General features: G+C 66.5%; 29 protein-coding genes, 4 pseudogenes and 1 riboswitch (1 of these 34 running past the window's edge). Of the genes and pseudogenes, 19 read left to right on the forward strand and 14 right to left on the reverse strand.

Annotation, left to right across the window (positions count from 1 at the left end):
• Positions 1-498 precede the first annotated feature (498 nt).
• Complete coding sequence (locus C5E41_RS07715; RefSeq protein WP_104375170.1) at positions 499-1,998, forward strand: GMC family oxidoreductase; 1,500 nt, start codon at positions 499-501, stop codon at positions 1,996-1,998.
• A gap of 82 nt (positions 1,999-2,080) precedes the next feature.
• Positions 2,081-2,254 carry a hypothetical protein gene (locus tag C5E41_RS33740; RefSeq protein WP_181063150.1) on the forward strand — a complete coding sequence of 58 codons (174 nt, stop codon included), beginning with the start codon at positions 2,081-2,083 and terminating at the stop codon, positions 2,252-2,254.
• On the opposite strand, the gene C5E41_RS33745 is transcribed toward C5E41_RS33740, so the two are convergent.
• The 4 genes from C5E41_RS33745 to C5E41_RS07730 form a co-directional block, all read right to left on the reverse strand.
• Entirely contained in the window at positions 2,245-2,421 is a 177-nt protein-coding gene (locus C5E41_RS33745; RefSeq protein WP_181063151.1) for a hypothetical protein, read from the reverse strand. The two genes, C5E41_RS33740 and C5E41_RS33745, sit on opposite strands and share 10 nt — an antisense overlap.
• Before the next feature lie 30 nt (positions 2,422-2,451).
• Positions 2,452-2,754, reverse strand: coding sequence for a cytochrome P450 (locus C5E41_RS07720; protein ID WP_104375171.1), 303 nt, complete (start codon positions 2,752-2,754; stop codon positions 2,452-2,454).
• A 263-nt stretch (positions 2,755-3,017) separates the two neighbouring features.
• Positions 3,018-27,482, reverse strand: coding sequence for a non-ribosomal peptide synthetase (locus C5E41_RS07725; RefSeq protein WP_104375172.1), 24,465 nt, complete (start codon positions 27,480-27,482; stop codon positions 3,018-3,020).
• 653 nt (positions 27,483-28,135) lie between these two features.
• Positions 28,136-28,402, reverse strand: a complete 267-nt coding sequence (locus tag C5E41_RS07730) for an MbtH family protein (RefSeq protein ID WP_104375379.1) — start codon at positions 28,400-28,402, stop codon at positions 28,136-28,138.
• Positions 28,403-29,168: 766 nt separating this feature from the next.
• Between C5E41_RS07730 and C5E41_RS07735 the strand changes: the two genes are divergently transcribed.
• From C5E41_RS07735 to C5E41_RS07745, 3 genes are all read left to right on the forward strand, one after another.
• Positions 29,169-31,010, forward strand: coding sequence for a cutinase family protein (locus C5E41_RS07735; protein WP_258080824.1), 1,842 nt, complete (start codon positions 29,169-29,171; stop codon positions 31,008-31,010).
• A 208-nt stretch (positions 31,011-31,218) separates the two neighbouring features.
• Positions 31,219-32,340 (forward strand): acyl-CoA dehydrogenase family protein, encoded by a 1,122-nt coding sequence (locus tag C5E41_RS07740; RefSeq protein ID WP_258080825.1) that lies wholly within the window; start codon positions 31,219-31,221, stop codon positions 32,338-32,340.
• Positions 32,341-32,547: 207 nt separating this feature from the next.
• On the forward strand, positions 32,548-32,973 hold the full coding sequence (locus C5E41_RS07745) for an SAM-dependent methyltransferase (protein WP_258080848.1): 426 nt from the start codon (positions 32,548-32,550) through the stop codon (positions 32,971-32,973).
• Between the two features lie 1,811 nt (positions 32,974-34,784).
• On the opposite strand, the gene C5E41_RS07750 is transcribed toward C5E41_RS07745, so the two are convergent.
• Positions 34,785-35,342, reverse strand: a complete 558-nt coding sequence (locus tag C5E41_RS07750) for a TetR/AcrR family transcriptional regulator (protein WP_258081540.1) — start codon at positions 35,340-35,342, stop codon at positions 34,785-34,787.
• 1 nt (position 35,343) lies between these two features.
• Between C5E41_RS07750 and C5E41_RS07755 the strand changes: the two genes are divergently transcribed.
• The 3 genes from C5E41_RS07755 to C5E41_RS07765 all read left to right on the forward strand — a co-directional run bounded on the left by C5E41_RS07755 (position 35,344) and on the right by C5E41_RS07765 (position 37,308).
• Positions 35,344-35,724, forward strand: coding sequence for a nitroreductase family deazaflavin-dependent oxidoreductase (locus C5E41_RS07755; RefSeq protein WP_104375380.1), 381 nt, complete (start codon positions 35,344-35,346; stop codon positions 35,722-35,724).
• Positions 35,725-35,873: 149 nt separating this feature from the next.
• Positions 35,874-36,422: a hypothetical protein gene (locus tag C5E41_RS33230; protein WP_146097497.1), complete on the forward strand. Its 549-nt coding sequence runs from the start codon at positions 35,874-35,876 to the stop codon at positions 36,420-36,422.
• A gap of 142 nt (positions 36,423-36,564) precedes the next feature.
• Positions 36,565-37,308, forward strand: a complete 744-nt coding sequence (locus tag C5E41_RS07765; protein ID WP_104375178.1) for an IPT/TIG domain-containing protein — start codon at positions 36,565-36,567, stop codon at positions 37,306-37,308.
• A gap of 159 nt (positions 37,309-37,467) precedes the next feature.
• Here the strand turns inward: C5E41_RS07765 and C5E41_RS07770 are convergent, their stop codons facing one another.
• From C5E41_RS07770 to C5E41_RS07780, 3 genes are all read right to left on the reverse strand, one after another.
• Positions 37,468-38,472 carry a hypothetical protein gene (locus C5E41_RS07770; RefSeq protein WP_104375179.1) on the reverse strand — a complete coding sequence of 335 codons (1,005 nt, stop codon included), beginning with the start codon at positions 38,470-38,472 and terminating at the stop codon, positions 37,468-37,470.
• Positions 38,473-39,057: 585 nt separating this feature from the next.
• A complete protein-coding gene (locus tag C5E41_RS07775) occupies positions 39,058-40,551 on the reverse strand; it encodes an IPT/TIG domain-containing protein (RefSeq protein WP_219823109.1) in 1,494 nt (497 codons plus the stop codon).
• 176 nt (positions 40,552-40,727) lie between these two features.
• The gene (locus tag C5E41_RS07780) at positions 40,728-41,471 is read right to left on the reverse strand and encodes an IPT/TIG domain-containing protein (protein ID WP_104375181.1); all 744 of its coding nucleotides are present in this window, start codon (positions 41,469-41,471) and stop codon (positions 40,728-40,730) included.
• A gap of 422 nt (positions 41,472-41,893) precedes the next feature.
• On the opposite strand from C5E41_RS07780, the pseudogene C5E41_RS07785 reads away from it, so the two are divergent.
• Positions 41,894-42,577 (forward strand): annotated as a pseudogene (locus tag C5E41_RS07785) (DDE-type integrase/transposase/recombinase); the annotation flags it as partial.
• A 183-nt stretch (positions 42,578-42,760) separates the two neighbouring features.
• Here C5E41_RS07785 and C5E41_RS34860 read toward each other — a convergent pair.
• The 5 genes and pseudogenes from C5E41_RS34860 to C5E41_RS07810 form a co-directional block, all read right to left on the reverse strand.
• A pseudogene (locus tag C5E41_RS34860) lies at positions 42,761-42,883 on the reverse strand (IS481 family transposase); the annotation flags it as partial.
• Between the two features lie 60 nt (positions 42,884-42,943).
• A complete protein-coding gene (locus C5E41_RS07795) occupies positions 42,944-43,501 on the reverse strand; it encodes an isochorismatase family protein (protein ID WP_104375183.1) in 558 nt (185 codons plus the stop codon).
• Positions 43,502-43,555: 54 nt separating this feature from the next.
• Positions 43,556-44,956 carry an MFS transporter gene (locus C5E41_RS07800; protein ID WP_219823110.1) on the reverse strand — a complete coding sequence of 467 codons (1,401 nt, stop codon included), beginning with the start codon at positions 44,954-44,956 and terminating at the stop codon, positions 43,556-43,558.
• Positions 44,957-45,033: 77 nt separating this feature from the next.
• Positions 45,034-45,468 carry a MarR family winged helix-turn-helix transcriptional regulator gene (locus C5E41_RS07805; protein WP_104375185.1) on the reverse strand — a complete coding sequence of 145 codons (435 nt, stop codon included), beginning with the start codon at positions 45,466-45,468 and terminating at the stop codon, positions 45,034-45,036.
• 184 nt (positions 45,469-45,652) lie between these two features.
• A complete protein-coding gene (locus tag C5E41_RS07810; RefSeq protein ID WP_439956374.1) occupies positions 45,653-46,849 on the reverse strand; it encodes an Ig-like domain-containing protein in 1,197 nt (398 codons plus the stop codon).
• A 275-nt stretch (positions 46,850-47,124) separates the two neighbouring features.
• On the opposite strand from C5E41_RS07810, the gene C5E41_RS07815 reads away from it, so the two are divergent.
• The 6 genes and pseudogenes from C5E41_RS07815 to C5E41_RS07840 all read left to right on the forward strand — a co-directional run.
• The gene (locus C5E41_RS07815; RefSeq protein ID WP_104375187.1) at positions 47,125-47,811 is read left to right on the forward strand and encodes a rhomboid-like protein; all 687 of its coding nucleotides are present in this window, start codon (positions 47,125-47,127) and stop codon (positions 47,809-47,811) included.
• 91 nt (positions 47,812-47,902) lie between these two features.
• Positions 47,903-47,993: riboswitch (SAM riboswitch) on the forward strand.
• A gap of 4 nt (positions 47,994-47,997) precedes the next feature.
• Positions 47,998-48,462 (forward strand): annotated as a pseudogene (locus C5E41_RS07820) (GNAT family N-acetyltransferase); the annotation flags it as partial.
• A 228-nt stretch (positions 48,463-48,690) separates the two neighbouring features.
• Positions 48,691-50,298 carry an ABC transporter substrate-binding protein gene (locus C5E41_RS07825; RefSeq protein WP_104375189.1) on the forward strand — a complete coding sequence of 536 codons (1,608 nt, stop codon included), beginning with the start codon at positions 48,691-48,693 and terminating at the stop codon, positions 50,296-50,298.
• Between the two features lie 5 nt (positions 50,299-50,303).
• Positions 50,304-51,260: an ABC transporter permease gene (locus C5E41_RS07830; RefSeq protein WP_104375381.1), complete on the forward strand. Its 957-nt coding sequence runs from the start codon at positions 50,304-50,306 to the stop codon at positions 51,258-51,260.
• Positions 51,253-52,128, forward strand: coding sequence for an ABC transporter permease (locus C5E41_RS07835; protein ID WP_104375190.1), 876 nt, complete (start codon positions 51,253-51,255; stop codon positions 52,126-52,128). Before C5E41_RS07830 ends, C5E41_RS07835 begins: the two co-directional genes overlap by 8 nt.
• Positions 52,129-52,356: 228 nt before the next feature.
• A pseudogene (locus tag C5E41_RS07840) lies at positions 52,357-53,064 on the forward strand (ATP-binding cassette domain-containing protein); the annotation flags it as partial.
• Positions 53,065-53,072: 8 nt separating this feature from the next.
• Here C5E41_RS07840 and C5E41_RS34395 read toward each other — a convergent pair.
• On the reverse strand, positions 53,073-53,342 hold the full coding sequence (locus C5E41_RS34395) for a hypothetical protein (RefSeq protein WP_219823111.1): 270 nt from the start codon (positions 53,340-53,342) through the stop codon (positions 53,073-53,075).
• A 375-nt stretch (positions 53,343-53,717) separates the two neighbouring features.
• On the opposite strand from C5E41_RS34395, the gene C5E41_RS07850 reads away from it, so the two are divergent.
• From C5E41_RS07850 to C5E41_RS07865, 4 genes are all read left to right on the forward strand, one after another.
• Positions 53,718-54,800, forward strand: a complete 1,083-nt coding sequence (locus C5E41_RS07850; RefSeq protein WP_104375192.1) for an LLM class flavin-dependent oxidoreductase — start codon at positions 53,718-53,720, stop codon at positions 54,798-54,800.
• 2 nt (positions 54,801-54,802) lie between these two features.
• On the forward strand, positions 54,803-56,167 hold the full coding sequence (locus C5E41_RS07855; protein ID WP_104375193.1) for an NtaA/DmoA family FMN-dependent monooxygenase: 1,365 nt from the start codon (positions 54,803-54,805) through the stop codon (positions 56,165-56,167).
• Complete coding sequence (locus C5E41_RS07860; RefSeq protein WP_104375194.1) at positions 56,164-57,297, forward strand: LLM class flavin-dependent oxidoreductase; 1,134 nt, start codon at positions 56,164-56,166, stop codon at positions 57,295-57,297. The genes C5E41_RS07855 and C5E41_RS07860 overlap by 4 nt, the downstream gene beginning before the upstream one ends.
• Before the next feature lie 91 nt (positions 57,298-57,388).
• A protein-coding gene (locus C5E41_RS07865) for an alpha/beta fold hydrolase (protein WP_181063154.1) crosses the window boundary here: on the forward strand, positions 57,389-57,671 show its beginning. Its footprint extends 650 nt past the window's final position; the window shows 283 of its 933 coding nt (coding positions 1-283); its start codon is at positions 57,389-57,391; its stop codon lies beyond the right edge, outside the window.

Genomic DNA, 57,671 nt, shown 5'->3' on the forward strand with positions numbered 1-57,671 from the left:
ACGCCGACCGAGTACGCTGTCCGCTGCGGCCACACCCACCACCCCGTGGCCTGCACCATCAACTGAAACTGGATCGAAAACAACCCGGACTCAAAACCCGGGTGGTCCCGTTATCGGGGACCGGCCACGGCGACAGCCGCCACCTGCGCCAGCTTCTGCGCCACGAACAAACTCCATTCAGCTACCCAATTCGACTTTGGGGCGCTGTCCGAAAACCTTCGGGCACCTCATACCGGCACATCTCCGCATACGTGTGGGTTGCCGTGACGACCGAAGAAATCCCCACCTCTGCTGAAGAAATCCCTACCTCTCCGTTGGCAACATCCAGTGGTGGCTAACTCCGCACATGAGTAGCGTGTGGGCACGGCACCAGTGCCGCATCTGTTGGACCTGACAGCGCCGCCGGGGTCGCTTAGCAACTCTCGGGGACGCTCGCGGCGCGCGAGTACCACCATCAGCCCCTCGCCGCTCGAGCCTCCTTGTCTCGAAGGAGAATGTATGCACACTCCCGATGTTCTCGTCCTGGGAGCGGGAACCGCAGGGTCACTCGTCACCCGTCGCCTACTCGACGCAGGCCTGAAGGTCACCCTTGTCGAAGCCGGTGGAGACGACACCAATCCGGCCATCCACGATCTGTCCCGCGTCGGAGAGCTGTGGCTGGCTCCAGAGGACTGGCGCTACTTCTCTGCCCCCCAGCAGAGAGCACTCGGCCGCCGGTTACATATACCCCGCGGCAAGGTCGTGGGCGGCTCAAACCAGCTCAACGGGACCATCTGGGTCCACGGCGCCGCCTGGGACTACGACCAGTGGGCGGCTGCGGGGAACACCGGTTGGGATTGGGAGTCGGTCGCACCGATCTTCAAGGGGCTCGAGGCGGCGACCGACCCCGCAGGCCACATGGACGCCGTCGAGCCAGAACTCAGTCCCATCCAGCGGGCCATCCTGGATTCGGCGCTGCACTACGGCCTTCCGCTCAACACCGATTACAACTCCGGGGTACCCGATGGCGCGTCGCAAATGAAGCTCAATCTCCGCGATGGGCGACGGCTGTCAACCTGGGCCGCATACATGCGACCGGTAATCAACCACCCCGCTCTCCAACTCGAGCTGAACGCCCTGATCGACTCCCTGATCGTGACCGACGAAACGGTGCTCGGCGCCCGGATCATCGACGCCGACGGGGAGCGGCGCGAGTTGCGAGCCGACCTCGTGGTGCTATGCGCTGGCGCGCTCGGCTCACCAGCAATCCTGCTGCGCAGTGGGATCGGACCGGCAGCAGACCTCCAAGCCCTCGACATCCCCGTGGTCGCCGACGTCCCCGGGGTGGGACGCAACCTGCAGGACCACTTCCTGGTGCCGGTGATCTTCGGCACCGAGAAGCCGATCGCACCCCCGGAACCGTTCCAGCCGGTCACCCAAACACACTGGTTCTGGAAGAGCGACCCGGCGCTGCCCGTACCCGACACCCAACCGATCAACTTCAGCGTGCCGTTCTACTACGATGCGGAAATGACCGGTCCGGCTTCGGGTTTCACGCTTCATGCTGGCCTGATCCGGCCGCGCAGCACCGGCACACTCACCCTTGCCTCCACCGACCCCGCTGCCGAGCCCATCATCGATTTCAATCTGTTCGACGATGAACGCGACCTGATCGCCCTGGTGAAGTCGGTGCGCCAGTGCCGGGAGATCGGACGCCAGGGTCCGCTGGCCAAGGAATGGGGTGCGACCGAGGCACTGCCCGGGCCGACCGTCAGCGACACCGATGAACAGCTGACGGCATGGATCCGCCGCGCGGTCAATACCTATCACCATCAGGCCGGCACCTGCCGCATGGGCATCGACGACCACGCCGTGGTGGGCCCCGATCTGCGGGCAGGGGCAGTCGCCAACCTAATGATCGCCGACGCGTCGATCATGCCGTCGGTCACCACCGGCAACACAAACGCGCCCACCGCGATGATCGCCGAACGTGCCGCCGCGGTCATCACCAACGCCTAGTTCGCGCCTGAAATCCGTTGTGTAATTGTAGGATTCGGCGGTGGTGAGGACTGGGAGGCCGAGGTCGGGGCCGGATTTGGTGGTGACCGAGGCTCAGCGTCGGGAGTTGGTGCGGGGTGCGCGGGCGGCGACGTCGACGCAGGCGTATGCGTTGCGGTGCCGGATCGTGCTGGCCTGTGCCGAGCTCGGCGCGTTCAACACCTTCGCCACGCCGCCCGGCGCTGGTCTGAAACCGGAGCCGGTCCCTTACCCGTGACAGTTCAGTCGTGCCGCCTGATCCTCGATTCCGGCGATCGTGTAGAGAACCCACATGATTCCGGCGATGCCGGTGAGCAGCCCTGCGATCAGCGCCGTGATGGCTGTGGTGATGGCCGTCGCGCCATGTGGCGCAAACAACTCCGGGTTTGCCTGCGGATCTCTCACATTACCGCCCCCTCATCGTTTCGGGTGAGACTACCTCGCGGTGCCGAGAGCTGGAGACGTCGTCTCACACGCCTTGCGCCATCCCCCATAGGAATGGCATTGCGATGAAACCGCGCCGGCCAATGAGAGCACCACGGTCGAACCCGCGCGAAGTCGGACACCGCCGATCTCCAGCGTTGTACGTGGGGTGCGGGCGGTGGTCTGCACCGGCGGATCGATCCGCAGGATTTCCTCGACCGCATTGGGCCACAGCTCCGGTTCGGCGCGCAATCGACTCAACTGATCGGGTGGGTGACGCAGCAGCCAGGTGATGCCCTTGCCGATCAAGTTCACCGACCGGTTTGCGCATCCGCGCGTGTTCGGGCTGGTCGATCACCAGCATCGACGGAGGATCCACTGGGTTCGGCGGGACGGGCCGGCGGTGCAGCACGCGCCGTATGAGGCGCGGCGCGAGCACCGTCGGTACGCCTGCACCGAAACGCTTGTCACGCAGTATTTCTCGAGCCATGTCGTGATCGAAAGTGATCGACCGATACAGGTACTGCGGTTTCATCGAGCACTCCATCCCGGTCGAAGTCCGGTCGCGGGCCGAGTCGTCACCACTGCTCCATCACCCTTTCGATCACCGGGCCGACCTCCGACAGTGCGTGGGGATGACTCAACTCGAGATGACGCGCATCGACCACCTTGTTGTAGACCTCACCGGTGACATAGACACGCCACTGCTTCGCGAGTTCCTCGTGGTCCGAGTGGTCCTTCCCTGCGGTGAAGAAGATCAGATCTCCGTCGAAAACGTCGGGCCGGTAATCATCGGCGATGTGACTCGCGGTCTCGAAGCTCGCCATCACCCGATCGACCTGTTCCGCGGTGAACAGCCCGGTGCCGGTTACCTGATCGCGGATGACGGTCCATGCTTGATCGTAGGTGTCGGCTTGCGCTTCGTCTCCGAGGCCGAACAACTCTCGCCAGCCGCCGAGCAGGTCTGCCATCAGCTGCCCCGGCGCCGGTTCTTCCACCACTGCGGGCGAAGCAATCGGCTCCTCCGGGGTGGCGAGTGCGCTATCCAGTACGGCCAGCATCCCGACCGGTTCACCGTCGCACCGAAGTCGCGCCGCCATGGCATGCGCGATTTGCCCACCCAGTGACCAACCGAGCAGATGGTATGGCCCGTTGGGCTGAACACGGCGAATCTCGGCCACATAGCGGTCGGCCAGTTCTTCCACCGACTCGGCCGGTGGTTCGCTCGCCACTACGTGGGGGTCCTGCAATCCGTAGACCGGTCGATCACTGTCGAGATATTCGAGCAGGCCACCGTAGAACCAGGCCAGGCCGCCGGCGGGGTGCACAGCGAACAGCGCGGGTTTCGTTCCGTGCGCACGCAGTGGAAGCAACACGTCCAGGCCGGAGCCACCGCCCGTCGCCTCGTCGGCCCTGCGCGCCAGCACCTTCGGCGTCGCGTCGTCGAACATCCACGGCAACGCGATCGTCACACCACGCGCTCGCAGCTCGGTGACCACCATCGTGGCCAGCAGCGAATTGCCGCCCAGATCGAAGAACCCATCCGATACGCCGACCCGCTGTACTCCCAGCACTTTCGAATAGACGTCACTGATCAGCTTCTCCGTTCGAGTGCGCGGCGCCACGAATTCGTCGGCCGACACGTCGAAATCGGGGGCGGGCAACGCCTTTCGATCGAGCTTGCCGTTGACCGTCAACGGCAGATCCGGCAGAACCATGACCGCCGAGGGCACCATGTAGCCGGTCAGGACCTGCGCAGCGACCTCTCGGACTTCGCCCGGTTCGATCGACTGCCCGTCGACGCCCACGACGTAACCGATCAGCTGATCCACGCCGCGCTCGTGGCGGTGCACTGCCACAGCGGCCCGCGTCACGCACGGATGCCTCAGCAGCGCCGCTTCCACCTCACCCGGTTCGATCCGATAACCGCGCAGCTGGACCTGCGCGTCGGCACGCCCGGCATACGTCAGCTCTAGACCACTCGTGGAGTTGCGCCACCGGCCGACATCTCCGGATCGATACAACCGGGCGCCACTCGGATCGAACGGGTTCGCCACGAATCGGCCCGCGGTCAGCGCCGGAGCCCCCAGGTAGCCGCGCGCGAGTTGCTCACCGGCTACATAGATCTCCCCGGCGACACCGATCGGCACCGGCTGCAACCGGGAGTCGAGTACGTACACCTTCAAGCCCGGCAGCGGCGATCCGATCCCGACCTCACCCGCCCCATCGATTGCGGTCGACGTCACATGCACAGTCGTCTCGGTGATTCCGTACATGTTGACCAATCGCGGCGATTCCGGGGCATGAGCCACGAACCAGCCGGCCAACCGTGACGTATCCAATTCCTCACCGCCGAATACGACGTATCGCAAGGCGAGATCACCGGCTCCGCAATCGGATTCGCGGTAGGAGCGCTCTGCATCGGCGAACCCGTAGAACGCCGAAGGAGTCTGGCTCAGGACCGTCACGCGCTCTCGTGCCACGAGGTCGACCATCGCCTGCGGGGACCGGGACGTGTCGTAGTCGACAACGACCACCCTGCCACCGGACAGCAGCGCACCCCACATTTCCCACACCGCGAAATCGAAGGCATACGAATGGAACAGCGTCCACACATCCTCGGGACCGAAGTCGAATCGCTCGGCCGCATGGGTGAACAAAGTGACCGCGTCACGATGGCTGACCGCCACTCCCTTGGGGCGGCCCGTGGATCCCGAGGTGTAGATCACGTAGGCGAGATTGTCCGGCCGCGGCTTCGGCACGACCGCATCGCGACAGGTCGCGATCGCTCCCACACAATCCTCGGCAATTATCAGCGGTACTGGGTATTCCGGAATCGCCGCAGCCATATCCGCCGAGGTCAACACCGCCGCCGGAGCGGCGTCGTCCAGTATGAACCGCAATCGTTCGAGCGGGTAAGCCACATCCAACGGCAGATAGCCGGCACCCGCCCGCACTACCGCGAGCAGGCCGACGACCAGTTCGACAGAGCGCGGCAGCGCCACCGCCACCAGCGATTCCGGTCCCACTCCCTGCTCGGCCAACCGTGCGGCCACGTCACCGGCGCGCCGATCGAGCTCCGCATAGGTCAGCTGTGTGACGCCGTCGGTCACGGCGACCGCGTCCGGCTGCGCCGTTACCCGCTCGACGAACAGCTCCGCCAGCGTCGTGTCCGCGACCGGGACGCCCGGCTGCCCTGCCGCGCTGAGCAATTCGCGCCGCTGCATCGGACCGACGATGTCGATATCGCCGACCGGCACCGCCGGATTCGTGGTCGCCTCCTCCAGCGTCCGCACGAACGCCTGCGCGAACCGAGTCATCGTCTCCTCGACGAAAAGATCGGTGGCGAAGGTCAATCGACCCACCATGCCGGCGGGAAGCCCCGCCTCGTCCAACTGCTCGACCAGCTTCACGGCCAGGTCCGCCTGTGCCTGATCGAAGCCGCCCTCCACCGGCTCGATGGTGAGCCCCGGCAGTTCCAGCGCGGCCCTGCTCAGGTTCTGCACATCGAGCGTGACCTGGTAGAGCGGCAGATGTGCGGTCGACCGGGGCGGATTCAGCATCTCCACGACGTGCTCGAAGGGCACCTCCGCGTGTGCGAAGGCAGCAAGGTCCGTATCACGCGTCGCGGCCAGCAATTCGGCGAAGGGTTGATTCGGCGACACCCGCGATCGCAACACGAGGGTATTCACGAACATCCCGATCAGATCGTCGAGCTCACGCTCCCCGCGGCCGGCGACCGGGGTGCCTATCGCGATATCGTCGACGCCCGCCAGCCTGGACAGCAGGACGGTCAACGCGGCGTGCAGAACCATGAAGGCCGTCGCATTCGACGCGCGTGCGACGGCGTCGATGCGGGTGTGCAATGCGACGGGCAGCTCGAAATCTATTGCGCGGCCGCGCATCGACGCCACCGGCGGCCGGGGCAGATCGGTCGGCAACTCGAGCAGGTCGGGCAGCCCGTCGAGGGTGTGCTTCCAGAACCGCAACTGCCGGGAGGCGACCGAGTCCGGGTCGCTCTCATCGCCGAGGAATTCACGCTGCCACAGCGCGTAGTCCGCGTACTGGACCGGAAGGGCCGGCCATGTCGGCTCCGTCCCTTGCCGAGTCGCCTCGTACGCCACAGCGACATCCCGCGCCAGCGGCATCATCGATTGCCCATCGGCACAGATGTGGTGCACACAGACGACCAGGACGTGGTCACGGTCGTCGACAGCGAACAGTTCGATCCGCACCGGTGGCGCCTGTCGCACATCGAAACCGCTCGATACAGCTGCGACCATGCGCTCCATCAGATGCCGTTCCTCGATCCGGACGGGCGTGAGGGCCGGTACGACCTGGTCGCCATCGACGGCGACCTGGTGGGGCATGTCGTCGGCCACCGGGAACTTGGTCCGCAGCGCCTCGTGCCGGTCGACGACCAATCCGCACGCGCGCCGCAGTGCGTCGAGATCGAGTTCTCCCCGCAACCGGACCACCAGCGGGATGTTGTACGCGCCGACCGAGGTGTCGAACTGGTTGAGGAACCACATCCGTTGCTGCGCCGGTGACAGCGGCACGAGCGCCTGCCGAGGTCGCGGAATCAGCGGCTTCCGAACGTGCCGGTCGTAAGTCGCCGTGCGAGCGGCGAGCTCGGCAACCGTCGCCGCTTCGAACAGATCCCGGACACCGATGCGCACCCCGAGGGCCGCGCTCAACCGCGCGGTCACTCGCGTCGCCGACAGCGAATCTCCACCGAGGTCGAAGAAGTTGTCCACTGCCCCTACTCGGTCGACGTTCAACACCTCCCCGAACACCTCCGCTACGCGACGCTCGGCGTCGGTGCGTGGGGCGACCCACTCCTTGAGGCCCGTGAATGCCGGCGTGGGAAGCGCCCGGCGGTCGAGTTTGCCGGTGGTGGTGAGGGGCAATTCGGCGAGCGTCACGAACACGTCGGGCACCATGTGCGCGGGCAGCCGCAACCGCGCGGCGGCCCGCACATCGTCCGGGTCCACCCCCTCGGCGGCGACGAGATAACCGACGAGCCGGTCCATGCCGCGTTCGTCCTTTCGCAGCGCGACACCCGCCCGCTCGATCCCGGGACAGCCGGCCAGGACGGACTCGATCTCGCCGAGTTCGATCCGTTGCCCGCGAATCTTGACCTGGAAATCGCGGCGGCCGAGATATTCGAGCGTGTGCTGCGGTGTCCAGCGGGCCAGGTCGCCGGTGCGGTACATCCGTGAACCTGCCGCAGCGAAGGGATCAGCCACGAACGCGGCAGCGGTCGCCGCGGACCGGTTCACGTAGCCACGAGCCAGCTGTACGCCGGCGAGGTACAACTCCCCCACCACCCCGACCGGCACCGGCCGCAACCACGCGTCCAGCACGACTGCCTCCACACCGCGCATCGGAGCGCCGATCGTCACCGCGTCACCGGGATACAACTCGCCCATTGCGGCCAGGATCGTGGTTTCGGTAGGTCCGTATCCGTTCAGCAACCGACGTCCGGGCGCCCACACCGCCACGGTCTCGGCCGTGACCGCCTCGCCACCGGCGGCCAGCACCCGCAACGAGTCCAGTCCGGTGGGCGACATCGTCGCCAGCACACTCGGAGTCAGGAAGGCATGCGAAACTCGCTGCGCCGCCATGAGTTCCCGCAGCGCCTCGCCGGCGAACAGCTCCGGCGGCGGCACCACCAGCGTCGCGGCATTGCTGTGTGCCAGCAGCACCTCGAGCACCATCACGTCGAAGCCGGGAGCGGCGCCGAGCAGCACCCGCGCCCCGCTGTCGACACCGAAGCGATCACGTTGTACCGCTGCGAAATTCGCCAGTCCCTCATGGGTGACCGCCACCCCCTTCGGTATTCCCGTCGAGCCCGAGGTGTAGATCACGTATGCCGCATCCCGGATATGGGGGGAGCGTGTGCGTTCTGCCGTGGTCACGGCGGCCGCCGGGCGCGAGGCGATGGTTTCGGCGGTGTCCGGGTCGTCGAGAACCAGCACGCGCACCGCATCGGGAAGCAATCGCCGGGAGGCCGAGTCCGTGATCGCCACTCGCACAGCGGAGTCTGCGATCATGTGCCCGACTCGCTCGGCCGGATTCCGAGTATCGACCGGCACGAAAGCCGCACCCGCTTTGGTCACCGCCCACAACGCGACGACGAACTCCACCGACCGCGGCATGACCAGCGCGACCTGATCTCCAGGGCCTACACCCCAGCCGATCAAGTGTCGCGCGATCCGGTTCGACCAGGTGTCCAGCTCCCGATAGGACACGGTGCGGTCACCCGAAACTATCGCTGTGGCAATGGATTCGGCGGCCGAGCCCGCTGCGAGCAGCTCCGCCATCAGGCGCGGCGCTTCGGCGTTGCCGCCCGAAGCGGGTACCAGCTCGCGACGCTCGCGCGCGGACAACAGGTCGATCGCGCCGAGCGGCGTACGCGGATGGGTCGTGACCGCGCGCAGCACTGCCTCGACACGTGCGGCAAGACCAGCCGCCGTGACGTCGTCGATACGGGACCGCTGGTACCGGACCCGAACATGCAATTCGTCGGTGTGATGCGCTTGCACCGTGATCGGGTAGTGCGTGGCGTCGCTGCCTTCCGCCGAGACCACCCGCATCCCGTCGATGTCGGCGCCACCCATGCCGCTGCTGTCGACCGGATAGGACTCGAAGACGACCAGTGTGTCGAACAGTTGAGTGCCGCCCGCGGCCGCCATGATCTGCGACAGTTCGACGTAGTGGTGTTCGAGCAGACCGGTGTTCTCGGCCTGCAACCGATTCAGCGCGTCCTCGACGGTCAGGTTCCGGCCCACGTCGGCGACGACCGGAATCGTGTTGATGAACAGGCCGATCATCGACTCGACGTTCGGCAGGTCGGCGGGCCGGCCGGAGACCGTGCTGCCGAATACGACGCGTTCGACACCGAGCAGATTGCCCAGTACCAGCGCCCAGGCGAACTGCACGATCGTCGCCATCGTCACCGCTCGGGCTCGGGCGAATTCCACCAACTCGGCCGTGACAGTGTGATCGAGCACGATCGCCAGATCGAGCGGGATGTCGGTGGTCGCCGCCGAGTGTGGATCGGCGACCAGTGTGGGCTCACCGATGCCGGACAGCGCATCTCGCCACGCCGCGATACTGGTGGACCACTCGCGCCGGTCCAGCCAGTCGAGGTAGTCGCGGTACGACGCGACGTCGGGCAACAGTTCCGCCCGGGTGTCCACCGCGTACAGGCCGATCAGCTCACGCCACAACAGCGGCAAGGACCAACCGTCCACCAGGAGGTGATGCGCCGTCAACACCAGCCGGAAGTCCTGCGGCCCGACGACGATGAACAAGAATCGCAGCAGCGGTGGGTCGGCCGGATCGAATGTGGCCGTCCGTTCGGCGGCGAGCAGGTCACCCAATTGCTCTGCGCCGGTGGTCAACTCGATTCTGCGCCAGCCGGCAGTGGTGTGGGCTGGCACGATCTGCGCGGGCACGCCCTCGGCGGTGCGGGTGAAAGCGGCTCGCAGGTTGGGGTACCGCTCGAGCAGGGCGTTCGCAGAACGCTCGAGCCGGTTCTCGTCGACGACGCCGGCCAGGGCGACCACCGATTGAGCTGTGTAGACGTCGAGCTGGCCGGTTGCGAGTTCGGCGTGGAACAGCAACCCCGCCTGCAGCGGCGCCAGCGACCATATGTCGGTCAGCGCACCGTACCGGTCGGCGAATGCGTCCAGGTCGGGCTGGGTGAGGTCGACGAGCGGGACGTCGGCTCGGGAGAGACCCCAGTCGGGGTTCGCGCAGGCCGCCTCGGCGATCGCGGTCACGGCGTCGACCCATTCGTCGACGAGTTCGGCGACGTCGTCGTGCTCGAGCAACCGCGAGGCGTAGCCGATGTGCGCCGACAGCTCGGGTCCGGCCGCAGTGTCCGCGATATTCACGTCGATCGTCAGCACGGCTGCGGCGGGCATATCCGGATCGAATGCGGCCCGCCGGTCGAACTGTTCATCGGTCGGCACCCATGCCAGGTCCGACAAGGACGTGAGATCGACGCCGGCGCGGCCGAGATTGTTGTAGCTGATCTGCGGCTCCGGCGAGACTGCGAGCCGGTCGGCGGTGTCGGCGTTCGTATAGCGCAGCAGACCGTATCCGATGCCCTTGTCCGGGATCGCGCGCAACTGATCCTTCACGGACTTGACCGCCGCGCGCGGATCCGCGAGTGCGATTCCGCTCAGGTCGAGGGCAGCCGGGTACGCGTTGGTGAACCACCCCACGGTGCGGGAGAGGTCGGCGCCCGCAGCGATCTGCTCTTCACGTCCGTGGCCCTCCAACAGGACTTTCACGCCCTGGTGGGTGACACCGCGCCGCTTGCGCCAGCGTGTCACCGCCACGGCCAGAGCGGCGAGCAGAGCATCGTCGATGCTGCCGCGAACGGCACGGGGGACCGCATCGAGCAACACCGAGGTGCGCTCTGCCGGAATGGACACTGCCACATGCCGCACGGTCGACTGAGTATCGACTGCGGGATCCAATGCCGCACGGCCGAGCAGCGGATCGGCGGCCGCACTCATCCGATGCCACAGTTCGAATTCACCGGCGCGATCCTCGGCGGCAGCGCCCAGCGCGTGCGCCCACCGGCGCATGGACGTGCCCTGCGCCGGCAGCTCCACCGCTTGCCCGTGTGTGACCTGTTGCCAGGCGGCCACGAAGTCGGGAATCAGGATGCGCCACGACACCCCGTCGACCGCCAGGTGGTGAATCACGATGAGGGCCCGGGCCTCGGCATCGACACCCGGTTCGGGAACCAGGCACACGACCTGCAGCATCCGGCCCGTGGCCGGATCCAGGCCGTCGGACGCGGCAGCCAGCGCCGCTTCCACCACGGCCGTGAAACCGTCGCTGCCCGGCGCCTCGCCGGCACGGAATGTGCGGGTTAGAACCGACCCCGCCGCGTCAGCGGCGGACTCCGGCAGCACCTCCAGCCGTCGTTCACGCAACCGCGAGCGCAGCATGTCGTGCCGTTGAAGAACCGCCTGCACGGTCGCGGTCACGTCGTCGACTCGCACGTCACCGGGCAACCGCACCACCATCGATTGCGCGAACCGATCGGCTGCCGCGAGTCGGTCGACGAACCACGACACGATCGGCGTGAAGGGGACCTCTCCCACTCCGCCCTCGGGCAGCTCCGCGAGCGATGTCCGTTCGGAAGCCGCCGCAACCTGCGCCAGTCCGCGAACGGTCTTGCGCTCGAAGATGTCCCGGGCGGTCACGACGACACCTGCGGACTTGAGCCGCGACGCCAGCTGGATCGACATGATGGAGTCACCGCCGAGCGCGAAGAACGATGTTCCCGCGCCGACCGACGCGATGCCGAGAACATCGGCGAAGGCAGCCGCGATAGTGCGTTCCAGGTCGGTCGCCAACGTCGGCACATCGTCTTCCCCGAGCTCGAAGACGGGCTCCGGCAGCGCTTTCCGGTCCACCTTGCCGGTCGAGGCGAGCGGCATGCGGTCGAGCACCGTGACGACCGCCGGCACCATGTGGGCAGGCAAGGCGGCAGCGACATGGTCGAGCACCGCAGTCGGTTCGAGGTCCGCCGCAGGGGCGGTCACGATGTAGGCGGCGAGAATCGGTTGCCCACCGGGACCGGTTCGGTGCACGGTCACGGCGGAGACCACCCCGGGGTGCGCAAGCAGTGCGGCGTCGATTTCGCCGAGTTCGATGCGCTGGCCCCGAATCTTGACCTGGAAGTCGATGCGGCCGACGTATTCCAGCGCACCGCGCGCGGTCCAGCGGACCATGTCGCCGGTGCGGTACATCCGCGAACCCGGTTCCCCATAAGGATTCGCCACGAACGCAGCCGCCGTCGCCACGGACCGATTCAGGTAACCGCGCGCCAATTGAGCGCCCGAAAGGTAGAGCTCCCCTTCCACTCCGACCGGCACCGGCCGCAACCGCGCGTCCAAGACCACGGCCTGCGCACCCCGGATGGGCCCGCCGATCGTGATCACGTCCCCGAGCTGCACCGGATCGCTCATCGTGATGACGATCGTTGTTTCCGTCGGCCCGTAGATGTTGTGCAAACGCCGGCCCGGTGCCCAGGCGGCGACCACATCCGTCGCCACCATCTCCCCGCCGACCGCCAGCATCCGCACGCACTCGAGGCCGGCGGGCGACATCGTCGCCAGCACGCTCGGTGTCAGGAACGCATGCGATACCTGGTGCGTCCTGATCAGCTCGGCCAGCTCCGAACCGCCGAACACCTCCGATGGCGATACGACCAACGCCGCACCGGCGGCGTGCGCCATCAACGCCTCGAGCAGGACCGCGTCGAAGGCAGGCGCGGCCACTTGCAGCACCCGCGAGGTGCTGTCCACCCGGTACCGATCACGCTGCTCGGTCGCGAAGCCCGCCAGTCCTTCGTGTGTGACGACAACGCCCTTCGGCTTTCCCGTCGACCCGGAGGTGTAGACCACGTAGGCCGCGTCGCGAATCTGCAAGGCGCGCGGGCGATCCGCGTCCGTGACGGCGTGCTGCGGACGCGAGGCGATATCGGCGGCCGAACGCGGATCATCGAGGATCAGCCAGCGGACACCGTCCGGCAACGACATGCGTGCTGCCTCGATCGTGATCCCGATCTCGACACCGGAATCGTTGACCATATGCCCGATGCGCTCGGTGGGGTACCGCAGATCCACCGGTACGAATGCGGCGCCGGTCTTCGCGATCGCCCACATGGCGATGTGGTAGTCGACCGACCGGGGCACGACAAGGGCGACGAATGCACCCGGTCCGACGTCCTGGGCCAGCAGATGAGCGGCGAGCTGGTTCGACCGCCGGTCGAGCTCCCCGTAGGTGAGGGTCTGCCCGTCTCCGATCAGCGCGATCGCGAAGGGGTTCGCGACCGCGGCCGACGCGAGCAGTACGGGAAGCAGGCACGGCGTGGTCGTGCCGGCGCCACGTGCGGGAAGCAGGCGTTGCGCCTCCTCGGCACTCAGCAATCCGATGTCGCCCACCTGCCGGGTCGGATCGGCCGTGACCGCTTCGAGTACGCGAACGAACCGCTCTGCGAACGATGCTACGGTCGACTCGACGAAAAGATCTGTGGCGTAGACGATCTCGACACCGATACCGGCGGGCCGCTCATCCTCGACGCGTTCGGTCGCCAGCACGGTGAGGTCGGTTTTGGCCTGTGCCACGCCGGGATCGAGGAGTTCGACAGCGACACCGGACAACTCGAACCGGGCCGGGCGCATGTTCTGCAGCCCGAACATCACCTGGAACAACGGTGTATACGCGGTCGACCGGGGGCGCTCCAGGGCGTCGACCAGTCGTTCATAGGGCACGTCGGCGTGCGCGAGCGCCTCCACATCGGTCTGGCGCACCTCCGACAGAAATTCGCGGAACGACCGGTCCTCACGTACTCGCGTGCGCAACACGACGGTGTTGACGAACATGCCGACCAGATCGTCCAGCGCCTGGTCGCCGCGCCCGGCAACCGGGGTGCCGACACAAATGTCGTCGCTGTGCGCGGTGCGAGCCAGCAGGATCGCCAGTGCCGCATGGAGCACCACGAACACGGTGACGCCTTCGCGGTGCGCCAGTCGCACCACAGCGTCGTGCAGCCGCGGCGGCACCGCGACGTCGATGCTGCCGCCGGCCGTCGACACAGTGGCCGGCCGGGGCCGATCGGTCGGTAGGTCGAGCATTTCCGGGGCGTCATCGAGAACATCGCTCCAGTAGGCGATCTGCCGCGCCGACAACGACGCCGGATCGTCCTCGGCGCCCAGCATGTCGCGCTGCCACAGCGCGTAGTCGGCGTACTGCACTTTCAACGGTTCCCATTGCGGCACAAGCCCGTTCACACGTGCTTCGTAGGCGGCGAAGATGTCGCCGGCCAGTGGCGCCATCGAGGAGCCGTCAGCGGCGATGTGATGAGCCACGAGCACGATCACGTGCTCTTCGGCGCCGATGCGGTACAGCCGTGCACGCACGGGCGCCGAGTGCGCGATGTCGAAACCCGCCCCCGAGGCCCGGCGGATCCGGTCGGTCAGCTCGAACTCGCCGGCGACCGTTTCGGGAACAAGCGCCAGTTCCGCCGCCATGGCGGACACGTCGTGCACCACCTGGCACGGCTCGCCGTCGACGGCGGGATACGTCGTCCGCAGCGGCTCGTGCCGGGCCACCACGTCGAGCAGCGCCGCCTGCAGCGCAGCGACGTCCAGGGCACCGGTCAATCGCGCCGCGAAAAAGATGTTGTACGCCGCCGACACGGTGTCGAACTGATTGAGGAACCACATCCGTCGCTGGGCCGCCGCCAGCGGCACGATCGTCGGCCGTGTCCGTGGTGCGAGGGGAATCGCCGTGGAATCGGTGCGCCGGGCGAGGTGCTCGGCGAGTCGTGCGATCGTCGGCTCGTCGAAGATGTCACGGATGCCGGCCTCGACACCGAGGGCCGCCTGGGCCCGCGCCGCTATCTGCGCGGCCGAGAGCGAGTTGACACCGATCTCGAACAAGTTCGCCGTCACGCTCACGCGATCGGCTCCCGTGACCTGCGCGACGATATTCGCGAGTACCGTTTCGCGGCCGGTTCGAGGTGGCACGATTTCCTCGCCATCGTCGAATGTCGGCTGCGGCAACGCGGCTCGATCGAGCTTGCCGTTCGCGGTGAGCGGCATCGAGTCGAGCACTTCCACCGCGGCCGGAACCAGGTACGGCGGCAGCGAGCGAGTGAGCTGGTCGCGAATCGCTCGACCGTTGGTTGTCGCGCCCGGCGCCGGCGTCACGTATCCGACGATCCGATCCGAGGTGGCGACAACGACCGCACGAGCCACCTCCGGCAGTGCGGACAGCGCGGCTTCGATGTCACCGGGTTCGACCCGCTGTCCGCGGACCTTCACCTGGAAGTCGCTGCGGCCCAGGAATTCCAGCTCGCCGGCCTTCGTCCACCGGACCAGATCGCCGGTGCGGTACAGCCGCTCCCCCGGGTCACCGAACGGGTTCGCGACGAAGGCCGCGCACGTGAGAGCGGAACGAGCGTGATAACCCCGCGCCAGCTGTACACCCGAGACGTACAGATCGCCGACGACCCCGATAGGCACCTGCCGCAGCCGCGCATCGAGCACATGAACCCGCATACCGGCGACGGGTGTACCGATCGGAACCGTCGCGCGGGGCGTCACGCCGGGCAGGCACCGCCGGGAGGTGACGACCTCTGCCTCTGCGGGGCCGTACCAGTTCACCAGATCCGCGTTTACGAAAACCTGCGCCGCAGCGTCGACTGTGCGCTGTGCCAGCGCCTCTCCCGCGACGAATACCCGCCGCACGGACGACATCTGCCGGGAACCCGTGGATTCGAGCAGCACGTCGAGCATCGACGGGACGAAGTGCACCGTGCCGACCTGATGGCGCGCGATGACATCGGCGATGTACGCCGGATCGCGATGTCCGTCCGGCGCGGCGATCACGAGCCGCGCGCCGGTCTGCAAGGGCCAGAACAATTCCCAGACCGCGATATCGAACGTGATCGGAGTCTTGTGCAGCACCACGTCGGCCGTGCTGTGCGGCCACTGCTGCTGTGCCCACGCCAGCTGACTCACAGTCGCTGCGTGAGTGAGGGCGACTCCCTTCGGGACACCGGTGGAGCCGGAGGTGAACAAGACGTAGGCACAGTGTCCCGCCTCGAGCGGCGCGCGCCGCTGGGCGTCGGTGATCGGGCTGTCGGGCATACCCCTCAGGTCCAGTCGATCGATCCGCACACAGTCGAATTCATCCGGCAGTTCGGCGCCGTCGGACGTGGTGGTGAGCAGCACCAGCGGCTGTGCCGCGTCCAGCACACGCGCGATACGCGCACTCGGATGATCCGGATCGATCGGAAGGAACGCGGCGCCCGACTTCACCACGGCGTACACAGCCGTCACGAGCTCGGCGGAGCGGCGCACGGCCACTGCCACAACGGTTTCGGGCTCCGCGCCGCGGGCGATGAGCCATCCGGCCAGACGATTGACGCGGGCGTCGAAATCCCGGTAGGTCAACACGTCACCGTCCGGAAGGACGATCGCCGGAGCGTCGGGCGTGCGCGCTACCTGTTCGTCGAAGGCATCGACAAGGGTCCGGCCCGTCACGACGGCGCCGCCGGTGTCGTTCCACCGTTCCAGTAGCTTCCGGTCGGCGGCACCGAGCAGATCGATCCGATCGACGGTCGTGCCGGCATCGGATGCCGCGACATCGAGTACGTGCACGAACTGCTCGGCGAAGCGTCGCACGGAGTCTTCGTCGAACAGATCTGTGGCGTATGTCATGCGCAATCGCATGCCGCCCGGCTCGTTGTGTGTGCCGTGGTCCTCGGTCATCATGAGCAGCAAGTCGTAGATCGCGGCGCTGTCGCCGGGGTCGACGCTCTCGGCAGTGAGACCGGGAAGTTCGACCCGTGCCCGCGCCATGTTCTGGTAAGCGAGCATCACCTGGAACAACGGGGTGTGCGCCGTCGATCGTGGCGGATTCAGCGCATCGACGAGCTGCTCGAACGGAACATCGGCATGGTCGTATGCCTCGATGTCGGTGCGCCGCACGTCGTGGAGCAGGCTCATGAATGTCTGATCGTGCGTGATGCGGGTGCGCATGACCAACGTATTGACGAACATCCCGACCAGATCGTCCAGCGACCGGTCGCCGCGCCCGGCGTGGGGCACACCGATGGTGACGTCGTCGCTGCCGGACAGTTTCGACAGCACGATGGCCAGCGCGGTGTGCACCACCATGAAGGTCGTGGCCCCGGCTCGGCGCGCCAGCGACTCCACCCGCCCGTGCAGCTCAGCGGAGATCGCGACGTGGGTCACCGCTCCGCGTTGTGTCTGCTCGATCGGCCGCGGCCGATCGGTCGGCAGCTCCAGCAGATCGGGGATGCCCGCCAGTCGAGTTCGCCAGTAGGCGATGTCGCGGGCGAGGTACGAGTCCGGATCGTCCACCGAGCCGAGCACCTCGCGCTGCCACAGCGCGTAATCGGCGAATTGGAGGGGCAACGGCGCCCATTCCGGCGCGATGCCGCTGGACCGCGCCCGGTAGGCGGTGACGATATCGGTGGCCAGGGGCGCCACCGAATAGCCGTCGCAACTGATGTGATGGACAGCCATCGCGATCGTCCAGGTGGTGTCCGACAGCTGAAACAGCGCGACGCGCAACGGTACCCGCTGCGAAACATCGAATCCGATGCCCGAGAATTCGGCCAGCCGCTGCGCCAGCTCGCGCTCGCCGATCGGCTGAGGCGTGAGATCGCACGTGGCGAGCACGTCGGCCGCATCCAGCACAACTTGAGCCGCCGTACCGTCGACTGCCGGGTATACCGTGCGCAAGCTCTCGTGCCGCTCGATGACGTCGCCGACGGCCGCTGCCAGCGCATCGATATCGAGGACGCCTTCGAGCCGAATTGCCAGCGGCACAACGTATCCCGCCGATTCGGGATCGAATTGGTTGAGCAACCACATCCGATTCTGCGCCTGCGACAGCGGAAGGCGATCCGGCCGGGAGCGCCGGGTCGGCGCGGGAAGGCCCGGTACCGCGCGCAAATGCCCGATACGCTCGGCGAGGTCGGCCACAGTCGATGCCGCGAAGATCATGTGCACCGGTATGGATACGTCGAGAATATGGCCGATGCGGCTCAATGCGCGCGTCGCGAGCAGCGAATTGCCGCCCAGGTCGAAGAAGCTGTCGTCGGCGCCGACCGCCGGCAGCTCGAGAAGCTCGCCGAAGACCCCGGCGATGGCTTGTTGGACAAGGCCTTTCGGCTCCCGGGACTCGCACGGGTGGGTGCCCGCTTCCGGTACGGGCAATGCCCTGAAATCGACCTTGCCGTTCGCCGTGAGCGGGATCGAGTCGACCCGTACCACCGGTGTCGGCACCATGTAGGCGGGCAATCGCTGCAGCAGGAAACTTCGCACCTGCCTGACGTCGAGCGCGGGTTCGGCCACCACGTAGGCGACCAACCGCTGCTCGCCGCCGTCGGTGCGTACCTGCGCGACGGCGCCGTGTACCTGCTCGTGGGCGAGTAACGCCGCTTCGACGTCACCGAGTTCGATCCGCAGCCCGCGAATCTTGACCTGAGAGTCCGCGCGACCGACGTACCGGATATCTCCGCCCTCGTCCCAGCGGACCAGGTCGCCGGTGCGATACAGGCGGCCGCCGGCGGCACCGGCGAACGGATCGGCAACGAACGTCGCCGCCGTCAGACCCGGCCGTCGGTGATAGCCGCGCGCCAATTGGATTCCGCCCAGGTACAACTCGCCGGTCACCCCGGGGGGAACCGGACGCAGCCGCGAATCCAGCACGTGGACGACCACGTTGGCTTCGGGAGCTCCGATCGGCACCGCGACGGCATCGAAATCTTCGATCCGGTGGGCGGTCACGCTCACCGCGGCCTCGGTCGGCCCGTACAGGTTGTCGATGCGCGCGTCGCTGAGATTGCGGAACCGGCGGACGGTGTCGGCCGGGAGCGCCTCGCCGATGCACAGCACACGACGCAGGTCGGGGAACACGCCGGGAGTGGCCACGTCGGCGAAGGCCGAGAGCAACGACGGGACGAAGTCCACGGTCGTCACCCGGTACTCCGCCATCAGCCGGGCCACGGCAGCGGGGTCGGCGTGCGCGTCAGGACCCGCGACAACCAGCGACGCGCCGCACGTCAACGCCGAGAAGAGCTCCCAGATCGACAGATCGAACGTGAACGGCGTCCGCAGCAGCATGACGTCGTCGCCGCCCAGCCGGTAGTGATCGCGCATCCACCGGAGTTGGTTCACGACCGCGGCGTGCGGAATGGCGACCCCCTTCGGCACGCCCGTCGACCCGGATGTGTAGATGACATAGGCCAGATGGTCCGCACGCAACGGCCGGGTCCGGTCGGCGTCGGTCACCGGCGCTCCGTCGATGTGGGCGGTCTCGAACTCTTCGAGCGTCCACCCCGCAACGTCGTCGGGCAAAGTCACCGTGTCGGCGCGACGGGTGAGGACCGCGCTCGGCCGTGCGGCGGTGAGCACGGCCCGCAGACGGTCGATCGGATGATCCGGATCCAGGGGCAAATAGGCCGCGCCGGCCGCGTGGATCGCATACAGGGTGGTCAGCAGTTCGACGGAGCGCCGCATCGCCACTGCCACAACGGTTTCCGGGCCGATCCCGCGTGCGATCAGCGCGCGGGCGAGCGAATTCACTCGCGCAGCGAACTCACCGTAGGTGAGTCGATCCCCGGTCTCGGCGGCCAGAACCGCCGTGTGCTCCGGCGTCGCCGCCGCCTGCGCCGCGAACATCTGCGCGATCGTCGAACTCGTATGGCGGACGGTCTCCCCGGTCGAACGTGCGGTGAGTACGCGTGCCTCGTGTGCCGACAGCAGATCGATGTCGCCGACGGCCCGGGCAGGATCGGCGACGACCGCGCGCAGGAGCGACAGGTAGCGCTCGAACATCGTGGTGATCGTCGTCTCGTCGAACAGGTCTGCGGCGTACCCGAATTCGACTGTCATTTCGCCCGGCTCACCAGCGGGTCCGAGAGTGTCGACGAGGTTCAGATGCAGGTCGTATTTGGCCACGCTCGGGTCGGGCATATGAGCCGAAACCGTCAGGCCGTCGAACGTCACCGTGGGGATGTCGATGTTCTGGAACGAGAATCCGACCTGGGTCAACGGCGCGTGGGCCGTTGTGCGCTGCGGGTTCAGCACCTCCACGAGGCGTTCGAACGGGATATCGGCATTCTCGAAGGCGGCCAGATCGGTGGCCCGGACCTGTTCCAGAATCCGGGTGAAGGACGCATCGGGCTCGATGCGCGTCCGCAACACCAGTGTGTTGACGAACATACCGATCAGACCGTCGAGTCCCGGCTCTCCACGGCCTGCGATGGGCGTACCCACTGCGATGTCATCGGTTCCCGACAGTCGCGCCAGCAGCGCCGCGAACGCGGCGTGCGTCACCATGAACACCGTGGTGTCGTGGCGGCGGGCCAGCCCGGCCAGGTCACGATGCAGGTCGGCCGGCACTGTCGTCGACACCGTCGCGCCGCGGAACGATTGCTGTACCGGTCGCGGACGGTCGGTGGGCAGGTCGAGCACCTCGGGCAGATCGGCGAGAGTTGCCTGCCAGTACGCGATCTGGGCCACGGTGGCACTGTGTGGGTTGTCTTCGGTACCCAGCAGCTGACGTTGCCACAAGGCGTAATCCGCGTACTGCACGGGCAACGGCGCCCATTGCGGAGCCTGCTGCCGAGTGCGGGCTCGGTAGGCGGTCGTCAAGTCGGCGGCGAGAGGGGCGAGCGATGAACCGTCGATACTGATGTGATGAACCACGAGAACCAAGGTGTGCTCGTCGGTTGCAGTGCGCAGCAGCGTGATTCGGCAGGGCACGGTGGAGGTGACGTCGAACCCGGCCGCAACTTCGGCTGCGATCCGGGCCTCTACTTCCTCCGCCGCGACGGGCACCGGAGCCAGCGTCGGCAGAACGGCATCCACCGGGACGATCACCTGGTGCGGGCCGCTTTCGCTGTCCGGGTAGACGGTACGAAGGGACTCGTGCCGGTCGAGCACATCCGCGATCGCGGCGTGTATGGCGCTCACGTCCAGGGTTCCCGACATGCGCACGACCAGCGGAACGTTGTATACCGCAGAGCCGGTGTCGAATCGGTTGAGGAACCACATGCGGGTCTGGGCGGGTGACAGCGGGATTCGGTCCGGACGCTGCTGTGGCTCGAGCGGTGCTCGTCGGCCCGCCTCGGCGGTGCGCAGGCGCTCCGCCAACGCCATGACGGTGTCCGCCTCGAACAGGGCGCGCAGTGGTACGTCGACGCCGAACGCACTGCTCAAGCGGGCCGCGGCACGGGTAGCCGACAGCGAATTGCCGCCGAGATCGAAGAAGCTGTCCAAGGCACCGACTTGCTCGATGCCCAGAACTTCCGCGAAGACATCCGCGACGCTCTGCTCGGCCGCGTTGCGTGGTGCGACGAACTCGGTGGTCGTCGCGGCGAAGACCGGTTCCGGCAGCGCCGCTCGATCGATTTTGCCCACCGACGACAGCGGCAGCGTGTCGAGCACTATCACCGTCTCGGGCACCATGTGCGAGGGCAAGCGCTGCGCGACATGGTTCAACAGTTCCGCTGTGTCGATATCGGCTCCGGCGGGGACCACGTAGCCGGCCAGTCGAGTGCCGCCGTCGGTCGCAACTCCTACGGCGACCGCTGCCGCGACGCGGGGATGTCCGGACAGAACGGATTCGATTTCACCGAGTTCGATCCGCTGGCCGCGGATCTTGACCTGGAAATCGGTGCGTCCGACATATTCCAGCGTGTGCTCCGGTGTCCAGCGGGCGAGATCGCCGACGCGGTACATGCGTGTGCCCGGCGCGCCGAACGGATTCGCGACGAACGACGCGGCCGTCCGGGCGGGCCGATTGAGATATCCGCGAGCCAGCTGGATGCCGGCGACGTACAACTCTCCGGTCACCCCGACCGGCACCGGCCGCAATGACGCGTCCAGCACCACAGCCTCTACTCCACGGATCGGACCACCGATCGTCACGAGGTCGCCGACACACAACGGATCACTGATCGCGACCATGATCGTGGTCTCGGTCGGTCCGTACCCGTTGAACAGCTGTCGTCCCGGCGCCCATACCGCCACGGTTTCCGGGGACACGGCCTCTCCGCCGGCCACCAGCACCTGCAGCGAATCCAGTCCGGCGGGCGACATCGTCGCCAGCACGCTCGGTGTCAGGAACGCGTGGGAAACCTGGTGTGTCCGAATCAGTTCCGCCAGCTCACGGCCGGCGAACACATCCGGGGGCGAGATCACCAGCAGGGCGCCGTTGGTGTGCGCCATCAACAGCTCCAGCATCACCGCGTCGAAACCGGGCGCGGCCACCTGCAGCACGCGCGACCTCGAATCGGCCCGGTAGCGCTCACGCTGTTCGGCCGCGAAATTCGCCAGGCCCGCGTGGGTGACCGCCACGCCCTTCGGTGTGCCTGTCGATCCCGAGGTGTAGATCACGTATGCCGTATCCGCGGCTCGGCAGGGGCGCATCCGGTCTGCGTCCGTGACGGTGGCGGCCGATCGTGTCGCGATCGACGCCTGCGTGTCCGGATCGTCGAGAACCAGCGCTCGAACCGCGGTCGGGAGCAGGTTGCGCGAATTGTCGACGGTGATCGCGATCCGCACGCCGGAGTCCGCGATCATGTGTGCGACACGTTCTGCCGGGTTGCGAGGATCGACCGGAACGAACGCGGCACCCGCTTTGGTCGTCGCCCACAGTCCGACCACGAATTCGACCGACCGAGCCATCATCAACGCGACGTGATCGCCCGGGCCCACGCCCTCCTGGATCAACACTCGCGCAAGACGATTCGACCACTCGTCCAATCGGCCGTAGGACACCGAGTGCGCACCGGACACAATCGCAGGCGCATCGGGATCTCCGCCCAGCAAGTTCGCCAGCACCGACGGTTCGGCGCCGGCGCCTCCCGACGCGGGCACCAGCTGCATCCGCTCGAGCCTCGACAACAACTCCACATCACCGACCTGCGCCCCCGGGTTCGATACGAAGGCATCGAGAATACGGTTCAGCCGCGCGGCGAGCTCCTCGATCGTGCCCCGGTCGAACAGGTCTGTCGCGTAATTGATTCGCAGACCAACGTCGCCGCCGGCAGCCGAGTTCTCGGCCACCGTGACGATGAGGTCCACCTTTGCCGGCTCGGGCCCCGGATCCAGGATCTCGACGGTGAGTTCAGGAAGCTCCAGTCTCGGCCGGTCCATGTTCTCGAAGGCCAGATAGACCTGACACAATGGGGCATACGCCGACGAATGTGCCGGACCGAGTTTCTCCACGATGCGTTCGAACGGCAGATCGCGGTAGGCGAAGGCGTCGACGTCGACATCTTTGACCCGCGCCAGGAATGCGGTGAGTGATTCGTCGTCGCGCACCTCGGTGCGCAGCGGCACCGTATTGACGAACATTCCGATGAGCGGCTCGAGCGCGCGTTCACCTCGGCCCGCGACCGGCGTCCCGATGGTGATGTCCGAGGAGCCCGACAGTCGGGCAAGCAATACGGCCAGTGCGGCATGAACGACCATGAAGGTCGTGACATTCGCGGTGTGCGCCAACCGCTCGATCTCGGCGAAGATCTGAGCCGGGATCACCGTGTGCGCGACGTCGCCGCGCAGGGATCGGCGGCTGGGACGCGGGCGATCGGCGGGGAGTTCCAGCACCGGCGGCATGCCCGCCAGTCGCTGTGTCCAGTAACCCAACTGCCGTGCCGCCAGCGAGTTCGGATCGTTCTCGTCGCCGAGCAGTTCCCGATGCCAGACGCTGTAGTCGGCGTACTGCACCGTCAACGGCTGCCAGTCCGGAGTCTTCTCCTCCGACCTCGCGCTGTATGCGGCTGCTACATCGGCGGCGAGCGGTCGCAGAGATGAACCGTCGCAGCAAATATGGTGCAGCACAAGGACAAGGACGTGGCACCGCCGGTCGCCGGTCGCAAACAGCGCGCACCTGATCGGCGGACCGAGGCGCACATCGGTCCCGGCCGAGGCCAGCTCACGAATCCGGTTCGCGATCTCGTCGGGGTCGGTCGGCCTCGGCGTCAGATCGAGCTCGGCGACGACGTCCTCGGCCGGCAGAACGGCCTGTGTCCCCGTACCGTCCACGGCCGGGTAAAAAGTGCGCAGTGACTCGTGCCGGTCGATCACGTCGGTCAGGGCGGCACGCAGTGCCGCGGTGTCGAGACGTCCGGTCAGTTGCATCACCAACGGAATGTTGTATGCGGCAGAAGCCGGATCGGCTTGGTTGACCAGCCACATTCTGTTCTGCGCGGGCGCCAGCGGAACCGGCCCGGACCGCCGCGCCGGGCTCAGCACCGGCCGGCGCGCGTGGTGGCCGGCCTCGATATGCGCGGCGAGTTCGGCGACCGTCGGTTTACCGAACAGGTCGCGGACCGACACATCGCGTCGGGTCACCTCAGCGATGCGCACGGCCGCGCTGGTCGCGGTGAGCGAATTGCCGCCGAGTTCGAAGAAACTGTCCGACACGCCAACCCGCTCCAGGCCGAGAACCTCGGCGAAGACGTCTGCGATCGACTCTTCGACAGCGGTGCGCGGCGCGACGTACGCTGCGGCCGAATCGAATACCGGATCCGGCAGCGCACGGTGGTCCACCTTGCCGTTGACCGTGAGCGGCAAAGCCGCCAATACGACGATGCCCGCGGGGACCATGTATTCCGGCAGCCGCGCACCGACATGTGCGCGAAGGGACTCGGCCTCGCAGATGGCGTCGTCGGCCGGCACGACATAGGCGACCAGCCGAGCCGCCTCCGTGCCCGGACGGTGTACGACGACGACGGCCGCCGACACCGCGCTGTGACTCAACAGTGAGTTACGGATTTCGTCCAGCTCGATCCGGAACCCGCGCAGTTGCACCTGCTGGTCGGCTCGGCCACGATATTCCAACTCGCCGTTGTGGTTTCGTCGTGCTACGTCACCGCTGCGGTACAGGCGCTCGCCCGGCTTCCCGAACGGATTCGCGACGAAGCGTCCGGCGGTCAACGCAGGGCGGTTCAGGTAACCGCGCGCGAGTTGAGCGCCTGCGACGTAGATCTCGCCCCACGCGCCGAGCGGGACCGGGCGAAGACGCTCGTCCAGGACGAATGTTCGCAGACCCGGCAACGCCGGCCCGATCGCGCTCGGCGCGCCCGGCGCGGCGATGTCGCGTGTGAGGCCGAGGTAGGTGACGAAGACCGTGGTTTCGGTGATCCCGTAACTGTTGGCCAGCACAGGCGAATTCGGGTTGTGCTCGTACCAGTCGGCCAACCCCGCCGGATCCAGCGCCTCGCCCGAGAGGATGACCAATCGAAGCGATAGCGCACCGTCCGGCGACCCTGCGGTGGCGTAGCGCTGCCGGGCGGCTGCGAACTGGAGGAACGCCGAAGGCGTCTGGTTGAAAACGGTCACCTTCTCACGGACCGCGAGCCGCACGACATCGTCGGGCGAACGCGTGGTGAGGCTGTCGACGATGACGACTCGGCCTCCGGTGACCAGAGCGCCGAATATTTCCCACACCGAGTAGTCGAACGCGAACGAGTGGAAGAACGTCCAGACGTCCTCGGCGCCCACTCCGATCTCGGCACACGTATTCACCAGGTAGGTGGCGACGGCGCGATGGGATATCGAGACTCCCTTCGGACGGCCGGTCGATCCGGACGTGTAGATGACGTAGGCGACGTGGTCGGAACGCAGTGCGCCGGTGCGCTCGGCATCGGTGATCGGAGCCGAGCGGTCGCCGGGTTCTAGACAGGTATCGTCGTCGAAGAGAACCACGCGCCCGGGGTCACCCGGAATATGCTCGCGCATACCCTGATTCGTCACGATGACGATCGGGTCGGCGTCGTTCAACACATATTCGAGCCGGTCGGTCGGGTGAGCTACGTCCAACGGCAGGTATCCGGCGCCCGACTTCAGTACGGCCAGGACGACGACGATGAGATCGACATTCCGCGGCATGGCGATGGCCACGAGAGTCTCCGGCCTTACGCCGAGGGCGATGAGCCTGCGCGCGAACCGTGTGGACGACTCGTCCAGTTCGCGATAGGTGAGGGCTGTCGCGCCGGAACTGACAGCCACCGCGGAGGGGCTGGCGGCAGCCTGCCGGGCCAGGAGGTCCACCAGAGTCTCGCCGGGCGATTCTCCGTGGCGGCCGGCGAGTTCCCCTACGATTCGCAGCTTTTCGCCGGGGTCGACGAGTGGGACGTCGACAATGGCGGTACCCGCCGGCGACTCGATCATCCGGTGCAGGAATGCGATGAATCGGTGCGCATGCAGTTCGAGCTCATCCTGGTCGTACAGGTTGGCGTTGCCGTGCAATTCGATCAGCAGCGGCGCCTCGGCGCCGGGCCGATACAGGTTCAGCTGCAGGTCGTCGAGCACCCCGGACGTCAAGGCACGGTAGCGGCCCTCCGCTGACCCGAGGCGAATCTCGGAGTCGAAGAAGAGCACATTGACGATCGGCCCGAACGAACTCGCCGCCGCGTCCAGCGCATTCGAGTCCCGGCGCAGGTCCTCGAATCGGTAGAGCTGATGCCGCATCGCCGAGACGAGTTCGGACACCGAGGCGCCGACCAGCTCCTCGACGGTAGTTGTCGCGTTCACACTGAACCGGATCGGCACCATGTTCGCCAACATGGCGGCGGCATTGCGCAGTTTCATCGTCACGCGCCCGCTCACCGGCATCGACAGCACCACATCGTCGGTCCGTGTCATCCGGGCGAGAAACGCCGCGAATGCGGCGATCACCACTTGGGCGGCGGAGGCTTTCAGGTCGTCGGCGAAACGGTCGAGCCGGTCGGACAACTGCGAGGGGAGCTGCCGGCCGACTACACGGTCGTCCTTGCTCCAGCGTGCGGTGCGGCCCGACAGGCTTGCCGGCGTCGGAAGATCCGCGACCTTGTCGAGCCAATACGACTTGTCCGTCTCGAACCGAGAGCTGGCGCGGTAGGTCTGTTCCGTCTCGATGATGTCCCGCAACTTGGCTGCCACCAACTTCTTGGGCGGCCTGTTCTCGAGTATCGCGTTGTAATGTTCGGCTATTCGGGTGATGAGATTGAACGCACCGTAACCGTCGATCACCAGATGATGAGCACGCGCGTACCACAGGTGCCGGTCCTCGGAGATCCGGATGAGCCGTGTCACCGCGAGCTGATCACGGCTCAGGTCGGCGACCTTGGTGTTGTAGTCGCGGCGCATCCACTCCATCGCCGCTTCGAATGGATCGTCCTCGGCACTGAAATCCAGCACGGGCTCGTCGTAGACGATGCTGCGGTCGACGAATTGGTATGGGCGACCGTCGGATTCGACCACCCGCACCACCGGAGACTCGATCTCGAGCGCGGCGCGGTTGACCGCCAGGGCGAACACGTCGGCATCTATCGGGCCTTCGAGATCGACGTACTGCGCGATGTTGACGGCCGGTCCGCCCGGCATGCTGTCCGCGAACCACATACCGTGCTGCGCCCTCGAGAGCGGAATCAGATCCAGTTCGTCGGCGGTTCCGGTTGACTTCAGATTCATCGTGTCATCCCTCGCTCAGACTCGCGGGCATTGCGGCACAACGGAGCCACGCCGTACCACCTATCCGAAATGTGTATTCATGCCTATTTCGAGATCGAACCCGAACTACGGCCGCATTCGAATTCGCCGATCAACTGCGGTGCACGGCTCAGCTCGATGCACCCGCCGCCGAAACGGGAGAATTCTCTGCAGACAGCAGTAGTACGCATGCTGGATCGAGACGCTCGGCCGCGGAATCCGACTCACACGGCCCTTCCGCCCCTTCGGGATCCCCACCCACCAGCGGCATCGGTAGCTATTCGAAGCCACAGGGATCTTGGATCGGAACATTTTTCGCTGTCTCGGTGAGTGCCGTTCGCGCGGTATGGCCGACATGAGCGGTTCGCCCGATCAGCGATCGAGCGTTCATCCGTACACCTCGGTGCTGCCGAAAATGAGATTGCCGAGCCGAAAAGAAGTGGACAGATATGTATGTGCGGCATATTCGAGCTCACCGCACATACCACATCGCTGAACCGTGGTCTGCTCCCGGTAGAGCCACTGTGGCGCGTCGACTTGCACGTCCCCGAAGCGCAACTCCGGCCCACCAGCGTGAGAGTCATCGAAAGGGCGACCCCTGTCCCCGCACATTCTCAACGACGCCGTGCACGAGGTTATTTGCTACGGCGGGTGGATGATTTGGGTTTGCCGGTTTTGCGGGGCGCGTCGTCGGCAGCCATCGCATCGCGCAGGCTCTTCGGACGCATATCTGTCCAGTTCTTATCGATGTACTCGATGCAGGCGTCCCGGCTGTCTTCACCGAAGACGACGCTCCATCCATCGGGGACCTCGGCAAAGACCGGCCAGAGGGAGTATTGCTCTTCGTGGTTGATCAGAACCGAGAATCGGCCGTTGTCGTCATCGAAGGGGTTGGTGCTCATTTCACCTCGCTGATTGCTCGCATTGTGCGGATAGGTAAGGCTCGTGCGTGTATCGGTGTCCGCAACCGGTGTGCGATCACACCGTGCGTGGAGCGGCGAGCGCTCCGGCGGATGGCCGATGAGTTGCGACACCGTCGGATCCCCTCCCCGGTGTGTCGATCTCCGGGAAGGAGAAGAGAGTGCGAATTGCATGGTCTTCGAGGCGGTATCACACGTGGATGGGGTCGAAGCATCCACGCCCGTCCTGAGGCGAGAAGTCGGCAATCGTCGATCCGGCGGTACCAAAGTATGCGGATGAACACTCAAACCGCTAATCGGGCGAACCACTCATGTCGGCCGTACGGCGCAAACGGCGGTCACCGAGACAGCGAAAAATGTTCCGATCCAAGATCCCTGTGGCTTCGAATAGCTACCGATGCCGCTGGTGGGTGGGGATCCCGAAGGGGCGGAAGGGCCGTGTGAGTCGGATTCCGCGGCAGAGCGTCTCGATCCGGCCGAGCTGGAACCGTAGGCGGGCCAAGAAGTTCGGATGCCGGATCCAGCCGGAGCCATGACGGCTGACCGGCTCGACACGGCATACGCTGCTACTTCCTCGAAACCGAGGTTCCGGTGAGCAGCACTGTTCCCTGCCTCCCCGTAACCACTTGTTGCACACTCGGGGCTGCCGGGTGGTCCGCGGCTGCACGCACAGAATTCGATCCGGGAGATGCGTCTATTGACTTCGAACGTGCACGCAGGACCGATACGCTCGGCGTTGTTGCGGGGGATGTCGACTGTATTCGTTGTAGCCGTCGTCACTGCCATCGGCTCAGCACAGGCGCAACCCGAAGACGGGCCATCGCCGGACTTGCAGCATTGCCCACCCCTGTATGTCCTCGGGGTGCAAGGGACCGGCGAATCGTCGCCCGACGCACCGGCTTCCGTCGATGACGGCATGCTTTCGGCTGTGCTGGTCCCGCTGCTGTCGAGGGTGGGGCCGCGGCAGGCCGGACATGCGTATGTCCCGTACCAGGCCTCGTTCGGCGGGATGGTCCCCGGCGGCCTGACGCCGTATTCGTCCTCAGCGGCCGAGGGGCTCGACCGTCTGCGGTCGATGGCGCGCGAGGTCGTCGGCCGATGCCCTCGTACCGAGCTGGGGTTCATCGGGTATTCACAAGGGGCGCACGTCGTTTCGATGTTCGCGCGGGAGGTCGGAGCCGGCGGAGGTGCGGTGCCGGCGGGCCGGGTTGCGGCGGTGGCACTACTCGCGGACCCGACTCGCGGCCGTGCTGCACCCGTATTCCCGGGAGCCCCTGGTAAGGACCGGCCGGATCCCGCGCCCGACACCGCCGGCACAGAGGTCGCCGAGTTGCCGCAGTTTCCACTTGCGACGCCGCCTGGCGGCGGAATCGGCCCGGTGCGAGACATCATCGACGATTTCGGTGCGCTCACCGGGCGGGTGGCGTCGCTGTGTCGGCCCGGCGATCTGGCTTGCGACGCACCCGCCGATTCGCCGCTGATCCACATGGTCGCGACCATCGCGGGCCAGATCGAATTCGACCCCGACGACCTGGGGCTGACCTTGTCCTCCATCGCGGCCACCCTCCAGGCGACGATCGCCAAAACGCTGACAGCGGTGGTGAGCGACGACCTGCACGGTGATTCGCTGGGAACACTGTCGCTGACCCCGCAGAAGACACTCAGTATCCGGCTCGCGGAAGCTGCCGACCCGCGCGTGCCCGTCGGCCCGGAGGCGCACGAGGCGCTGCTGAAGCTTGCCGCTGCCGCATTCAACACCCTCCTCGCGATCACCGGGACCGTGTTGTCCACCTCGGAGTTTTCCGAAATCGCCGGCACAGCGGCGACCAACCCACTCGCGGGGATCGCAATTCTCGCCCAGGAAATTGCCTCCGTGTCGCACCACCCGCCGCCACCGACGCAAGCGTCTCGGCTACTGACTCAGATATTCGACGCCCTCGGCGAGCTAGGAGCGGACAACGCCGAATTGCTGGATCCGCACACCTGGCTCCGTTATGTCGATACCGTCCGCCAGCACGGCGCCTATGCCACCGCCGGCGTCGGCGTCCGCTCCAGCACCGAAATGCTCGCCGAGTGGTTCACGGCCGTAGCCCGCGACCTGGCCGGTCACCGGCTCCCCCCGCCCAGCGAAGGATCGAGCGAAACACCCGGTCCCCCGGTCTCGGCACCGACCACCTCGCCTCCGGCGCTGCCCGCGAGTCCACCGGTCACGGTTCCGCCCGCGACGCCCTCGTCACCAGCCGTACTCCCTGCCCCGATTACGACTACGCCGAATACCCGGCCCGGCACCGCCCCGATTCTCAGCCAGATCGACGGGACGGACAGGCGACTCAATTTGCTGCTGGTCCTGATCGGCCTCGTCATTGTTTCCGGAGCTGCGACCGCAATACGTACTCGCTTGCGCCGGGCACACGCCGCTACAGTGTCCCCTGGAGAGGATTCCGCAATAGAAGAAGTCGTTCACACGCGACCGGAAAATATCACCACTCCCGAGCCGAGAGACGACGCCGAGATTACGGTATATCAGCGCGAATCGGCACCGGAAGCGACGCGCGGCAGCACCGCATCTTCATCTCTCCCCACCGGGTAGAACATATGCTGCCCTGTTCCGCGAAATTCTCGCGGAACGGGCAGACTGCGGCAGTCGGCCGAATTCAGCTCTGCCCGGACCGGATTTCGCACGAGCAAGTCCAAACCTTCTCGAATAACACACAACAGTTCACGTTCCGCATATCGAGTTATCCATCGAAGCCGCACACGAACCTACGTCGACCGGGAGCTTTGTATTGAACGTCACCATGGATGAGAGCCAGGACGCAGTTGCCGAAATTGTCGTAAGCCTGCTGGAGCGCGAGAGCGCACGCGATATCGACCTGTGGCCCGCCCTCCTCGGCAGCGGCCTGCTCTCGGCGCCCCTGCCGCAACGCTACGGCGGAGACGGCCTGGGCCTCTGGGAGGTATCGGCGATACTGAAGGAGCTGGCAACCGACGCCGTAGAGGTTCCGGTGCTGTCGACCCTCGGATTCGGGGTACTTCCCTTGCTACGAGGCGCGACGGATGGCGTGACGGAACGAGTTTTCCCAGCTGTCGCCGAGGGAGCGATACTCACAGCTGCGCTCAACGAACCGGGGGCACCGTTCTCCTCGAAACCCTCGACCACTGCGATCACCGACGGCACCACGGTGAGAATAAGCGGCCACAAGGTCGGCGTGCAGTATGCGAGCCGGGCAAGCTGGATCCTGGTGCCGACCGATTCCGGACTCGCCCTCGTGGATGCGAAATCGCCCGGTATCAGCCGTGTCCCGAACGCATCTCCGACCGGAGTGCCCGAGTTCACGCTGCGATTGGACAACGTGTCCATACCAGCGGAGCAGTTGCTGCCCGACGGTGTCCCGCCACTGAAGCGGTTGGCGCTGGCTTCGATCGGCTCAGTAGCGGATGGCCTGCTGCACGGAGTGCTGAGACGGACCGCCGAACAAGTGCACGCCCGGGCTCGGCTCGGATTGTCCCCCATACAGTTCCGGGCAGCATCCCGGAATATCCACGATATCTACGTCGCCTCTCGTGCGGTGCACTCGATCACGCTGTCGGCGAATCGAGCGCTTGTGCAGGAAGACGACAGCGCCGAACATCGAAAGCGCGTCGACACTGCCCTCGAGACGCTGGCTTACCGGGTCACCACGGCGCTGCCGGAGGCCATGCAGAAGTGCTACCAGCTCAACGGCATCGGCTCCGAACACACGGGACCGCTGTACCGCTATTACTCGCAAGCGAAGGCCATCGCCCGCATCATCGGCGGATCCCCGTTCCGACTGGAGTACCCCCGCGCCGAATGCGCTCTGCCTCGGCCACACGACGACGGGGCCGCCCCGAGTCCTGCCGACTTCGTATCCGCGGCGACTTCGGTCGCCACAATCTGAGGAGCGCGGCTGGAAATCCGCATCACGTCACTGAATCCGCTGTCAAACTAAGGAATTGCGGCAAGCACTCCCCCACTTCGCCATCGACTTCGTAGTCCAGAGAGGTCTTCATGCCGGACCCGTCCGAAACCCCCGCTGCGGGTCATGGGCGCACACCTGTCGGGTTGGACACGTGCGCGGGCAAGCATCGCTCGCGTATATGACGCGATGCTCGGCGGCGAGGACAACCACGAAGTCGACCGTATCGTTCGCGATACGGTCGCTGAAATCGCGCCGCGCCAAAGCGATGTTGCCTGGATGAACCGTCGATGGCTGCATCGGGTGGTCCGATACCTCGCCGGCTGCGTCGGCATCGACCAGTTTCTCGATCTCGGTGCCGGACTGCCGACCGTCTGCAATACCCACGAAATCGCACAACAGCACAATCCCAACGCACGGGTGGTGTACGTCGACAACGATCCGCTGTGCGCTCTCCACGGCCGAGCCCTGGTCCGACAGCATCTTGGACGGGTCGATAGGCTGGACAGAGGTCATCGCGTGGTCTTCTTCCTTCTGAACGACTTGGTAGGTCTTCTGAAGGATCACGCGGTGACCACCCTTTTCCCGGCTACGACACGCTCAGACTTGGTCTGACGCCCGAGTCGTACACCATCCTGCTGGACTCAACCCCACCGTGATCCCACTTCAGCACCAGAGCAAGCATCGGTGACGAGCTCGGCGGCCGGGATTTTCGAGGCGATGACGCCCGAGTCGGCGAATGGGACTGTGTCGCCGGAACAGGCGGGAGGATGTGGCCGACGCCGAAGCTACCGCGCCCGGTAGCGGTGACACCGCGCCACCCACGTTATCGATGGCCTGGGCCGGATTACCCGAAATAATATACGGACGCGGGCGGCATGCCAAGGTGCCACCCGCGTCCGACATTATGGGGTATCTCGTGGATGAGATACCTGCAGCGACCGAATTACCTGACGGAGACTGTTGACGCCGATAAAGGAAATTCGGGCATAAGCAGAACCGAATGCGGTGTTGGTAAATCGCCGGATTCTATCACCGCACCCAATTCCTGAGGATCGACTATTCGCGTTACTCAGGGATGTGTGATGCACCCCTGATTCGACCCGCCACCGCGCGCCCTCCACAGCAGAGGAGAACAACAGCGGAATTTACGAGACGAGAAGAATACCGGCCGCACATCGGGGAGGTACGTCGGCCGGCTCGCACTCACAGCCCGACAATGCCGAGCAGCGAGTGCAGCAGGTTCACAACAAAAGTCAGAATCACAAGCAATCACCTCCCTTCGAGAACATCGTTACCTTTGCCGAATTGAATCGGCTATCTGGGCCCGATCGGAAACATTACACAACGCCATTGCGGATCAAAACTCATGCGAAAGCGCCAGAAGAAGGATGCGCGAAGGAAAAAACTGCCCGATCACTGCACCTCTCTCGCGCTTATCACGTGCCGATCCGTACTCTCGTTCACGCATTGGCCGACACAATTCGGGTTCGTTTCGAAAAATTCAATGAATCCAATGCCGAAAGGTTTTTCTCACCCGTCGGGTCACGAATGCGGCTGCAGCCACCACGCCTTCTTTGCAGGTGTCCGGTCGGTTCCGCAACCTCTCTCGAGGTGACCGGCGGTTCACAAGGCGCGAATCGATGCCCAGGCCCAGCGAACACGCCGATAAAGCGCGCAACTACGCCGATTCGGATGACTATCGGGCCAGCACCCGGCGCCGTTACTGTCAGCGCGCCGCGCACATCCGACGATCTACTCGGCGGACGACAGCCACTCCGCCGGAACGGCGCAGGCCATCCGACTCGACAACGAAACTTGTTATGCTGCAGCTATCTTCAGCGATGTCGTTCTCGTTCTCCCTCCGGTAGGAGCCGGGACTCACGCGACGGGCACGCCTTTCAGGTTTCACGCCCGAAACCTCGACGCGGGATCGTCATGACCTCAAATGCTGCTGCGGCGCAGCATGATTCGGGATCATCACCCCAGCGTGCGTCCACCTGCAGAAACGATCTCCGGGCAAGGAGACAGCGGATAGGAGCCGTCGAACGCACGCGTCGCAACTCGGCGCCACGCACGGCGAAACCGAGGACAACGCGCGACTTCCAGCGAGAACGAGCCGGGTCACCGGCTCCGGAGAAGATCGAGGTGCCTTACCGGTCCACTCCGAGATGGCCTGTTGCCGGGGCGATCCCGACAGACTCCAGAGCCTCCTCCACCCGCGCAACCCCGATCAGCGCTCATTCGTATACGAGCATCACGGGTAGGTCGCGCAAGCCTCTTCATCAACTCCGCCACCGACACCACGTAGCGGCGGTCCGGCGCCGGCACGACCGCGTGCACGCTGTCACTGGTCAGACATACCAGCGCGCGGATGAACACCTCCTCCCCGACGGCACGCAACAGGCGCGCAAGTGCTGCGCTCCTTATGTCCGACGAGATTCGAGGGCGTCGAGGATCAGATCCAGGCCGTAATCGAACTCTGTCGTGTGGTCGTAGTCCGGCCGCAGGGCATGATCGACGATCATCTCCCGCAGATACGGCAACTGATCCGGTGGCAGGTGCTCGAGAATCCCGCTCGCCACATCGTCGACATCGTCGACCGTCTGGATCGGCAGGTTCACCTCCTGGAGGACGTAGCCGCCGATGTAGCTGTCGATGAGCGACACCGCGTGCGCTGCCATCGGCAGCGTGAACCCGGCCGCGCGGAGGACACCGAGAACAGCGTCATGGTGGCGAAGCGTGGACGGTCCCGGATTGCGGCGCGAATCGATCAGGCCCAGAGCCCATCTGTGCTTCGACAGGACCGTACGCGCGGACCGCGCGCGCGTACGGATGGCATCGCGCCATTCCGAGCTCTCCCCGGGGAGGTCGATGGCCGCGAACACCGCATCCACGACGCCGTCGAGGATCGCGTCCTTGTTCGGCACGTGGTGGTAGAGCGACATCGCTTCCACGCCCAGTTCTTGCGCCACCCGCCGCATCGTGACCGCCTCCACGCCGCCGCGATCTGCGACGCATGTCAACAAGCGGGTGTTCAACCCGCGCGCGATCGCGAGCGGCAAGTGGCCGGTGCTGACTCACGTCGGCCGCACATCCGGCAAGAGCTACCGCACACCGCTCGATGCGTATCCCGTCGACGGCGGCTACCTGTTCGTGCCGGTGTACGGAGCCGGCGCCGACTGGGTGCGCAATGTTCTGGCGTCCGGTCGCGCACGGCTGGAAATCAACGGAGAGGCAATGGAACTCGAAAACCCGCGCCTGATCGGTGAATCCGAGGCGTTCCAGCATCTCCCCGACGCGGCGCGCCCGCCGCGGCTGATGCGGATCACCGAGTTCCTCCGCATGGACCCGGCGGCAAGCTGACTTCCCGAGATCCGCGAGGTGGAACCGCCGCGACCCGCTGCGGGCGAGGTGACCATCGACGTTGCCTACGCGGGCGTGAACTTCATGGACGTGATGGCTCGCCGAGGCGATGCGGGTTACGCCCCGGCGTGGCCCCACCGCCCCGGATTGTGCGCGAATTGGGTGCCGAGGTCACCGGACTGGCCGTCGGCGATCGGGTGGCGGCCGTCGCGCTCGGTGGCGGAGGTTTCGCCGAGATCGCCACGGCGCGAGCGGAACTCACCGTGTCCGGTACCGGACGCCGTCCCGTTGAGCTCGGCCGCCGCCACCCCCGCTCGGCCTGGCGACCGCCTTACTGCTGCTCATCGAGGCCGGTCGCTTCACCGCCGGGGACACGGTTCTGGTGCACTCCGCCGCCGGCGGTATCGGCGCCGTTCGGTCGCCTGCTGGGCGGCAACCTCACCCTGACCGGTTTCAGCGACCGCGGCCTCGTCGCCGGTGCGTCGTCGAAGGTCGCCGCCGCTACCCGCCGAGTGCTGGACTACCTCGCCGAGGGCACACTCTCACTCCCCGGTCACCGAACTGGCATCGCTGGACGCGATCCGCCTGGCCAAGGGCGGGCGAGCCACGATGATGCGCGGTGTCTGATCGAGCACGCCAGTGGCGATTGCGGAACGATCAGCCGTCCTCGTCAGTACCTGTCCGCGCCGGTGAATTGAAAACGGACTATGACGGACCTGCGAATATCTTGTCCGGCAACGGGTTTCATGCGTCACTGGAATCAGCGGGCCACCAGCGCAGCCGGGTATCCGGCGGTGCGGCAGCAGGAATTTCACCACAGCGGCAACGGGGGTAGTGCTAATGCCTACTATCACATCTGTTTCTCCGACGTCCGGGCCTGAGACCGGAGGTACAACTGTCACGATTACCGGCACTGGGTTCAGCGGTCCCATGACGGTGCGTTTCGGTGGGACCGCAACGACGTTCACCATCGACTCTCCGACGCAGATCACGGCAGTCGCCCCAACGGGCTCGGTCGGCCCGGTGCAGGTCACCGTCTCCACCTCGGAGGGAGTCAGCAACGGGGTCTCCTACACCTACCTCGCGGTTCCTGCCCTAAACGGCGTAACCCCCGCGCAGGGGACCACGGTGGGCGGGACGACGGTCACGCTCACCGGGACGGGCTTGACGGGGGCGACTGCGGTGAATTTCGGCGCTACACCGGCAGCCTCGTTCACCGTCGACTCCGAGACGCAGATCACAGCGGTCACTCCCGCGGGGACGGGAATCGAATCGATCACCGTTTCCGGCCCGGGGGGCACCAGTAACCCAGTCACCTACACCTACGTCGTCGTTCCTATTCTCACCTCGCTCAGCCCGGCCTCCGGACCGGCCGCGGGCGGCAACAGTGTCGTGATCAGCGGCGCGCGGTTCGAGGGGCCGTTGACCGTGCGGTTCGGAAGTACCGCAACAACGTTCACCGTGGATTCGCCCTCACAGATCACGGCGGTGGCACCCGCGGGCGCGGCAGGTACCGTTCAAGTCACCGTCACGGGCTCGGGCGGCATCAGCAATGGAATCTCCTACACCTACACCTACGCCTGACCACCAGCCATCTCAGTCGTCGGATGGGATGGACAGGCACTGTCCATCCCATCCGTGGCCGAATTGTTGGCCACAGGCGGGGATGTGGTGCCGATTCCGACTGGCGGCGCGTTTCTCCCTCAGCCGGTCCGGCTGCGGCACAACACAATAGGGTCGGGGTCAGGATGCGGAATCGATCATCAGATGCTTTATGCGCGCCGTGTCGTCGGAGTTGTCGCCCACGGCGATCACCGCGACGAACTCACGATCACCGGCACGTCGTTGCAGCAGGCTCCATCGGTTGGCGAGGTACCAGCTTGCCCCGGCGGTGCCGCGCGAGCCTGATCCCGCACAAAAGATCCAGTAACGGTCCGGGTGCAGATTCGGATTCGGCCGCGCTCGTGCGATGAGGCCGATGTTGTGATCCCCGCTCAGGTCGTAGGTGGTGCCGTTGGGCAATTCCAGCCGGTCGGGACAGGGACCGTCGTAGGCTTCGTTGCAGTGGAGGGTGAACAGCGGATGCTCGGTACTTTCCAGGTACAGGCGTGTGCAGCCGTTGCAGGTGAGTCCGAAGCTTATGTAAGGGCGGTCGTTGCGTGCAACGGCGTCACGGTCACTGCGAATGTCGATCGACATGCTGGTGCGACGCTGAAGCGCAGAAGCTACGTAGAGCAGTGCGCGCACGTCGTTTTCCGGTAGGGCGGCAAACGCATTCCGACTATGGCCGGGGCCGGAAGCACCTATCTTGCCCGAGATGGCGGATGGGTGAAGCCGCCGAGCAGCTGGGTGCGTTTTGTCGGGCGGCAGCTGTAGCTCGAACGTCGGGTACACGAGCGTGACTCCGTGGACGCTCATCTCAGCCCCGAGAAACGCCGCGAGTTCGTTATCCGTCGCAGCAAGCGCCGACTCGCGCGCTGTGCCGGCGGTCGGTGCGTCATCGAACGAGCGGAACAACTCCTCGATCGTCCAGCCCGGAAACATCTCGGCCAGCACACGGCAGTGATAGTCGCGAGGACGTCCGACCAGGCCGCCCGAAAGCCATTGATAGAACTGCGTCCTCGCGGGACCGTAACCTGGCGGCACTGGAGGCGCGAGCTGCGCGGCGCACCTGTCGTATTCGGCCAGAAAGTCCGAATAGCTCGTGAGATGCCGGTCTGTCAGCAGCATCTTCAGAACGGTAGTCATGGAAACCCCTTCAACCCCTGCGACCACCGCCTCCCTCTCGGCGGCGATTTGAACCCGCAACCGCAGCGCGGCAGTCCGTCACGGTGCCCGAGAGCCCGTCGCCGGGCTCCTCCTCCATGTGGTTACCGCGCTACCGCAGCGCCAGAACCGATTGGATCGCGCTGGCTGGCTCCCCCTATTCTGTTGCGAGGCAACGTGGCTCCGGCCGACATACGTGATCGGCAGCACCGACCACCCGGCCCGTGTCGGCGACGCTGGGCACCCGCTGATCCACAACAGCGTCCGGCAGCAACGTCGAGGTGAGGAATACTCCGGCAGGCGCTGGAGCCGTGGAGCACTCGTCCGTGGACCGTCAACTAGCTTGTTAGACAGCAACTTTCGATCCAGCGTCGCCATATGGCACTCGACGCCTTCATGTTTCCAGCATGCCCGACTTCTTCGTCTTTTCAACTGTCCTTCCGGCGTCCTTCCGCTGCCCCCGCCCACCACATACGATGACCCCCTGTCGGCAGGTACTCACATATGCCGTCGCCCTGTCATCCGGGCATCATCTCGCCCTGGCGCCTGCGGTTTTATCGTGTGCAATCAGATGGCGGGTGGCGCCACGCGTGTGTAGGTCGCGGCGGTGCTGGTGCCGGCGGGCGTTGCAAGGGTCACGCTGATCGGTCCTGCAGCTCCCGCTGGGGCGATAGCAACGATTTGGTGGTCGGAGATGACGGTGAATGCCGCTGTCGTGGTGCCGAACAGCACGGTGGTGGTCTGGGCGAGGTTGGTGCCGGTGATCGTGACGGTGTTGCCGCCGGTGGCGGGTCCCTGGTTCGGGCTCAGTCCGGTGAGGGTGGGCGCCGGCAGATTGGTGTAGGAGATCCCGTTGCTGATGCCGCCCGGTGTGGTCACGGTGACCTGCACAGTCCCGGTCCCGGCAGGTGCGATCGCGGTGATCTGGGTCGCCGATACCACGGTGAACGAGGACGCCGGAGCAGCGCCGAAGATGACCGCGGTCGCACTGGCCAGGTTCGTGCCGGTGAGCACGACGGTAGCGCCGCCCGCGAGCGGACCCGAGGTCGGGGCGATGCCGGTGAGGGTAGGCACGTTCAGATAAAAGTAGGAGCTGGCCACAGTGCTGCTGCCACCAGGGGTCACGACCGTGACATCGACCGCCCCGGCGCCTCCCGGAGGCGCCACGGCCGTGATCTGGGTCGCCGAAACCACAGTGAATGACAACGCCGCGCTGGTGCCGAAGCGTACGGCGGTCGCACCGGAGAGGTTGGTTCCGGTGAGGGTCACCGTGTTGCCTCCCGAGGTGGGCCCTTGGTTCGGGCTGACCCCGGTCAAGGACGGCATTGCTGCGTAGGTGTAGGAGATTCCGTTGCTGGTGCCCGCAGGGGTGGTGACGGTGACCTGCACGGTGCCGGTTCCGGCGGGGGCGCTGGCGGTGATTTGGGTAGCCGAGACCACGGTGAACGAGGCTGCGGTGGTGCCGAAGCGTACTGCGGTCGCGCCGGCGAGGTTAGCCCCGGTGAGGGTGATAGTGGTGCCTCCGGCTGCCGGGCCCGAGCTCGGGCTCAGCGATGTCAAGGAAGGGACCTGCACGTAGGTGTAGGAGATTCCGTTGCTTGTGCCTACGGGGGTGGTGACGGTGACTTGCACGGTGCCGGTTCCGGCGGGGGCGGTGGCGGTGATCTGAGTGGCCGAGACCACGGTGAACGAGGCTGCGGTGGTGCCGAAGCGTACTGCGGTCGCGCCGCTGAGATTGGTCCCGGTGAGGGTGACGGAGGTGCCTCCTGAGGTGGAGCCCTGGTTCGGGCTCACACTGGTCAGCGATGGAACTCCGGCATAGGTGTAGACGACCCCGTTACTGACTCCGCCGGATGTGGTGACGGTGACCTGCACGGCTCCTGTCCCTGGAGGGGCGATAGCGGTGATCTGCGTGGTGGAGTCGATGGTGAATGTTGTTGCTGTGCCGCCGAACTGGACTGTGGTGGGCCCGCTGAAACCGGTGCCCGTGATGACGACGTTGTTACCGCCCGCGGCGGGGCCTGAGGCCGGAGTCAGAGAGGTGATGGTAGGGGCGGCCATGAACATGCTCCTTCGGCAGCGGGCCACAGTCGTGATCCGACTATGGCTCTGATGTTCGGTGTAGTGGAGAGCCGGAAACGGGGTTACGGCTCCGGGAAGGCAAGGGTGGCCTTGCATCCCCGGAGCCGGTGCGTGGCGCCGTCGAGCACCCTAGTCAGGGGCACCCGGCCGACCGGTCAGATCCCGGGCGCGGCGGTGTAGGTGAACGCGCCGGTATCGGTGACACTGCCGCCGTTGGTGGTCACCACGACATCGACGGCGCCGGCGGTTCCCGGCGGGGTGACTGCGGAGACCTCGGTATCGGAGATGACCGAGAACGGCGCCGGGGTACCACCGAAGGTGACCGACTGCGTCGTGGTGAGACCGGTTCCGGTGATGGTCACCGCGGTGCCACCGGAAGTCGGGCCCGCTGTCGGGGCCACCGAAGCGACGGTGGGGGTGTCGACGTAGGTGTAGGAGAACCCGTTGTTGGTTCCCCCGGCGGTGGTGACGCTGACACCGACCGCTCCCGCCGCCGTGCCGGCCGGCACCACCACGGTCAACTGACTGTCACTGACAACAGTCGGCGTGGCGGTGTTCGCGCCGAAACTCACCGTGGTAGCTGTCGACAGGCCGGTCCCGGTGATCGTGACCGCGTTACCCCCGGCGGTCGGACCGGACACGGCGGACAGGCTGGCCTTGAACGGCGCACCAACGTAGAAGAAAGACAACGGGTTGCTCGTGCCCCCGGGGGTGGTCACGGTGACACCGACCGTGCCCGAGCCCGACGGAGAGGTTACCGTCACCGAGGTCGGTGTATTGGCCGTGATCGTGGCCAATTTGGAGCCGAAATGCACTGCCGTGGCGCCACCGAGATTCGTCCCGGTGATGGTGACGGTGGTCCCGCCTCCAGTCGATCCCTGGTTCGGAGAAATAGGCATGACGAAGCCTCCTAAACGATGCTCCTGCTGTGGTGACCCGGATTCGTGCGGCGCCGCTTCATCAATTAACACGCCCGTAACCCCTGCAGGGCAACGCCTTTGGTACTCCGGTTTCGTCCGGTTTGCGGAAAGGCGTCTGCAGATACCCTCAAATACCCACAGCGCCAGCAGATGTCGTGATCGTCACGTCGCAACCGACACCGAAACGCACTGCTTCACTCTCAGTGCGACAGTCCAACCGGCGGGCAGACCGGAACATTTGATACGCGTGCTCGAAGTGAGCGTACGGTTCGCTGGCCGGGCACCTGGCAACGTAGAACTATCCAATGCCTGGCCTCTCCCTGCTCAGACACTGTCGGATCCCGATGCCGGACTATGTAATCGGCCGCGAGCATGGGCGCGAAACCCTCTCAGGCAGGGGTTCCCGCTGCACGGTGGAGCGGTTGATGCGGGCCAACGGGTGGCGTGGTGTGGCGCAACGCGATTCGCACCACCGAAGCCGATCCGGCCGCGAGTCGGCCGGCGGCTCCGCTGGACCGCAACTTCCGGGTCCCGGCCCCGAATCTGCTGGTCGTCGCTGATTTCACCTCCGTGCGTCTGGCTGGTGGCGGGTTCTTCTATACCGCGTTCGTCGTCGACGCCTACGCCGGGCGGATCGCGGGCTGGGAATGCTCGACCAGCACACGGACCGCGTTCCTGGAGTCGGCGATCCGGCAGGCCGCCGCGCTGCGGCGGCGTCAGGGTCGGCCGTGGACCGGGTCCACGATTCATCACTCGGACGCCGGGTCGCAGAATACTTCAGTGAAATTAGTTGAGACACTGACGCTTTCGGGTCTTCGTCCGTCGGAAGGCTCGGTTGGGGACGCCTACGACAATGCCCTCGCCGAGACCACGATCGGGCTCTATAAGACCGAGGCCGTGCGCGATGATTCGCCGTTCCGGCGCGGTCGTCTGCATCGTTGGCTGATGTCGAGTTACTCACCCACGAGTGGGTCAGCTGGTTCAGCGACTCCCGGCTGATGCACCGGCTCGGGCGCCGACCACCGGTCGAATACGAATCCGACTACTATTCCACCTGCTCCGAACAACCTGCCGGAGACAGATAACCCGGTGCGCAAGCAACCCGGGGAGATTCAGTGTCCGCGCCATGACCGTGAGCGACAGCCGTTGTGTATACATTTAGAACTGAGGGTCGGGGATAGATTCACCCAGTCCGGGCTTCCCACCAGCCGGAGCTGACGAGCGATCAACCAGCCGAGTTCGCCGAACTGCTTGGATCGGTTCACTTATTTCGAGGCGATGGTGCGTGAAATGCCCATCTCCGACGCAAGGTGTGCGATCGGACGGGTGCGGCAGCGCTCGACGAGCCGTTTTCGCCCTTCCGGAGTCACGGGTGCGTTGCGGGGCGTCATGTTGCGGAGAGGATTTCGATTGCGGAGTCGGCCCAGCAGCGCCGTCATATCATCGGCCGGTCAGGCGCCCAGTGCCGTGATGATGTCGCCGATCGTGCCCGTCTCGGCGATGCGGGGAAAGGTGTGAGCGAGGGCATGGTCGTGGGCGGTTTTGTCGAGGTCGGTGATGCCGTCGGTTGCGATGGTGACGTGGAGCCCGTGGTCGTAAGCGGCGCGGGCGGTGGATTCGACGGCTTGGCTGGTTGAGACGCCGGTCAGCACGATCTGGGTGATGCCGCGTGCTTCCAGGTCGCCGATCAGGCCGGTGCGGCCGAGAGCTCCCCAGCTGCTCTTCGTGACGATGTGGTCGCTCGCGTCGACGCGCAGTTCGGGCAGGAGCTGTGTGTACTCCTCGGGGAGAGTGATGCCCGCGGGGTCGCCGGCATCGGTGCGCCCGGGGGCGGTGCCGGTGACCCGGACGAGGATGACGGGACGCGAGTGGGCGCGGAACGCGTCGGCGAGGTCGGCTACACGGGCAGCGACGGCCGGCACCGGCTCGATGGTCGAGGCCGCGCCCGCGGCGGTCTGAAGGTCGAGGACGACGAGGGCTGCGGTGTCGTCGATGGTGGTGATGGGCATGGCTCTCTCCTTGCTTTGCGGTTGTGCGGGGTCAGGGACTTCGATAATGGAGGTTCAGGTTGTGGCCGCGGCGGTGCGGCCGAGCGTGCGGTCGAAGATCGAGATGCCGAGGAGTACGAGGCTGCAGCCGACCATGATCCACGCGATGGTCACGACCCCGGTGTCGGTCACGGAGGTGCGGTAGACGATCCCGGTGACGGCCGAGGAGGCGATAGACCCGAGGTAGCCGAAGGAGCGCATCAGCCCGGATGCCGTGCCGAGCTGTTCGGCGGTCGCCTGGCTGTAGAGGGCGAGCTGGTTACTGCTGGCTGCGCCTTGGGCGAAGCCGAGCAGGCCCGTAACGACCAGCGTGACCGCCAGCCACGCGGACGTCGGCAGGAAGAGGGCGCTGATCGCGGCGGCGATGCAGGCGACGGCCGCAGCGATGATCGGCCCGCGCACGAGATTGCGGCGCGAGAACGGCACGATAACGACGCCCGAGACCACGGTCATCGGAATGAGGAGGAGCCCTGCTCCGAGTGCCGTCATCCCCTGCGACGCCTCGAGCCACTGCGTGACGCCGTAGAGGACCACGTAGCCGCACAGCATGACGAGCCCGAAGCGGATGAAGGTGCGGGTGAGGGCGGCGTTGCGGCCGAGGAGGCGCACGTCGAGGAACGGGGACTTCGCGCGCGGCTCCCACCAGATCTCGAGCACCCAGGCCACGACCGTGGCGGCCAGCAGCGCCCAGTTCGGCGCGGGCAGGCTGGAGAGGAAGAGCAGCAGGCTCGTCATCGCCAGCGCGAATCCGACGATCCCCGCCAGGTCCAGATCGGAGGCGATCCGGCGGGCGGTGCGCCGTTCGGTGGCGTGGTCGCGGGGCACCCACATCAGGGTGGCGATGAGTGCGATGAGCGCGACCGGCACGTTGATGAGGAACACGGACCGCCAGCCGAGAAACTGCACGAGCACGCCCCCGATCGGGAGCCCGAGCGAGGCGGTGGCGACGCCGGCGATCATGAGACCGCCCAGCACGGCGCCCGGCGGCTTGGCGAGCCCCGCCGCGCGAGCGCGTCGGCGGATCAGGACCATCGCGGTCGGGTAGGCGCACGAGGTGCCGAGGCCGATCAGCACCCGGCTGACGACCAACGCCAGCAGCCCCGGCGCGAGACCGCCGACCATCCCACCGGCCAGGACCAAGAGGATGCCGGCGAGGAACACGCGCCGCGGCCCGAACACCTCGGCCGCCTTTCCCGCGGTGGGCTGCGCGATCGCGCTGGCGAGATAGAGGGCGGACACCAACGCGGCCGTCTGGCCGATCGAGACATGCACACCGGCCGCGATCGGCACCAACGCCGTGGCGATCAGAGAGCTGTTGATCGGGTTCAGAGCCGAACCGATGTACAGGGGTGTAGTAAACCGCCAGTTGAACGGCTTGCTCGGCGCCGCAGCCGAAACCGTCATGGAATCAGACATAGAGATACTCCAGGACGCCCGGCGGACGCGCGCGTAGCGGGCTGCCGAGGCGCCCGCTGGTGAAGGAACGAAGTGGGTTAGAGGTACTGCGCGACGCGCTCGATCAGCGGCGCTGCGTCCTGGATGAGCCGGATCTCCTCCGGGCTGAGGTGCTGGCGCAGAGCAGCCGCGATGTTTTTGGTCGCGGCGTCGCGGATGTCGTGCAGCTGGCTCACGCCGGCCGGAGTCAGCGAGAGCAGAAACCGGCGACCGTCGTCGGGGTCCGGGCGACGCTCGATGAATCCCCGTGCCTCCAGCGCGGCGACCGTTGACCCCATCGTCTGCGGAGTCACCTGATCCCACCGGGCAAGACCTGCGATGTTGTCCGGACCGTTGCGATCCAGGCGGGAAAGAACCGATGACTCCGGCGCGCTGAGATCAGCGGTGCGGCTATTACGCATGCGCCGTTTCACCTGGCCCACGGCCCGAAGCAACTCAGCCGCCGTTGCCTCCGCGTCGATCTCATCCGCCATATTTAGAAGGTTAACCTTGCAAGATAAATCTTGCAAGTCCAGACTTCCTAAATTCACCCGATGGTCGAGCGCAGGCGCTAAGACGATGCCGCAACTAGATCGCCGTCGAGTTCGGCGTCACCCGGCCAACGATGTACCGGTACCTCGGCCGGACGACGTCATAGCGTCAGCCGGGCGGGGCGAATCAGCTGTTCGCGTTACCGGCTTGCCATGTGTTCCACGGGACCTCCCAATCGCCGTAGGTGTCCCACACCGGCAGCGGCTGCCCGCCCGAGTTGGTGATCTCCACGACGTCACCGACGCCGAAGTGATCGAAGAACCATTGGGCGTTGTCGGGTGAGAGGTTCACGCAGCCGTGCGACACGTTGCTGGCCCCCTGCTGTCCCACCGACCAGGGCGCCGAGTGGACGAATTCGCCGTCGTTGGAGATGCGTTCGTCCAGGTCCACCTTCTCGCGGTAGTACCCGGGCTGGCCGGCGCAGACCCCGTAACTGCAGGAGTCCATGATGATCGACGGCGATTTCTCCGAAATGACGTGCGGACCTTCGTGAGACGGGAACCCGGGCGAGCCGAGACTCATCGGCATCTGGTTCACCTGCGCGCCGTTGTGCAGGATCGTCAGCTGTTCGGTGTTGCCGTCGGCCTGCGCGATCCACGAATCGTGCACCGTGTAGTCCGCGCTGTTGTTCTCGGCGCCGAACACCCCGTCGCCGAGGTCGAGACCGAAGACGTCGGCTTCGATATGGATCTTGGTGCCCGGCTGCCAGTACTGCGCGGCGCGGTAGTGCACATCCTTGTCGTCGACCCAGTACCAGGCGCCCGGCTGCGGCGGCGTGACGGTGACCTTCAGATGCTTCTGCACCTCCGCCTTGTTCGCCACCGGCGCGGTGAACTGGAACACCATCGGCTGCCCAACCCCGATCCCGGTCTGGGCGACCAGATCGGGCGCGGGCACCACATTCGCGTACGCCTTGTGGTCGGCGTCGATCGTGGCGACGGTGACCGTCTTGTTCGTCGCGACCTGGGCGAGGTTCACCGCCTGGGCGTCGACACGGTAGGTGCTCCCGTAGTTCAGCGGATCCTTCGAGGTCCAGCTGCGATGGTCGGCACCGAAATCGCCGGCGACCGTTTTGCCGTCCCTGTCGGAGACGGTGACCTCGGTGAGCATGCCGTCGGCGGAGTTCACCACGATGGGCGTCGCCGGATTGAGCGGTCCGTGATCGGCGGCGGGCACATCGATCGCCGCGGGCGCGGTGATATCGGGCCCCTGGGACACCGGCGCCGACGACGTGCCGCCACCCGAGCCGCCACATCCGCCGACGAGAACGACGATCGCCGTCAACACCGCCGACACCACCAGTAGAGATCGACGCCCGCGCACGTCCTCACCGCCTCTGTCTCGCACCCTCGCATGCACAGCGCCCACCCGGGACACAGCACCCTCCAGTCCACACCATGAATCCGGTGTCGCACCGCAGCAGCAGAGTACGTGTCGTCGGCACTCGGCGCGCGCCCGGCAGTGCCGGACCAGGCGTTTTGCCGCATTCATGGCATTCGGCGACGGATGATGCCGGCTCACCCGTAACGGGTGATCGCACGCGGACAGCGCGGGCTCATAGTGGAGCGATCTTCGCGATCCGTCGAGGAAGGTGACCGATGTCCAGGCGAGAGCGCTCCCTGTGGTGGATCGCTGCGGCCGTCATCGGCGACTACATCCGCCGCGCGCCCGGCACCTACATCTGGCTGGCCATCCTTCTCGTGTCCACACTCGTGGTCGGTCACCTGTCTGCCGATCAAGCCGAGATCTTGCTGGGCAACCGCTCGACCAATCTGCATCATCTGCGCGAGGATCCGGTGCACGTGCTGATCTCCAGCGCCTTCTGGCTCGCGGGCGGCGGCTGGTTCGGCTACGCGGTCAGCTACACCATCTTCCACGCCCAGGCCGAACGCTGGCTGGGAACGCTGCGCTGGCTGGCGGTGGTGGTGATCGCGCACGTCGGCGCGACCGACCTCAGCGAGGGCGTGCTGTATTGGGCTATCCGTCACGGTTACGCTCCCGAATCCGCTGTGAACACTCTCGATTACGGCGTGAGTTACGCCTTGGCGGGGGTGATCGCCGTGCTGGTGTATCGGATCGCGAAGCCGTGGCGGTATGTGTATCTGCTCGGAGTGGTCGTCTTCTACGCGATTCCGGTCTTCGCGAGCCGAACCTTCACCGACATAGGGCATTTCAGTGCGATGATGCTCGGCCTGGCCTGTTACCCGCTGAGCCTCGGGCGGCCGGGCGTGTGGGATCCGGCGGTGGCGGTGCGTGGGCTCGCCGGGTCCGTGCGACACCGGTAATCACACCGCCGGGCGGGATTCGCGACAAGGATTGGATTCAGCGCGATCCAGAGTGCTGACCCCGCATCGGATTTCCCCTAGCGTGACGTTTCGCCCATCCAGAGCGATCGAGAGACCCGGCTCCACGACGTCGCAGCAACCCGCCGACTGGGTGTGGGTGCTACCGCCGGGACCGATGGAGGAACCATGGTACGCAGCGTCTTTCACGTCCGCCAGGACGATCCCATGGCCGCGCCACTGCTGGCGGAGCTGGCCATCGAATACAGCGGCCGCTACGGCGGAAGCGCCGGTGAGATCCATGCCGATCTGGTGAACTACCCGGCCGACGACTTCGCGGCCCCACACGGTGACCTCCTGGTGGTAGTCGAGGACGGCGAACCCGTCGCCGGTGGGGCGTTTCGCCGCTACGACGAGCACACCGCCGAATTGAAGCGCATCTGGACCGCGCGCGAGCACCGCCGCCGCGGTTTGGCGACCTTCGTTCTCGCCGAACTCGAGGCCGAAGCGCTGCGCCGCGGTTATCGGCGGATCTTTCTGACCACCGGTCCGCGGCAACCCGAAGCGGTCGCCCTGTACCTGTCGGCGGGCTACACCCCGCTCGATCGCACACCGTCCGTCCAGCCCGGTCTGCTCGCGCATCCGTTCGAGAAGTACCCGGCGCATTCCGCCGCGAACAGCAAGCGGCGCAATCGTTTCGGGCGCGAACGTGACGGTGGGTACACCCCGGCGCGGTCCGGCTTCCGTTATCGGCCGGTGCGTGACGAGGTCGGCGCCGTTCACGCATGAATTCCTGTCGAGGCTGATCACGCACCTGCCATGCCGAACCACTTCCAGCCGCCCGCTCGGCACCTGCCGCGTCGATCCACCCGGAGTCACCGAATGAAACGAATCCTCTCGCCGGCGCTCGCGCTCACCGCGACGCTGGCGATCGCCGCGTGCGCGAACACCACCGAGGGTGGCGGCGACGCCGGTCCGCCGCAGCCGGGCGGAACCCTGCGCTACGGCCTGTCGCAGGCACCGACGTGCTCGGATCCGGCCCAGGCCGGCACCAACCAAACTCTCTACGTGGCACGCCAGATCGTGGATTCGCTCACCGACCAGGATCCCGCGAGCGGAGAAATCAAGCCGTGGCTGGCCACCTCCTGGCAGGTGAGTCCGGACGCGAAGACGTTCACCTTCCATCTGCGGCCCGACGTCACGTTCAGCGACGGCACGCCACTGACCGCCACGTCGGTGCAGAAGAACTTCGACGCCGTCGTGCACACCCTCACCGCGGCGAAAGCGCCGCTGGGCGCGAGCTATCTGTCCGGCTACGTGGGCACCACGGCGATCGATCCACTCACCGCCGAGGTGCGATTCGACGCGCCGAACGCCCAATTCCTGCAGGCCTCCTCGACACCGCAGCTGGGCATCCTCGCCGACGCGACCACCGCGAAACCGGCCGAACAGCGCTGCCTCGGCGACAATATCGGCAGCGGTCCGTTCGTCTACGCGGGCTATCGCCAGGACGCCTCCGCCACCCTGGTCAAGCGCCCCGGATATCGGTGGGGTTCGGCGGTGTTCGCCCATTCCGGCGAGGCGTATCTGGATCGCATCGAATTCACGGTCGTCCCCGAGGCGGGAGTGCGCACCGGCAGCCTGTCGTCGAATCAGCTCGACGCCGTCAGTGACGCACTGCCACAGGATGTTCCGCAACTCGAGGCCGCCGGCGCCAAGGTGCAGTTCGACTCGAACCCGGGCGTTCCCTTCGGGCTGCAGCCGAATGTGAGCCGCGCGCCGCTGTCGGATTCCGCCGTGCGCCAGGCCCTGCTGCACGCCATCGACCGCAAGCAGTTGGTGGATACGGTGCTGGGACCGCAGTTCCTGCCCGCCACCGGCCCACTGGCCTCGAAAACACCTGGCTACGTCGATCTTTCGAAGTCGATAACCTATGACCCCGACCAGGCGCGCCGCCTACTGGACCAGGCCGGGTGGGTGCCCGGCGGCGACGGAATCCGCGTCAAGGACGGGCGGCGACTGTCGTTCGGCGTGTTGTTCGGTGCGCAGTTCGCCGCGAATCAGGCGACCTTGGAACTGGTGCAGCAGCAACTGCGCAAGGTCGGGGTGGACATCCGGCTGGAGTTGACGCCCGTCGCCGACTACACCGCACGGCAGAACTCCGGTGACTTCGACGTCACCTACTTCAACACCACCCGCGCCGACGGCGACATCCTGCGCACCACCTTCGGTCGCGGACAGCGAAACCTCAATCAGCGCGGACCGATTCCGGCGCTGGACCAAGCGCTCGCCGACCAGCTCTCGACCACCGACCCGGCGGCGCGGGCGGGGATCATCGGGCAGGCACAGCGCTCGGTGATCGAGAACGGACTGTGGTTGCCGACCATCGAATTGTCGCAGGCGATCGGCGTGTCCGGCGCCGTGCACGATCTGAAGTTCGAGGCCTCGGCTCGTCTGCAGTTCTACGACACGTGGTTGAGCAAGCGATGAACCCGATGACCCGGTATGTGATCGTGCGGGTGCTGCAGGCGATCGGCGTCCTCTGGGCGGCGTTCACCATCTCCTTCGCCGTCCTGTTCCTGCTGCCGTCGGATCCGGTGCAGATGGCGGTCGACGCGGATCCGGGCGTGCCTCCCGACCCGGCCGCCCTCGCGGAACTGAGGGCCAGATACGGGCTGGATCGCTCGGTGCCGGAACAATATTGGACCGCGCTCACCCACGCTGTCCGAGGCGATCTCGGGCGTTCGCTGAACACCGGGCAAACCGTTACCGGCGCGCTGGCACAGTCGATTCCCTCGACGCTGGCGCTGGCCGGTCTCGCGCTGCTGCTGGCGATCGTCTTCGGCGCCGCGCTGGCCGTGGCCGCGTCCTACACCCGGCGGCCGTGGTTGCGGAATCTGCTCACCGCGCTGCCGCCGATCGGTGCGGCGATGCCCACGTTCTGGGTGGGATTGCTGCTGCTGCAACTGTTCTCGTTCCGGCTCCGCCTCGTGCCCGCATTCGGCGGGACGGGGTTCAGCGGGACGATCCTGCCCGCGATCACGCTGGCCGTGCCGGTCGGCGCGGTCATCGCGCAGGTGTTCTACAGCGGTCTGGCCACCACCTGGCGGCAGCCCTTCGTCGAGGTGGCCTTCGCCAAGGGCGCCTCGCGGCTGTGGGTGCAGTGGCGGCATGTGCTGCGCGCCGCCGCCGGACCGGCGCTCACCGTCGCCGGACTGTGGGTCGGCACGGTGCTGGCAGGTTCCGTGGTGGTCGAAACCGTGTTCTCACGCGGCGGACTGGGCCGGCTCACCCAGAACGCGGTGTTGCATCAAGACATTCCGGTGGTGCAGGGCATCGTGTCGATCGCCGCCCTGGCATTCGTGATGGTGAACCTGGCGGTGGATCTGATCTATCCGGTGCTGGATCCCCGCGTCGCCATCGCCCGCGAGAAGGTGCGCGCACATGTCTGACACACTGCTCATCACCGACCCCGCGCCCGTCCGGATGACGGAACCGCGGCGCGCGCTGGTGCCGAAACGTCTGCGTGCCACCGCCGGACTGGCGGTGTCGATCCTCGTGCTGATCGTGGTTCTCGGCTGGGCGGTCGCGCCCTCGCTTCTCGCCGGGGACGATCCACGCGCGGGTGTGCCGGAGGAGAAATTCCGCGGCCCGAGCCTGCAGCACTGGTTCGGTACCGACAACCTCGGCCGCGACTTGTACACGAGGGTGGCGCACGGGGCGGCGCTGACCCTGTCGGCGACGGTCTGTGCCGTGCTGCTGGGACTGGTGATCGGTTCGGCGATCGGTCTCGTCTCCGGCACTCTCGGCGGCACCGTCGATGCCGTCGTCATGCGCGGAGTCGATGTGTTGCTGGCGATTCCCGAACTGTTGTCGGCACTGGTACTCATCACGGTGCTCGGGCTGGGCACCCGGAATGTGGCGATCGCGGTGGGAGTGGCGCTGATCGCCCGGTTCGCGCGGGTGATGCGCGCGGAAGTGCTGCGGGTGCGCCGCGCGCCCTATGTGGAGGCGGCGTTCGCGTCCGGAGTGCGCTGGCACACCGTGCTGCTGCGTCACATCCTGCGGACCGCGTACGCGCCGGTCGCCGCCCTGGCCGCGGTCGAATTCGGTGTTGCGGTACTGGCGATTTCGTCGCTCAGCTTCCTCGGCTACGGCGCCGCGCCACCCACCCCGGAATGGGGTTCGCTGATCTCGGAGGGCCGCAACTACCTCGTGCTCGCCTGGTGGATGACCACCCTGCCCGGCCTGGTGATCGTCGCGGTGGTGCTCGCCGCCCAGCGCATCGGCCGCGCGATCGGAAACACAGAGGACCGATGAGACACACTTGCGCAGCTTTTCGTCGGTCCGACCGGGTGCGGGTGTCCCGCAAAACACAGGAGGACCGATGAGACACACTTGCGCAGCTTTTCGTCGGTCCGACCGGGTGCGGGTGTCCCGCAAGACACAGGAGGACCGATGATGGGCGACGATACGTTGTTGCGGGTCGATGACCTGCACGTCCGCTATGGCGGCGCGTCGGTGGGCGCGGTGTCCGGTGCGACGCTGGAGATCGCTCGCGGGGAGACCGTCGCCCTGGTCGGCGAATCCGGCTCCGGCAAGACCACCACCGCTCGCATCCTCGCGAGGCTGTCCACACCCGATGCGGGCAGCGTCCACTTCGACGGGCGCGATGTCGCGGGTTTGCGCGGGGCCGGGCTGCGGGAATTTCGCCGGCGCGTCCAGGTGGTGTATCAGAACCCCTACACGTCGCTGAATCCCACCCTGAGCGTGGCGAAGATCGTGGGAGAACCGTTGCAGGCCTTCGGGATCGGCGATCGCCGTGAACGCCGCGCCCGGGTCGCCGAACTGCTCGAGCAGGTCGCGCTGCCCGGCGAGGTCGCCGACCGGCGCCCGGAGCGGCTGTCGGGCGGGCAGCGACAGCGCGTCGCGATCGCGCGGGCGCTGGCACTGCGGCCGGATGTGCTGGTGCTTGACGAACCGGTGTCGGCGCTCGATGTCGGGGTACAGGCCCAGATTCTGGCGTTGCTGGAGCGATTGCAATCCGAACTGGAGCTGAGCTATCTGTTCATCTCCCACGATCTGGCCGTCGTGCGCCGCATCAGCGACCGCGTCGCGGTGATGCGGCAGGGCCGGATCGTCGAAACAGCAGCCACCGCAACGCTGTTCGACGATCCGAGGCACGAATACACGCGCGAGTTGCTGGCCGCGGTGCCGGGCGGGTTCGTCCGGCCGGCGATCGAGCGGTCCGCGTGATAGGGCAACTATTCGTCGCCGCCGGCCGGCTCGTCGGACTCGCTCGCATGGATCTGCCGGTCCCGCCACACCCAGAACACCGCCGACGCGACCAGCGCCCACCCGGCGAGCACCAGATACAGGAAGATGTGCTGGTGGCCGGAGAAATACACCGCGGTGTGCTGAGCGTTCACCGACGCGCCCGGCGGTAGCCGGCGCCCGATCGCCCCGAGTGCCGACGACAGCAGTGGCCCCGACACCGCGCGTCCGGAAGACGGGTTGCCCAGCAGCACCATCACCCCCCCAGGTCGGGATCATCGCCCAGCGCCCGAACAGCGCGCTGAATATCGAGAAGATCATGCCCGAGGTGAACATCGTGAACGCCAGGATTCTCCACGACTGCACGAACGGCAGCGTCAGCGCGCCCAGCCACCAGTCCACCAGGGCGGCGTCCGCGAACCCGCGCAGCAGGGCCCACTGCATCGGAGCCGTTTCTACTCAGCGACGATGCCCGCCGCCGCAAGAATAGAATTCAGCGCGATCGAGAGTGCTGACGCCGCAGGCGATTTCTCATAGTTTGAGGTTCTGCCATCCGGCGATCGCGGGACATCTCCGCTTCCCTCCTACCGCGATCCGGCGGTGTTGTCTCGTGTCGATCGAAAGGACGCCTTCGCATGTCGTCGTTGCCGCCCCTGCTCGGGGTGGAATTGTCCGGTACGGGTACCCACCCCGCATCGTGGCGGCGGGCCGACTCCCGCGCCGAAGAGCTGTTCACGCCCGGCTACTGGCTCGACGCGATCACCGCCGCCGACCGGGCCGGACTCGACTTCGTCTTTCTCCCGGACTCCTTCGGCGTGAACGCCGGCGGTTACGGGCCGTTCGACGCGATCGCGCTCGCCGCCCGCGCCGCCGCCGCGACCCGGACCATCGGCCTGATTCCACAGGCGACGGTCACCCACACCGAACCGTTCCACGTGTCCAAGGCGGTCGCCGCCCTCGACTACGCCACCTACGGCCGGGCGGGGTGGGAGGTCGCCGTCTCCGCCGAGGCCGAGCAGACGACACTGTTCGGCCGCAAGCAGCCGCAGGACGACACCTCGCTGTGGCGGGAGGCCCACGAGGCGATCGAGGTGGTCACCCGGCTGTGGGACAGCTGGGAGGACGACGCCGAGATCCGCGATCTCGCGACCGGCCGGTTCATCGACCGCGACCGATTGCACTACATCGATTTCGAGGGCGAGAACTTCTCCGTCAAGGGCCCCTCGATCACCCCCCGTCCGCCGCAGGGACAGCCGCCGATCGCGGTGCGCGCCGAGTCGGCGGCGAGCACCCGCCTCGCGGTCCACCGTGCCGATCTGATCCGGATCAGCGCCGCCGACCTCGACGAGGCCGCCGCCCTGCGCACCCGGCTGCGCTCCGCGGTCGCCGCGGCCGACCGGACGCCCGACGACGTGCGGATTCTGCTCGACGTCGAGGTGCATCTGGCCGCGACGGAGCACCGGGCATACGCCGAGCTCGACCAACTCGACGCCTGGGGACCCGCGACGCCGGCCTCTACCGTGCGCCACCTCGGCACCGCCGATGGTCTGCGCGCGCTGCTCGACCGGACCCGGCGTGCGTGCGCCGCCGACGGTCTGGTGTTGCGGCCACTGGCAGTGCCCGCGTTCAGCGCCGCACTCGTCCGGCCGGCGCGCAGCCTGCGCGGCCGGATCGGCCTGACACGCCCCGCCAACCGCTACGCACTCGCCCGAGGATGACGATGCCGAAACAACAGGTACGCAAGCAGGTTCACCTGGCCGCTCACTTCCCGGGGGTGAACAACACAACGGTGTGGAGCGTGCCGGAATCGGGCAGCCAGATCGAGTTCGACTCCTTCGTCCACCTGGCGCGCACCGCCGAGCGCGGCCTGTTCGACTTCTTCTTCCTCGCCGAGGGGCTGCGGCTGCGCGAACACCGCGGCCGGATCTTCGACCTCGACGTGGTCGGTCGTCCCGACACCTTCACCGTGCTCAACGCGCTCGCCGGGGTCACGACCCGGCTCGGCCTGGCCGGCACGATCAACACCACGTTCAACGAACCCTTCGAACTCGCACGGCAATTCGGCAGCCTGGATCACCTCTCGGGCGGGCGGGCCGCCTGGAACGCGGTCACCTCCTCCGACGCGTTCACCGGTGAGAATTTCCGCCGTGGTGGCTATCTGGACCACTCGCAGCGCTACGTGCGCGCGGCGGAAGTGGTCGACGCGACCCGCGCGATCTGGGACAGTCGCGCCGGCGGGGCGCCGGTCGTCGACCGCGAACGCGGGGTGTTCGGCGGCCCGGCGCCCCGATTCACTTATCGCGGGACACAATTCGATATCGAGGGTGTCTACGGGTTACCGGCGAGCCCGCAGGGATATCCGGTGCAGATCCAGGCCGGGGACTCCGAGGAGGGCCGGGAATTCGCCGCCGCGAAGGCCGATGCCATCTTCAGCCGCCACGGCGAGCTCGAGGACGGCCGCCAGTTCTACACCGACATCAAGACCCGGCTCGCGAAGTACGGCCGCCGCCGCGACGATCTGAAGATCCTGCCCGCCGCGACCTTCGTACTCGGTGACAGCGACGCCGACGCGCAGGAGCGGGCCCGGGAGATCCGGCTGCAGCAGGTTGGACCGCAGACGGCGATCGCCTTCCTCGAACAGGTCTGGGGCCGTGACCTTTCCGGCTACGACCCCGACGGCCCGCTGCCCGAGATCGATCCGGTCGACAACGCGAACATCACCCGTGGACGCGTCCGGCACGCCAAGGATCCGCGCGCGATCGCCGCAGACTGGCGCGCCAAGGCCGACGCCGAGAAGTTGAGCATCCGGGAACTGATCATCGAGGTGACCGCGCGTCAGCAGTTCGTCGGCACGCCCGCACAGGTCGCCGCCGAGATCGATCGCTACGTACAGTCCGACGCCGCCGACGGATTCGTCCTGGTCCCGCATCTCACGCCCGCCGGACTCGACGAATTCGTCGACAAGGTCGTTCCCGAACTACAGGAGCTGGGCAGTTTCCGAACCGAATACACCGGTGTGACCCTGCGCGACCATCTGGGACTGCGCCATCCGCATCGTGGCAGCGAAGGAGTGCGAGCGTCATGACCGTCCCGTTGTCGATCCTGGATCTTTCCCCCGTCAGTGCCGGATCCACACCGCGGCAGGCGCTGCGCAATACCATCGACCTGGCCCGCCACGCCGAGTCGTGGGGTTATCGCCGATTCTGGGTGGCCGAACACCATTTCGTCTCGGTGGCCTCCTCCGCACCGACCACGCTGATCGCGTTGATCGCTGCCGCCACCGATACCATCCGGGTGGGCTCGGCCGCCGTGCAGGCCGGGCACCACACCTCAGCGGCCGTGGTCGAGGCGTTCGGCACCATCGACGCGCTGTATCCGGGACGGCTGGATCTCGGGTTGGGGCGCTCGGCGCATCGGATCAGCGAGGTGCGCTCGGCGGGGGTGAAACCGGCGCCCGTACCCGACCGCCCGACCCGGGTGCGCGACGGCGTCGTGATCCCACCGCCGTTCAGTCCCGGACGACTGCTCGATACGTCCAGGCTGGCGGCGAGTTTCGAGGCACTCCAACTGCCGGGCACCCAGCCGCTGGACTACGGCCGCCAGGTCCGCGAGGTCCGCGACCTGCTCTCCGGGAACTACCGCAGCTCGGAAGGTGTTGCCCTGCATGCCGTTCCGGGCGAGGGCGCCGAGGTTCAGCTGTGGCTGTTCGGTAGTTCCGGCGGTGAGAGCGCCCAGCTCGCGGGCCGGCTCGGACTGCCGTTCGCGGCCAACTACCACGTCTCCCCCGGCACGATCGTGGAGACGGTGGAGGCGTATCGCGCCGCCTTCCGGCCCTCGGCGGTTCTCGACCGGCCGTATCTGGTGGTATCGGCGGACGTGGTGGTCGCCGACGACGACGCGACCGCCACCCATCTGGCCTCGACCTACGGACATTGGGTCTACAGCATTCGCAGCGGCGCCGGCGCCGCCGAATACCTCGACCCCGAGACCGCTCCCCCGCTGACCGAACAGCAGCAGCGCCTGGTGCACGATCGCGTCATCACTCAGTTCGTCGGCGCACCCAATGTGGTGGCCGAACGACTCTCGGCGCTGCAACAGTTGACCGGCGCCGACGAACTCGTCGTCACCAGCGTCACCTACCGGCACGAGGACCGGCTGCGCTCCCACGAACTGCTCGCCTCCGAATGGGGTTTACCGCAGCTGCGCGCCGCGTAGGGCGGCGGCGCCGGTGAACCGGCACCTCGGACCGATGAGTTTCGGCGGCGGAAGGGGTCTCCTCCACGGACGCAACCGCAGAGGAGTCGCCATGCCGCTTCATGGTCAACGCTCTTCCGAGCATATGGTCGCCGTCGGTGACATCGAGCTGTGTGTGTCCACCTTCGGAGACCGGCGACAGCCCGCGGCGGTGCTGCCGTCCACGTCGGGACTCTTCTGGGAGGACGAGTTCTGCGGCCGGCTGGCCGCCGCCGACCGGTACGTGGTGCGCTACGACATCCGTGACACCGGCCGGTCGACCGCCTACCCGACCGGTTCTCCCGGCTACACCCTGCGTGATTTGGCGTCCGACCTGGTCGGGCTGATGGACCTGT

The sequence above is a fragment of the Nocardia nova genome, from assembly GCF_002933465.1.
GTDB lineage: Bacteria > Actinomycetota > Actinomycetes > Mycobacteriales > Mycobacteriaceae > Nocardia > Nocardia nova_B.

Bases quoted from the DNA above. Each gene is read 5' to 3' on its own strand.
- C5E41_RS07715 (WP_104375170.1), top strand. From the start codon at position 499: ATGCACACTCCCGATGTTCTCGTCCTGGGAGCGGGAACCGCAGGGTCA.
- C5E41_RS07725 (WP_104375172.1), bottom strand. From the start codon at position 27,482: ATGAATCTGAAGTCAACCGGAACCGCCGACGAACTGGATCTGATTCCG.
- C5E41_RS07730 (WP_104375379.1), bottom strand. From the start codon at position 28,402: ATGAGCACCAACCCCTTCGATGACGACAACGGCCGATTCTCGGTTCTG.
- C5E41_RS07735 (WP_258080824.1), top strand. From the start codon at position 29,169: ATGTCGACTGTATTCGTTGTAGCCGTCGTCACTGCCATCGGCTCAGCA.
- C5E41_RS07740 (WP_258080825.1), top strand. From the start codon at position 31,219: ATGGATGAGAGCCAGGACGCAGTTGCCGAAATTGTCGTAAGCCTGCTG.
- C5E41_RS07745 (WP_258080848.1), top strand. From the start codon at position 32,548: ATGCTCGGCGGCGAGGACAACCACGAAGTCGACCGTATCGTTCGCGAT.
- C5E41_RS07750 (WP_258081540.1), bottom strand. From the start codon at position 35,342: ATGCGGCGGGTGGCGCAAGAACTGGGCGTGGAAGCGATGTCGCTCTAC.
- C5E41_RS07765 (WP_104375178.1), top strand. From the start codon at position 36,565: ATGCCTACTATCACATCTGTTTCTCCGACGTCCGGGCCTGAGACCGGA.
- C5E41_RS07770 (WP_104375179.1), bottom strand. From the start codon at position 38,472: ATGACTACCGTTCTGAAGATGCTGCTGACAGACCGGCATCTCACGAGC.
- C5E41_RS07775 (WP_219823109.1), bottom strand. From the start codon at position 40,551: ATGGCCGCCCCTACCATCACCTCTCTGACTCCGGCCTCAGGCCCCGCC.
- C5E41_RS07780 (WP_104375181.1), bottom strand. From the start codon at position 41,471: ATGCCTATTTCTCCGAACCAGGGATCGACTGGAGGCGGGACCACCGTC.
- C5E41_RS07795 (WP_104375183.1), bottom strand. From the start codon at position 43,501: ATGCCCATCACCACCATCGACGACACCGCAGCCCTCGTCGTCCTCGAC.
- C5E41_RS07800 (WP_219823110.1), bottom strand. From the start codon at position 44,956: ATGTCTGATTCCATGACGGTTTCGGCTGCGGCGCCGAGCAAGCCGTTC.
- C5E41_RS07805 (WP_104375185.1), bottom strand. From the start codon at position 45,468: ATGGCGGATGAGATCGACGCGGAGGCAACGGCGGCTGAGTTGCTTCGG.
- C5E41_RS07815 (WP_104375187.1), top strand. From the start codon at position 47,125: ATGTCCAGGCGAGAGCGCTCCCTGTGGTGGATCGCTGCGGCCGTCATC.
- C5E41_RS07825 (WP_104375189.1), top strand. From the start codon at position 48,691: ATGAAACGAATCCTCTCGCCGGCGCTCGCGCTCACCGCGACGCTGGCG.
- C5E41_RS07830 (WP_104375381.1), top strand. From the start codon at position 50,304: ATGACCCGGTATGTGATCGTGCGGGTGCTGCAGGCGATCGGCGTCCTC.
- C5E41_RS07835 (WP_104375190.1), top strand. From the start codon at position 51,253: ATGTCTGACACACTGCTCATCACCGACCCCGCGCCCGTCCGGATGACG.
- C5E41_RS07850 (WP_104375192.1), top strand. From the start codon at position 53,718: ATGTCGTCGTTGCCGCCCCTGCTCGGGGTGGAATTGTCCGGTACGGGT.
- C5E41_RS07855 (WP_104375193.1), top strand. From the start codon at position 54,803: ATGCCGAAACAACAGGTACGCAAGCAGGTTCACCTGGCCGCTCACTTC.
- C5E41_RS07860 (WP_104375194.1), top strand. From the start codon at position 56,164: ATGACCGTCCCGTTGTCGATCCTGGATCTTTCCCCCGTCAGTGCCGGA.